Genomic DNA, 56,675 nt, shown 5'->3' on the forward strand with positions numbered 1-56,675 from the left:
GTGGCGGGCTCGGCCGCGCCCCCCGTCGCCCTGGCCCCTCCCGGGGGGGCCCGCGCGCGGGGGGGGGGGGGCCCCGCGCGGCTATCGCGCCGGGCGCCCCCCCCCGGGGGGCCCCCGACGAGCATTTCCTCGGGCCGTACTGACTGGAAGTGTCAGACCTCAGGACTTCTTCCATTCGAAAACCCCGTAGGAGCTCTCCAGTACCTCATTGGGCCACTGCTTGTGCACCTTGTCGAGCAATGCGACCTGCTCGTCGACCCACGCCCCCTCCAGCCCGAGAGGCAGGGTGGCGACCGCTCCCGAGCCGGTCGCGTCCTCGACGGTGATCACCGTGTCACCGTCGAGGCCGTCCGGGAAGTCGAACGTCACGACCGGACCGTTGCCCTGGTCCAGCCAGGTCGCCGGCTTCCCTTCCCGCAGGACGGAGAGCACCCCTTGCCAGGCCTGGAGTTCGGCGGGGCGGATCCACACCCGCAGCCGGCCGGAGACGAAGCTGCTCTCGACGACGATCTCCGCGGCGAGGGTGTCGTGGTCCTGGAGCACGCCTGGCCGGAACCTGCCGCTGACCTCGATCCGGAAGGAGTTCTCCGCATCGCGCATGTCGACCAGATTCGCCACGGATATCGATACCTTTCGCAATTTCTTCTCTTAGCCGTTACGGAAATGCCGACGGCCGCCGGTCGGCTCTAATAGGGCTGCTGGAATGTGTTGCGCATGCTCCAGCCATTGTCGTCGAATGCCTCGAGCGTAACAGCGTGCGGGTGGTCTTCTCCCGGGCGGTAATGCGGGGTTGACGAGTAGAGCACAGGGCCCACCATGGCCACGTGACGAGCGACGATCTTCTCGAACTCGTTCATGGGACCGTTGTCGGTCTGGCTGTCGGTGCGGATCACGTTCTCGGGAAGGTCACCACGGCCGCCGAGCGCGGCCGGATGCAGATGCCCTCGCGCGTCTCCGGCCGTGTCGCCGTTACGGAAGCCCGGGGGCTTCAGCCGTCGCGGAACCCTGGTTCCCGTTCCCAGCATGTCCCTGGTGACGATGGCCGCGGTTCCGGATCGCCGCCCGTTCGCGTCGATCCTGCCGTAGTCGATCTCCCCTGTACGGCACGGAGTCAGACCCAGGGGGTCGCTCCACTCGGCGGGGTTGGTGACGTACGCGCTGGGGTTGTCGGCCGGTGCGAGTCCGAGGGGGTCGGGGGTGAGGTAGTGGGTGGTTTCGGGGTCGTAGTGGCGGAAGTAGTTGTAGTGGAGGCCGGTCTCGGGGTCGTAGTACTGGCCCGGGAAGCGCAGTGGGGTGTAGGTGGTGCTGGTGGTGGACCAGGTGGTGGTGCCCCAGAGAGTGGTGCGGGTGTGCCAGGCGGTGTCGCCGTGTTCGTCGAGGAGTTCGGTGGGGGTGCCGACGAGGTCGGTGACGATGGCGTAGAAGCGGGAGTCGATCTCGTCCTGGGCCGCGGTCAGCGCTGATGCCGGGTCGGCGTCGTCGTCGGGGCCGGTGAGGCGTTCGGTCTGGGTGAGGGGGCGGTGGCCGTCGTGGTCCCAGGTGAGGGTGACCGGGCGGGGTGCCTGCGCGGAGACGGTGGTCTGTTCGCAGAGGGTGGTGCCGTCCCAGGTGAAGTCGACGCGTTCGGCGACGGTGGAGCCGTCCTCGGAGATCCGCTGCTTGCTGATGCGGCGGCCGAGGGCGTCGTACTGGTAGCGCCAGAGGGCGCCGTCGGGGGTGGTGACGGAGGTGAGGTGGTCCTCGGCGTCCCAGGTGTAGCGCCAGGTGTCGGGCTTGGCGGACAGGCGGGTCTTCTGGCGCAGGGTGGTGCGGCCGGCGGCGTCGTACTCGTAGCGGACCCGGCCGGCCTTGAGGACGCGGGTGCCTTCGTGGACCCGTTCGCCCCGGGCTTCGGAGCCGGGGTGACGTTCGGGCCAGGTGGCGTAGGTCTGGTTGCCCATGGCGTCGTAGGCGTAGGACTCGGTCCAGTCCTGGGCCGAGAGGCCGGTGACGCGGCCGTTGGTGTCCAGGTCGAAGGTGCGGGTGCCGCTGCGGCTGTCCTCGATGCGGATCAGGTTGCCGTCGGCCCGGTAGTGGTAGTCCCGCTGCCGGACCAGGCCCTCGGTGCCGGTCACCGTCTGGGACGTACGGCGGCCCATCTCGTCGTAGGCGTGCTCGAGGGTGAGGTGCTCACCGATCCGGCGGGCGGTCTCCTTGCCTGCCGCGTCGTGGGCGAAGCGCAGCGTGCGCCCGGCGGTGGTGAGTTCGTCGCGGCGCCCGGCGGCGTCGTAGGTCCAGGCGTTGTGGGCGCCGGACGGGGTGGTGCGGCCGGACAGGCGGCCGAACCGGTCGTAATGCCGGTGCAGAGTACGTCCGTTGACGGATTCGGAGACCACGCGGCCCTGCTCGTCACGCTCGAGCGTGAGCACCGCGTCAGGCGAAGCGGCTTCGCCGAGCTGACCTGACGGATCGTAGGCGTAGGTGGTGACCTGGCCGTCGGCGTCCTTGCGGACCGTGCGACCGAGCAGGTCGCGGTCGAAGGTGATGCGCCGGCCGAGCGCGGTGGTACGGGAGGTCACCTGTCCGGCGGCGTCGTACGTGTAGGTCCGCGTACGGTCGTCGAAGTCGGTCTCCGCGGCCGGGCGCCCCGCGGCATCGTAGACGTACGTCCAGGTCAGCCCCACAGGGTTGGTGACCTGGGTGAGGCGGAGATCGGTGTCGTGGGTGAACTCGTGGCGGAGGCCCTCGGGATCGATGCGGGCGGCGAGCAGGTCGAAATGGGTGTACTCGAACCTGGTGTTGCCGCCCGAACGGTCCGTGTGACTGAGGCAGTTGCCCTCGCCGTCGTACGTCCAGCGCTCCGAACTGCCGTCGGGGTGAACGGACTTGAGGATCTGCCCCTCCGTGTCCCACTCCGCTCGCGTCACCGCACCGACCGGGTCCGTCAGCGCGACGACGCGACCGAAGGCATCGTGCGTGCACGTGGAGACCGCGCCCAGCGGATCGGTCATCTCGACCGTCAGACCGGCCTCGCTGGAACGGACTCGCGTGACGGCCCCGGTCGGGTCCGTGACCGAGGTCAGGCGCCCCTTGTCGTCGAAGGTGAAGCGGGTGGTGCGGCCCTCGGGGTCGGTGACGCCGACGCGGTTGCCGCGATCGTCGTACTCCTGGAGCCAGGTGCGGCCGTCGAAGCCCGTGACGGAGACCGGCAGGCCGAGGGCGTTGTGGACGGCGGTCGACTCCCGGCCGTCGGGACGGACGACGAGAGCGAGGTTCCCGCCGGTGTCGTAACCGAAGCGGACGGTGCGGCCGAGCGGGTCGGTGGTGGACAGGACGCGGTCGCGTTCGACCCGGGCGGTGGCCGGCGGCGCCGCGGCGTCCGCGCCTCCGGCGGCAGCCGTGACGGCCTGCGGTTCCTGGAAGACGTGGGTGGTGGTGTTCCCCAGCTGGTCGGTCACGGCGGTGACCTGGTAGTCGGCGTTGACGCGGTAGGTCTTCCGCCCGCCGAGGGAGTCGGTGTAGTGGGTGAGGCGGCCGCCTTCCTCCAGCTCCTCGTAGGCGAACGTGGAGGAGAGGTAGCCGTCGGGGCCGAGGGTGCGGGTGATGCGCCCGGCGCCGTTGTACTCGTAGCGGTAGGTGGAGTCGTTGCTGTCGGTCCAGGCCGTCATCTGGCCGCGCGCGTCGTAGGTGAAGCGGGTGGTGGCGTCGGTGGAGGTGGTGACGGAGTTGACGAAGCCGAGCCGGTCGTAGCCGAAGGTGCGCAGGGTGACGGGGCCGTCGGGGGTCTGCAGGGCGAGCCCGGTGACGCGGTCGTCGGTCGTGTCGACGGTGATGCGGTAGCCGCCGTCGTGGACGACCTCCTGCGGCATGCCGGTGCCGGTACGGGTGATCGTGACGCCGTTGTGGTTGCGGTCCTCGATCTCGCACAGCCAGTACGCCGGCGACTCGTTCAGCCAGCTCCCCGTGAAGAACCGGGAGACACCCGTCGCACGGTCCTCGATACGGTACGTCGTCGCGCCGTCGACCTGGCCCGCGTGGAACATCGCCATCGCCGGACCGTTGCCCGGCAGCACACCATCGGTGTCCGAAGGCTCGGGCAGCCGGGGGTAGATCAGCAGCGAGCCGTCCTCACGAGCCCAGACCGCACCCTCACCGTGCCCGTCCCGCTCCAAGCGCTCGTCCAGCGTGGACGCCCAGTTCGCACCGAACCAGTGCCCCCACCTGTAGTCGGACAGGTGGGTACGGCGCAGGACGAGCGGAAGGGTGCCGGGCAGCTCGACGTCCCGCTGAGTCATCAGCATCTGGCCGCTGGCGACATCGACCGGGTCGCTGTCGCACTTGCGCAGATCGACCGGGCGGCCCTTCTGCTCGGGGTCCTGCTTCCCGGAGTCCAGCTTCAGCGGATCCTTGCGCGGGTCCTGGTTACCACCCTTGCGGCCGTCGTCGGGCGTCCCGCCGGTGCGCCCGGGGACCTTGCCGCCCCCGTCGCCGCCCTTGCCGCCGGCGACGCTGTTGACCTCGACCCGGTCCGCCTTGTCGCCGGTGTGGCGGTCGGTCCCCTTCTGGTGCCGCGAGGCCGCCTTCACCCGCTTGGGGATCTCGTCGCTGACATGCTTGGCGGTGCGGGTGACCGTTTTCGTGGCCGCGTCCAGGGCCTTCTCCAGGGCGCCGTCGAACGCCTTGGTGAAGCCGTCCTTGCCCTTGGTCCGCCCGAACGCACCTTTGGCCTTGCCGAGATGAACGTGGGTCTTGCTGCCCAGATCGACGCCGTGCAGCGAGACCTTCCCCGCCCCGTCCTCGAACTCCACATGATCGATGTGGGTCCGCTTGCCCGCACGGCCTCCGGCCGAGGCCAGCGCCATCCCGCCACCCGCGGAAGCGAGCTTCGGCCCACCCGGAGAGCCACCACCGCCGTCGGGATTGAAGGCGCCCTCGACGAGGTCGAGCGCCGCGTCGACGGCCATCTCCTCCAGCTTCGCCGTCACCGGCTCCGCCAGCTTGGCGGCGATCTCCGCGAGGATCTCCTCGATCGCCTCCTTGATCAGCCGCTTCGCGATCTGCCGCATCAGGACGATCTCCGCCGCGGCGGCGGCTGCCGACAGTCCTAAGGTGACGCCGGAGGCGGCGAGTTCGGCGACGATCGTCCCGGCGAGGACGCTCAGTTCGACCGCGGCCTTCGTCTTCATCACGACGATGATCTCGGCGATCCGGTCGCACACGAACGCGAACGTCCTGGCCACGTCCGGGATCTTCTCCAGGTGACTGGCCTTCACGTACGACCAGTGCTTCTCCATGGAGTCGACCGCCCAGCCCTCCGAAGAGCTGAGAATGCGCGTGAACGCCTTGTGCGCGTCGCCGCCATGGCCCTCGAACTTCTCCGCGAACTCACGGAGCGAGTCGGCCATGTCCGTGTAGTCGTCCTCATCCACATTCGGCCAGTCCACGCCGATCAGGTCGAGCGCCTGGTCGACGATGTCCGGCAGCACGATGCCCATGTCCCACGATCCCCCGTGTGTCGGTGCGCCCCATAATCGAGAGCATCATCCAGCTAACACTTCGCACGGACGTACTACCTACATCTACGGACCCTCTGTGCGCGTTTGAAACAAGTCGGTGACACGGCAAGGGAATTGACCGGACATCAACGGTCATTTTGTCTGGCGGATGATGGAACACAGGACCGCCCGGATCGGCACGAGTCGGGGCATGAACACGAAAGAGATGCGATGCGGCGCGAACCCCAGACGCTGACGTCCCCGTTCGGCTGGACGGCGACCAGCGATGCCGAGGGCACGACGGTGTCTCTGCGCGATCCGCAAGGGCAGTGTCGAGCGACCTGGAGGCAGCAGGAGCGCGAGGCCCGCCTGCGGGTCGTCCGCCTCCGGCCGCATCGGCACACGGTGCAGCTCCTCGTCGGTGAGAATCCCGCCGGCGAGGCCGTCGTCGACAACGGCCTGCCGCGTGCGGCACGACGGCGGGACCACAACGGGTCGATCGGACTGCACGGCCGCACGTACGACGTGCGGCACACGCGGCGCTGGCGCTCGACGCTGTCGCTGGAGGGCCGCACCGTCGCCGTCGGGCGCAAGGGCTGGTTCGGCAGGTCCGTACTCGAACGTTCCCAGCCCCTCGACCAGGCGGACGAACTCGCGCTCGCCCTCTTCTGGTTCGCCGTAGCTCCGGGCAGGCCGGGGAAGATCTGGATGACTTTCGAGTCCCTCTGATGCCTGATGCCTGATCCAGGGCTCCGGCGTATGAGGTGAAGGGGGCGGTGGGCTCGGGGCTCCCCGCTCCTTCGGCGGCTCGAGGTCTTTGCCGGGAGCGGCGGGTCGTCAGCCCGCGCTCGTCGTGGCCCTACGGCGCCGCGGCCACCACGTCAGGGCCCCGCCCGCCGCCACCGCCCCCGCGGCCAGCGCGCTGATCAGGCCGATCGGAGTGTCCGAGCCCGTGTCGGATACGGTCGGCGCCATGACCGGACGGCCTGACGAGACGTACGACCCGACTCGGCACCCCGACCTGCTCAGGTGGCTCGATGGGCGGGAGTGCGCTCATGAGGACTGGGCCCGACAGGCGTCTCCCGAAAGCGAGTTGGACTTTGGTCCGGAGTCCCTGGAGCTGCTGGACGCCCTGGTCCGGCAGGCCGCGACCTCCTCGCAGGAGATCACGGAGCAGCGGATGACACCCTTCGTGCAGGGTGCGATCTGGTACACGGGCGAGGTGTTCCGCCGTCACAGGGACATGGTGTGGAAGTACGTCCCCGACAACCTCGACGGCGAACTCCACCCGTTCTTCGGCGCGGACGTGGAGACCACCGCCCTCGATCATCCGTGCGTCGGCGATCCCGGCGACACGGAAAGGCACCTGTACATGCTGAACATGATCCGCGGCATCTTCCTCACCGAGGACGACTTCGGCGACCCGGTCGTCAACACCCTCCCGTCCCTCTATGCCGACCCCTACGGCGAGGGCGACACGGATGACGACGATGACGATGAAGACGACGAGAGCGACGAGAGCGACGAGAACGACTGAGAGATCGTCTCAATTGGCTTGATCACTAGGCTGGTGGCCGTGATATCGATGGTGGAGCGTCTGGTACCGGACGGGTTCTGGGTGTTGTTTGAGCGGGTGGTGCCCGCCGCTCCAGTGCGACCCCAGGGCGGGGGCCGACCCAGGTACGGGGACCGGCAGGTACTGGCAGCCATCGTGTTCGTGGCTACGACATGATGTACGTGGCGCCAGCTGCCGCCCGACTTCGGCCCGTCTGGGCCGACCGACCACCGGCGGTTCACGGAGTGGACCCGGGCCCGGGTGTGGGGCAGGCTTCACCGCCTGGTGCTGGATGAGCGCGGCGCCCACGGCGAGTTGGACTGGTCGCGGTGCGCCATCGACTCGGTGAACATGCGGGCGGCGAAAGGCGGACGGTGGCCTGGCCGGCCGGGTGCCGCCGACTTCACCGTCGCTACCAGCGCAGGGCCGGACACGTCCTGGCCCTCGCCGGGATAGCCGCAACTCTGATCTGCTACCGCCGTCTCTCCCGCCTGAAGTGATGCTCAGGTATTGGCCCCTCGTGCCGTGACCTGCCAGCGGTCGATCACCTTGCGGTCTCGGACGACCAACAGCTCATCGGCGAGATTCACCGGCGTGCAGATGTGGTTGGGGACGACGGCGACCATCGAACCAAGGCGTGGCCCCCTCACGCCTTCCGGAAGTCGGACCACGGCGTGGTGCTCCCACAACCCGGTGATAGACCCCTGTGGGAACTGGGGCAGGTAGCCGTGGCCCGTCACCCACGGCGACCGGTCAGAGCCAAGGACCTTGCTACCGACGTCCAGCACGAACCGGTCCGGGGCGGGAACGCTGATCACCGTCGCCGCAGCGGCCAGCGCCAGGTCCTCCACCCCACAGGTGCCGATGGCCAACTGGGTGGCGTCGTTGAACACGTAGACACCCGGCCGCAACTCGTTCACCGCGCTCGGCTGCCACTGCCCCACCGTCGGAGTCGACCCGCCACTGACCACATGGACGTCGAGCCCGAGATCCCGCAGCACCTGTGTGGCCTCGCCCAGCGCACGCTCCTCGTCTCGTGCGGCGCGCTCACGTGCCCGCGCATCGTGACCGTAGCCGTGTCCCGGGAAGGTGAACACGCCGACCACAATGAGCCCCGCGTCGGCGGCCGCCTTCCCGACCTCACCAGCCATGTGAGGCTGCACTCCTGTGCGACGGCTCCCGCTGTCGACCTCAACAAGTACCTCGATGGGCCGGGCGCTGCCGCGCACGGCGTCCCCCAGCCGCTGCGCGCCTTCGACCGACTCCACGCCGACTCTCAGAGCAGCGCCGTCAGCCAACCGACGCAGCCGCTGAGCCTTGTCGGCATCGAGCCACACGGGGTACGCGATGAACAGGTCGTCCACACCGGCCCGGGCGAACGCCTCGGCTTCTCCGATCGTGGCCACCGACAGCCCACGCGCGCCAGCCTGAAGCTGGAAGTCCCCGATCTGCGCGCACTTGTGAGCCTTGGCGTGCGGACGCAGGGCAAACCCTTGAGCCCGCGAAGCCTCGGCCATCCGCGAGATGTTGCCTTCCAGCACATCCGCATCGACCACGAGCGCCGGCGTAGCCAGCCCATCGGGCAGCAGTATCGCCATCTCTTGCCTCCCACCAGGAAAACGTCGAGATGATCATGACAGGTCGGCGGACCAGGACCACAGGGGCATCGCCTCAGGTCACACGCACCAATCGAGACGTCCTCTAAGAAGACGACGAGTAGTGTGACCGAAGTAACCGGTCGGTAACCTGGCCCTCGTCGTGCCACCGGGATTCACTGCACCTCCCCAGCCCGTCCGAGCCCCGTTCGCCTTCCCGGGATCGCGTGGCATCCGACGACGAGGAGACACAGGATGCAGTCGCAGGGAATCAGCAGGCGGGCGATGCTCGCGGGGGCCGGCGGAGTCGGCGCGGCTGTCGCCCTCGGCACGTTCGGCCGGCAGGCGGTGGCGGCCGGGGACGGCACGGCCAAGTTTCCGCTGCCGGACAAGGCCGAGTTGAACGTGCTGATCACGGGGGACGCCGGCACCGGCACACCCGCGCAGTTCGCCGTCGCGGACGCCGCGCGCAAACTGTGCGAGAAGCGCGGCGTCGACCTCGCGATCGGGCTCGGCGACAACATCTACGAGAACGGCCCCGAGGACGTCCTCGACGACGAGTTCGCCACGAAGTTCGAGGAGCCGAACCAGGGCATCGACGTCCCCTGGCTGATGGTGCTCGGCAACCACGACACCAGCGGCATCATCCCCGGCAGCGGCGGCCGGCCGTCCCGCGGCGATCACGAGGTCGCCTATCACCAGCACTCCGCGCGCTGGTACATGCCCGACCGCTACTACTCCGTCGCCGTCCCCCAACGGGCCCCGGTAGCCGAGTTCTTCGCCCTCGACACCACCCCCTTGTCCTCGTACGTCCTGCAGACCGACCCCGAGTACTACTGGAACGGCCCCTTCGCACAGAAGCAGCGCGCCTGGCTGGCCGACTCCCTCGCCGCATCCCGCGCCCGCTGGAAGTTCGTCTTCGCCCACCACCCGCTGCGCAACAACGGCACGCACGGCAACGCCGGTGCGTACGAGGGCATCACGTGCGGCGACTACATGAGCGGCAAGCACGTCAAGAAGCTGTACGAGGAAGTGGTCTGCGGCCAGGCCGAGTTCATCCTCTCCGGCCACGACCACACGCTCCAGATCCTCGACACCGGCGCCGATCACCACGGCACCCAGCAGATCGTCTGTGGCGCCGCCGCGAAGACCAAGGGACGGGCCGACCGCCCCGAGAACAAGGAGTTCTGGGCGGCCTACGACACCCTCGGCTTCATGATGCTCTCGATCAACGCCCACCGCGTCGTCACGGACGCGTACACCGTCGACCCCGAGACGTCCGACTACCGGCACGCGTACCGCCACACACGGACGGATCGCATCGGGGCCTGACCCCGTGCAGTTCGCTCACCACCTCTGTGAGGTCCACGGCTCCCCGGCGAAGCGTTCCGCGAGCCCTCCTACGGGAACTGCTTCTCCTCGCGGCCGATGTCGTCGATCGGGCCGAGGATCGTCCAGCCGGGCCCGAGGGGGCGGGTGGAGCGGAAGCCGTGGGCGTCCGCGTACTCCTCGGCCTCCTCCGCGGTGCCCTCGGGGGCGTGCATGATCGTGTAGCGCGGGGGGTCCTCGTGGTAGAAGCGGTAGAACGTGCGGCCCTCGTCCTTGGGCTGGTAGAGGATCACGCTGACGCCCCAGAGGTCGTCGTACACCTTCTGGTCGCTCGGGGGCGTCGTCGTGCACGTGTCGGAAGGGCGGCCGGGCTCGCGGACGCAGGTCCGGTACTGGCTCCAGTCGATGCGCTCGGCGCGAGGGTGTTCCGCGATCAGCTTCCGCATGCGGGCGTCGGCCCGGGCGAAGGCGTCCTCGCGGCGGTCGTACTCCTGCTGCAGCCGGTCGAAGCGCTGCTCGTCGAGACCGCTGCCGAAGTGGGCCTCCAGGCCCGCGAGGACGGCGATCCGCCAGGCCAGGTAACCGGCCGTCACGACGAGCAGCGTGACGGCCAGGACCCGGCCCGGGGAGCGCCTGCGGGGCATCAGGCCGGCGAGGTCAGAACTGGCCGCTGATGGGGATCTCGATGTCCGCCTGCGCGATCGCCGGGGGGTACTTCCCATCGAACCGGTCATAGTGCTGGAGCGTAAACCAGTCGATGAAGCCGTACGCCGTGATCTCGTCGTCCGGGTCGAGACCGAAGTGGTCGTAGGAGTGGAAGACGAGCTTGCCGGAGAAGGAGTTGCCCTCGACCTTGTAGTCCTTCAGCGAGATCGTCTGGCCGTGGAACTGGTGGATCGCGATGGAGAGGGCGCGCTGGTTGCCGTCCCAGAGCGAGAAGTCGTACACCGGGTACTTCACGTCCTGGCGGAGGAACTCCTGGAAGAGGAGGTTCTTGGAGAGGTCCTCCTGGACCTTGAGCTGATCGGTGCGGCCCTGGTTGTCGATGAGGGACTGCTTGATGATCTGGCCGGCCTTGTCCGTGTACGCCTTCTCCTGCGGTGAGGCGCCGACGGCGCGGGAGAGGGCCGTGCCGGAGCCGCTGTAGAGGTAACGGCCGGGGTCGAAGTTGTCGTCGACGGTGACGGTGCCCGCGCCCTGGCCGCCGCGGCCGTAGCGGAAGGCGTTGCGGAGGTCGTCGACGGACTGGGCGTTGTCGGCGTCGGCGCCGAGCTTGCCGAAGTTCATGATGTCGTTGAACTCGGCCCACATCCAGGACTCGGGCGTGATGCGGGCGACCCAGAACTCCCAGTCGATGTCGGTGAGTTCGTCGAAATTGTAGTCGTTGAAGGTGAGGTCGTCGGCGACGCGCGGGTCGGCCGGGACGGGCGGGTGCAGGGGGTCGGGGGCCTTGCGGTGGCCCTCGAGGAAGGACGACTGGTGGATCAGCATGTCGGTCGGGGGCGGGTCACTCGGGTCTCCGCCGTCGGCGGGGCCGTCGGAGAGGACACGCTTGCCAGGGGCCTTGGGGCCTGCCTTGTCGAAGGCGCGGCTGTCGAGGACGACGTACTTGGCGGAGCCGTCGGCCGTGGCGCCGGCCGTGATCGTACGGCCGCTGCGCCGCTGGCCCGACTGCTTGACGAGGTGGCGGGCCTTCTCGTCGTAGCGGTAGAGAGCCGGTGCGGTGCCCTCCGTACGGTCGCGGTCGAGGCGGAACGTGAGCTTTGCCGCGCCGTTCGTGGGGGCGGAGACCTGGAAGCCGTTGCCGAGGTAGCCCGGCGTGGATTTCGGGAACTCCCGCTGCCTGGCAGGGAGCCTGGTGACCTGGAATCCGCCGACCTGCTTGGCACGCAGGCCCTTGAGCGTGGCCTCGGCGGTGGTGGCGCCGCCGTCCGTGCGGCGGGTCACGTCGAAGGCGGCGTTCTTGGCGCGGGGGGAGGCGTTGAGCCTCGTCTCCTCGCCGTCCTGGACGCCGTCGCCGTCGGTGTCGGCCTTGGTGGGCTCCGTGCGGAGCTTCAGCTCGCGCGCGTCCGAGAGGCCGTCCTGGTCGGTGTCGGCGCGGGTGGGCGTGGTGCGGAGCTGGAGCTCGCGGGCGGTCGTGAGGCCGTCCTTGTCGGGGTCCTCGGCGCCGTCCTTGATGCCGTCACCGTCTGTGTCGGCCTTGAGTGGGCTGCTGAAGCGGTAGCCGAGCTCGGCGAAGTCGGAGAGGCCGTCGCCGTCGGTGTCCTCGTTCTTGGGATCGAGCTTGGCGCGCACCTCCAGGTCATCGGGGAGGCGGTCGCCGTCGGTGTCCTCCGTCGGCGAGATGCCGTGCTTGGCGAAGGACGCCCAGGTCGGGGTGTCAGCCTTGGCCCCGGGCTCGGCGCGGTACCAGACGGTTTCGATCCTGCCCGGCTGGAGGGTGTTCGTGGGGCCGACGCCCTGGAGCGTCGTGCGCGCATCCTGTGGGGCGGCGAGCTTCGCGGCGGAGGTGTCCGTGACCCGGTCGGAGAGCTCGAAGGTCAACGACCACTTGGAGACGGGGTGATCGGAGACGTTCTCGAGCTGGAGCCGGGCGACGTACGAGCCCTCCGTCGCTCTGCCGCGGAGGGCGGCCGGGACCTGGCTCCACGCCGCGTCGCCGGGGGCGACCTGGCGGTAAGCGACGTCGACCGTGTCGTCGCGGTAGAGCGTCGCCCCGTCGGCGGCCGCGCCGTCGCCGGGCGGTCCCGCGGCGGCGGGCACGGCCACGCCGAGGAGAAGGAGTAAGGCCGCGCCGAGGGGCACGGTGGCGCTTCTGTGCATGGGGCCTCCCATGTCTGAAGCCATGTCGGAAGACATGCCTGTCGTCTCGAACTTGCCTTTGTGTAACGGCAGTTCGGAATCGAACGGAGAAGCTAGCAGACGTGAGGGATGGCTCCCAAGGTGCGATCGGGGCAGATTGAGACGTTTGGGAGATTGGTAAGCCCTGCTCCGCTTGTGTTCCTGCTCTTGCTGGGCGCCGGCCTGGGCTCAGCCGCGTGAACGGGGGCTATCCAGTACAGCTCCGATGCCGTGATCACACTCTCCACATCGTGATCATCGCTCAGGTCGGCCCGGGGCCGAGACCGTTCCACAACTACGCTGATCGGGGCAGGCCGCAGTGCGCAAGACAGGGGGAAGCCGTGAACCGACCGCTGCTGTTCCTCGACGTGGAGGGGCCGCTCAACCCTTATGCCGCCCAGTCGGAGAGGCGTCCTGACGGATACACCACACTCAGAGTTCCCCGAAACGATGGCCATGAGGACGACAGGGGTCTCTCGTCCCGACGGCGTCCCCTTCGGGTCTGGCTCAATCCAGAGCATGGGCGATTCCTGCTTCAGCTCGGCTTCGAGCTGTGCTGGGCCACCACATGGATGGACGACGCCAACCAGTGGATCGCACCGGTCCTGAGCCTCCCAGAGCTTCCGTTCGTCGACTTCGGCGACGCTCTCCTCCAAGAACGCCCTGATGGAGTCCACTGGAAGACCGGACCGCTGGTGAACTACGCCGACGGCCGCCCGTTCGCCTGGGTGGACGATGAGCAGAGCAAACTGGATCAGGCGTACGTGACCGCCCACCACGAAGGGCCCGGGCTCCTACACCATGTCAACCCGCGGATGGGCCTACGCGAGAACGACTTCCACACGCTCGCCCAATTCGCCCGGTCCCTGAACATCTCAGTAACCACCGGCTGACGACCTCGCCGGCTCACCAGGTCGCTCCGCGCTCGACGCCAAGATCTTTGCGGGGCAGCCCTCAACGGGGCCTGGGGGGAGCGCTCCAGGTTGGACCGCATGCCATCCACCAGGCTGTACCTGACCTCCCGGTACTGCCTCCGGGCCGCGGTGCACTCTGCGTCCTCACGGGTAAAGACCTGAATCACGCAATCGCGGTATCCCGCCAACTCGTGTGCTGCCTTGAGCGCGAGCCTTACGACAGCGAGAGGCGCTACGAGTTCGAGCTGGTGCTGGCGAGCGTAGACACCTTGATCGCCGATCACGGTGCGTACTGTGTCAGCACGCTCGGCCGCTGTGAGATTGGGATCGCGGCTGGCCTGGGTGATTGCATCATGAGCCAGTGTCAGTGCCTCGACATATTGGCCGTAGGCATTTCGTATGGCCTCGCGGTCCCGCTCGGAGAGCTCCCGCCGCCATCGGACATGGTCCGTGGCGAGGGTGCTCGCAACGCCGATCACAGCACCAAGCGCGGTCGCTACCAGCGTAATCCAATTCATGTGCAGCAGCCTAGGAACACAGGGCAGGCCCTACAGGGGGTTTGACCAGGTCGACCGCCAGCCTGTCGCAGAATCCGGAGCTCTCAGCCGGGCTGCGACCAGGCTCGCCACGCGGTACTGGTAGTTGTCGCCGTGGTCGGTCGCAGGTCCGTCGGTGCACTCGGCGTGGGCACGGACCGAAGCCGCAGGCACGCCGAGGCCACAGCCGCCGAGCTCCTGTCCCACCCCGAGCTGGGCGTGGCAGTCGTCTACTTCGCTCCGTCGCCTTGCGCCCGCTGCTCTGGCAGCATCATGGCACTCCCGCGCGGGGCGCCGACGGCCCGGCATACTCGACGACCTCGGCGTCACCTTCTGCAGCTACTCAACTTGATCGGGTGATGTCGGGTGGCGTGGGCCATTGGTCACCGGCGCCGGTGACCGCCGACCCACATGGACCGACCCTCGGTGTGCATACTGTGACCGGCAGAGGGGCCGTCGTCCGACCGAACGGCGATGGGTAGGGCCGATAGGCCACGGGCCGGGCCGGACGATCAAGGAGACCAGCGATGGATGCCGAGGAGAGCTGGCGCCGCTACGGGCCTCGCCCCGTCGGCGCGGACCTCGACGAGATCCGTGCACTCCTCAGAGAGCACACGGCGCGTGAGCGACGCGCCCAGGGCGAGGGCGACACCGAGCTGATGAGGCTCTGCTGCTTCCAGTTGTTCAACAGCGGCGACCTCGACGACGTGCTCCTGATCTGGAGTGCGAAGCAAGCCAGCTTCGACGCAGCGTGTTCGATCGACATCGAATTCCTACTGGGGCACGGGCTCGACGCGACGAAGGCCCACCTCTCGGCCAACCGTGCTCCTGCTGCGACGGCGGCACTGGATCGACTGCGCGAGGACGAGGCAGACGGTGAATTCGAGGGCTTCTCAGTGGAGGAGCGCTCCGCCTCCTACGACCGGTACTACGGCGACTGACGAATCTGCAGCGCCGGTCAGGCGTCTGTGATGAGGCCGGTGCCCGCAAGGCAGCTGTCGACGAGATCCGGGCGGTACTGGATCTGCTTGAGCCTGCGCTTCACGGCCCTGGTGATCCGGCCCAGGTCGGCTGCGGCGAGGTTGGCGCGTTTGACCAGCGACCAGATGCACTCCTGCTGCGGGTTCAGGTACGGCGCGTAGGTGGGGAGTTGGAACACGGTGAGCCAGGCGGCATTCGCGGCGATGAACTCCCGCATCCCGGCGGTCAGGTGGAGGCGGATGTTGTCCCAGACCTGCACGATCGGTCCGCCGAGCTGGATGCGGGCACGCACCAAGAGGTCGCGGAGGTCCCGCCGGTCGAAGCCCTTCGGCTCGCCCTTGCGCCCTCGGTACTCGCGCGGCTAGCTTCCGCCGGTGGGGCCGGTGTCGTCGCCGGGGGCGGTGAAGACGGTGCGCAGTCGGACGTTGTGTCGGGAGCGCAGGCGGTGGAGCTCGATGAGTGCGATGCCTGTCGCCGCGAGGGCTCCGCCGGCCGACAGCAGGGTGGCCTGCACGGGCCAGTCGGCGACGGGGAAGAACAGGTCCTGCAGGACGAGCGTCCAGACGAACACGACGGTGATCACCGCCGGGAGGGCCGGATGCAGTTCCACCGTGCGGAACATGTGACGCGACAGCGCGGGGATCGCGAACAGCACGAAGCCGAAGCCGCGTGCGGCGGCATAGGTGGCCACCACGAGAATCGGGACGATCACCGCACCGTTCAGGCTGTGATCGGAGCGCGCGTTCGACGCCCACAGGATCGCCGCGACGCTCGCGACCGTCAGCAGCACATGCCCGAAGAACGCCCCCAGGGCGACCGCGGGCCCCCGCAGGCGGCGCCCGAGCTGGTTCCCGAGCCCGCGGCGGGCCGCGAGGGCGTACACCACCACGACCACGAGAGAGGTGGCGGCGAGGGCCGCGGGTGCGATGAGCAGCCGCAGGCCGCTGTCCACCGCCCACACTCCCAGCGTCACCTGTCCCGATGACAGCAACGGCGCTTTGATCACTGTCCCGATCAGCAGGCCGCCGTAGAAGCGGGTGACCTGAAGTCCGTCGATCAGCCGGTCGGGAGGCAGCGGCGGCCGCTCCGTCTCCATCCAACGCCGCACCAGGAGACGGTCCTTGTGCTCGACCTCAGCCCCGCCCACCCGAGAAGCCATGGGCCGATCATGGCAGGACGGAACAGCGGAGGACAGGGTTCCTTTCGCGCTGCCCGGCTGCCAGTTGTGAGCGCCCGTGGTGGCTGCAGGGACATTAGCGTCATCACCAGAGAGGCCCCGAGGGCAGTCCGGCCCAGGACGCCCCGGCCCAGGCTGTTGACGAACGGCCGGTTGTGGGGCCAGATGGGCCGACCACGTGGACGCATCGCCGGCGTGCGCGAAGCGGTGCTCAGAGCTGGATGGACTTCATCACCGTGAACTCGGTGAAGCCGTGGACTCCGTACTCGCGGCCGTGGCCGGACTGGCCGTAACCGCCGAACGGTGCCGTTGGGTTGAACGCCGCGCCGTTGATCTCGACCTGTCCGGTGCGCATGCGCCCGGCAACGCTCAGGGCACAACCGGCTCCACCGGCTGCCCGACCACGCCCTGGCCTACCAACTGACGCATCCCTGCGCCGTGCACAGAGAGTCCTCGCAGACCGAGTCGCCCGCCGCGCGCGTACCCGGAGCTGACCACCACGCTGCGCACCTGGCTCGCCCACGACCTGGACCGCGCCCGCACCGCCCAGTCCCTCAACGTCCCCCCAACACCGTCAACAACCGCCTGCGCAAGATCGAGAAGACCCTCGGCACCGATCTCTCCTCCTTCGCGGCGTTGTACGAGATCGCTTCCGCGATGACCGCCGATGCCTGGCGTTCGCCCAGCATGGACCAGGGCTCTGCGTAATCGGCCTGAGCAGGCCGGGCGCGACGCGGACCCGCCCGACACACGCCCCAGTAATTCCTCAGTAGCGGGCCCTCTTTGCGATTCCGGCACGCGTAGCTTCCCGGGCGGCGGCTTCATGACCGGCCCCGGTGGGCGTGAACTGCTGTTCTCCGGAGGCGAAAAGAGCCTGCTCCTCGTCCGTCACAGCGGTCGCCGACGCGCAGCCACCGAGCGCGGTAGCGGGGGAGTTCCGCGGTCGCACCTGCCGACCACACATGTGTACACGTCCACAAGTGAGCACCTGGAACGCATTGTTCAGGCGGGGCTGCGCTATTTGCATGGCTGCATCCGACATTCGTGCATGCAGCACCCACACCGGAGGGGAACCGTGCGGACCTCAGGACGCAGACGTACCGCTCACATACGTACCGGCAAAGATCGAGGCATGGCTGTTGGCCAGGGAGTGGCGGCGCTGGTGGCTGCCGCGGGCCTGATGATGGTCGGCATGCCCGCTGCCCACGCTGCCGAGACGGCAGGCTCCGTGGCCTCCACCGATGACACCGACACCCCGTCGCTGGTGACCGGGCTCCACGAGCAGGCCTCCGCGGCGGACAGCCCCGCCGACGCGGCGCGCGGCCACCTGAAGGCGAACAAGGGTCGCTACCACATCGCTGACACCTCGGCGGAAAGTCTCCGCTCCGTCGGCACCACGACCGACAAGGCTGGCCGGGAAACGGTCCGGCTCCAGCAGAAGTACCAGGGCGTGGAGGTACTCGGCGGCCAGTACGTGGTCCGGATGGAGAAGAAGTCCGGCAAGCGCACCGTCACCGGCACCTCCGGCAAGTACTTCACCGAGCTGAAACTCGACTCGGTCACCCCGAAGGTCTCCGAGAAGGTCGCGGTGCAGCGCGCCGTCGGTTCCGTCTCCGCGCAGCTCGGCGGCGCCCCGCTGCACACCCCGGCGCACGGCAAGAAGGCCACGAACACCGCCCCGCTCGACGGCAAGGTCACCGGCCTGACGATCCTGCCCAAGGGCGCCGGTGTGCTCACCCGGCACATCACGGTCACCGGCGTGAACCCGGCCGACGGCACACCCGTCCAGCAGGAGGTGTACGTCGACGCGCGCTCAGGCTTCCCGCTGCTCCAGTACAGCTCCATACAGACGTTCGGCACGGCAGGCGCGGAGGCGGACGCCACGGGCGACACCGGCACCGCCCCCACGACCGACGAAGCCACCACGGACTCCCAGCTCGTGGTCAAGGGCTCCGGCACCCGCTACAACGGCGAGAAGGCCGAACTCAACCTGTACCAGGGCGCCGACGGCGCCTACCAGATGATCGACTACGGCTTCCGGACCCCGGAGAGCCCGTACAGCGGCCCCATGCTGCAGACCTACGACGCCCGGGGCGTCGACGTCTCCAGGGCCTCCGGCGTCTGGCCCTCCGGCATCAAGACCTTCAAGTCCGACACCCCTGAACTCGGCGCGGACTTCACCAACTCCGGTGCCGTGGACGCCCACTGGGCCGCCGGCAAGGTGTACGGCTACTACAAGGACCACTTCGGCCGTAAGGGACTCGACGGCAAGGACGGGTACATGTACTCGCTCGTCGGCGTCACCGCCAACGGCCGGGCGTACAACAATGCCTTCTGGGACGGCGCCAAGATGGTGTACGGCCAGGGCGGAGGCGACTACCGCACCTTCTCCGCCGACACCGACGTCGTCGGCCACGAGATGACGCACGGCGTCACCGAGCACTCCGCGGGACTCGTCTACGCGGGCCAGTCCGGCGCGATCAACGAGGCGGTCTCCGACTACTTCGGCAACGCGATCGACCTGGAGGCCAACGGCCAGTCGATGGACGACCCGGACTCCGGCCTGCTCGGCGAGGACCTGTGCACGACCCTCTCGCCGCGCGAGTGCGCCCTGCGTGACCTGAACAACGACATGACGACGTCGAAGGACCTCGTCGGCGCCTCGTTCCGTGGTGACAACGGCGGCGTGCACCTCAACTCGCCGATCTTCTCCGGCGCGCTGTGGGACATCCGGAAGAGCTTCGGCGGCAACCTCGCCGACCAGGTCGTCTACCGCGCCCTGACCGCGTACATGACGCCGATCGACGGCTTCACCGAGGGCCGCGCCGCGGTCATCGCCGCCGCCCAGGAGCTGGGCGCCACCAAGGCGCAGATCAAGACCGCCGAGGACGCCTTCGCCCGGCACGGCATCACTCCTGGATGGGAGTCGAAGCTCGGCACGGACGCGGACACGCTGTTGTCCAAGGTCAACGTCGCGGGCACCGGAGTCGGCGCGGGCGGCGGCATGTACGCCGTCTCCCGCTCCAACGAGGACGGCAGCGAGCCGTACTCGGTGTGGGTCGGCAGCAGCGACGGCAAGGGCGCGCCGCGCCAAGTGAGCGCGAACAACGGCAACTACAACGTCTACGCCTCCACCGACGGCAAGAACGTGGCCTGGGCCGAGTACGCCGCCGACGCCGTGAAGATCCATGTCCGCCCGGTGGACGGAGGCGTGGACAAGATCGTCGGTGGGATCGGGGCCAACCTGAACTCGCTCACGCTGAAGGGCGATCTCATCGCCTACAGCTACACCAACCCCCAGTCCGGGTCCCCCCAGAGCAGTGCGTTGAACATCAGGACGGGCGAGGTCACGCAGCTCTCCAGCAACCCTGTCGAGGTCACCGTCCTGCCCTCGATCCACGACGGCAAGGTCGCCTACGCGAAAATGTGGGCGGAGTCCGACGGCTACAAGCTGGGTGTCGAGGTACTCGACACCGCGACCGGCAAGAAGCAGCTGATGCCGATCGACAAGAACTCTGTCTACGCCCTCGGCCAGACCGCCTTCACCGACGACGGTGTCTTCTGGATCGAGGACAACGACGGCACCGACTCCGGGCGGGCCGCCGTCATGCGCGCGAACTCCGACGGCACGCAGCGCACCACCGTCGTCCCGGAGGCGGGCGCCGGCTCGCTGTACGCGTACTCGCTGACGGCCTCGGACGACGCGGTGACCGTCACCGACCTGCCGCCGGCCACCACGTGGGACAACGCGACGCTGCCGAAGCTGTACCAGGTCGCGCCCGACGGCAAGGGGGGTGCCCAGCGGGTCTCCTGCAACCGGGGCGACCAGGTCTACCCGTCCGCGGACACCGGGCAGCGGGTGCTGTGGCTGGACGGCACCACCAGCTACACCGACCTCGTGAAGCGGGACAGGCCGGCCGGCAAGTGCTGACCCGTCCCATCTGAACACGGCGGCGGCCGGACTCCCGGAATCGGGAGCCCGGCCCCTCCGTCTACAGCGTCAGCCAACCCCTGAGCGTCGCCCTCACCCCTGCCTGGAATCGCGTCTGTGCGTCCAGCATCGTCATGAGACGGGTGATACGTCGGCGGACCGTGTGGACGTGGAGGTCGAGACGTCGAGCCATCGCCTCGTCCTTGAGGCCCGAGGCGAGGAGGGTCAGCAGTTCGCGGTCCTCGTCCGTGATCTCGTCGGGGGAGTCCGCGCCGATCGGCACCGCACGTTCCCACACCGCGTCGAAGAGCGGGACGAGGGCGTGGCTGAGGAGGGAGTCGCCGACGACGAGCGCCGAAGCCGTGGGGTCGGCGGCGTCCGTGGGCGGGAGCAGGGTCACCCGGCGGTCGACCATGAACAGCTTCGTCGGCAGATCCTTGCCCACCCGGATCTGAACGCCCTGCGAGGCAAGGTCGTTGAGGCCCCGAGCACGTCCCGAGAAGGTGAGGCCCGCCCGGTCCACGACCGTTCGCACCCGCGCCCCGCGCCGCACGGGAGCCGCCACATCGAGCGGTGTGGGCATGCCGTCCGGCTGGCTGGATGCGTACGGCGGCCGGTCGAGCAGTGCCACCTCCGTGGTGGCGGAGGCCAGCATCGTTGCGACACGCTCCGCGATGGCGCGGCCGCCGCGCACCGTCTCGATGCCCATGGCCCGGACGTCCGCGGTTGTTGCCGCGAGGAGACCGGCCGCCAGTCGATCGACAGCCCCGGTCAGGTCCTCCAACTCCGCTGAACGACGCAGCAGTTCGGCCTGCTGTCGGTGGATGAGATTGCGCAGCGCCGTGGCGGGAGGAACGGCGAGCGGGAGCGCGTCCCCGTGCGGCGCGGGCAGGGTGCAGCCGTGCTCGGCGAGATGGCCGAGGGCATCGGCGACCCGGTGTGGAGGCAGTCCCGTCGTGCGGGCGAGCGCCGCCCGCGAGCCGGTGTCAGCGGCGTTGAGCAGTGCTTCGTAGACCAGCAGTTCTTCCTTGCCGAGCCCCAGAGCCTGCCACTGCGCTTCGTCCTGCCCCACTGATGTCATCAGGGGATTTTCGGCCGAATGTGCAGGCCACACAAGTGTGTGCCGTCAGATCGCCGAGGTGGAGTTGAATGCCGTCGGGTCGTGCGCGGGGACGCCGGCACCCTGTGTATACCGGTGCCGGCTGCGCAGCTCGCGTGGTGACAGGCCGAACTCGGCTCGGAAGGCCTTCGAGAAGTGGCTCGCGTCGGGGAGCCCCCAGCGGGCTGCGACGGCGTACGCGGGGACGTGTGCCTGGGCGGGGTCGAGGAGGTCCCGGCGGATGCGGTCGAGGCGGTGGCGGCGGACCAGGTCGCCGAGGGTCTCGCCGTGCCGGCTGAAGAGGGCGTGCAGCGAGCGGACCGACATGTGGTGGCACGCGGCGACGGCCGCCGGCGTGAGCGGTGTCTGCAGGTTGCGGTCGATGTGCGCGACGATTCGGTCGAACAGGGGCGGGGCGGGTGTCTCCCGGTACGGCACGCTGCGGGCCAGCGTGCGGACGAGGCCGCCCAGATGCTCACCCATCTCGCTGCGGGTCAGCGGGCCCAAGGCGCTGGTGCATTCGGCGAGTTCGGCGAGCATGGCGCCCAGTACCCGGCCGAGCGGGGAGCCGGGCAATCGGGGGTTGGCGGTGAGGTCGCGGCCGCCGCAGACCATGCGGGCGGTGGCGGGGTCGAGGGAGAGCACGAACCACCGGTGGCGGCCCGTGAGGTCGAGCCGGTACGGGCGGTCGCCCGAGTACAGGACGAACTCGCCGGGCGCGACGGGGCAGTTGCGGCCGTCCTGCTCGAGGACGGCGCCCCCGGACAGCAGCAGGCCGAGGGTGCCCGCGTCGCGTGCGACGGTCCGGGCGTGGGGGCTGACCCGTACCGGGGTGTCGCCGCGGATGTCGCAGGAGTTGAGGAGGCCCAGTGGTTCGGGCCGCAGGTCGGCGGCGTAGGGGGCGGTCGCGGTGACGAGCACGGTGTCGGAGGCCGCCCTGCGGTCGGTCGAGCCGGTGTCGAGGTAGCCGTAGACGAACGTGCCGCTGTCCTGGGACTCCATCGGCATCCCGCGCTCCTTTCGCGCTCGCGGACCAGAACTGTGCGCTCACGCACCAGTTCCGGCCGCGGAATGGGCAGATGCTCGCACTCACCCGACGGCAAGCGGAAGTGAGAAGCAGGTCACAGGTGGATGTACTTATAGCGATCTTCAGCCTGGCCGGGCTCTACGGCCTGGTCACGGTCGGGCTCGCGGTGATCTTCGCGGCGACCCGAGTGGTCAATCTGGCGCAGGGCGATCTGGTCATGGTCGGCGCCTATGCGACGGCCATGGTGACGGCGGCGCCGTTCGGCTGGCGTATCGCCCTCGCCCTCGTGGCGTGCGCCGTCCCGCTGCTGCTGACCGAGCGGCTGCTCCTGCGCGGCCCGCTCGCCGACGGGCTCGCGACGATGCTCGTCACGTGGGGCGTCGGGATGGCGCTGCGGCAGGCGGCGGAGTCGGCGTTCACCGCCAACACCCGGTCGGTGGACGCCCCCGTGAGCGGGAGCCTGTCGGTGTTCGGCGACAGCAGTCCCGCCTACCGTCTGGTCGCCGCCGCGATCGCCGTGGTCGTCATCGCGGCGGTGCTGGTGGCCGCGTACCGGACGAGCTGGGGCCTGCGGCTGCGGGCCGTCGCCGACAACCCGGCGATGGCGGCACTGCTGGGCACCGACCCGCGCCGGGTCAGGGCGGCCGCGTTCGTCCTGGGCGGGCTCCTGGCCGTCATCGCGGGCGGCCTGTACAGCCCGCTCCTCGCGGTGCAGCCGTCGATGGGGTTCGCCCTGCTCGTCCCCGTCTTCTTCGGGCTGCTCTTCAGCCGGCCCGGAGCGCTCGGCACGGCCGCCGCAGCGGCGCTCGGGATCGCGGCCCTGCAGGTACTGCTGCGTACGTGGTTCACCGACGTGCTCGCCGAGGCCCTGTTCTACCTGCTCGTCATCGCGATCGCCGCACTGCGTTCGCGCTCCTGGATTCGGAGGATCCCCTCATGGCTCACCCGCGCGCTCGCACCCTCGCGGGCGTCCTGACCGCCCTCACCCTGACCACGGCGACCGCCTGCAGCGGCTCGGCCCTCTCGTCCGGGGACAAGGACTCCGGCGCGCCCCTGAAGATCGGGGTGATCGTCCCGCTGACCGGCTCCGTGGGCCCGTCGGGCCAGGCGCTGCGCAACGGCCTGAAGCTCGGCTTCAAGAAGGTCAACGCGGCGGGCGGCGTCAACGGCAGGCCGGTGGAGTACGTCGTCGCCGACGACGCGGGCAACCCGGCCACCTCGACCCAACTGGCCCGCAGAATGGTCCAGGAGGACAAGGTGTCCATGGTCTTCGGGACGATCACCGGCGACACCGCCGAGGCCGTCGCCGAGGTCACCGACGGCGCCAAGGTCCCGTTCGGCACGGCGATCCTCGGCGACACCGAGAAGTGCTTCCCCTACCAGTGGGGATTCGGCGAGACCTCACGCCAACTGCTCACGCCGAGCGTGCCGGAGCTGGTCGAGAAGTACGGCAAGCGCGTCGCGATCGTCGGCTCCGACTACAACTACCCGCACTTCTACGCCAAGATCGCCAAGCAGCAGATCGAGAAGGCCGGTGCCCGCACCGTCGCGGAGGAGTACAGCCCGCTCGGCCAGGCCGACTGGCAGCCGGTCGTGAAACGCCTCAAGGCAGCCAAGCCCGACCTGCTCCTGTCGATGGCCGTCGGCGGCGACGCCGTGTCCTTCAGCAAGCAGGCCCAGGAGTTCGGCCTGCTCACGCCGGAACTCGGATTCGAGGGCTCGCCGCTCGACACCGACTACTACCCCGCGCTGAGCAAGCTGGTGAACGGCCGCACCCACACCGTCCGGTGGAGCGACGCCCTCAAGGACCCCGAGAGCGAGTCGTTCGTCGCCGCCTACCGCAGCGCGTACAAGTTCAAGGCCCCGATCCCGGAGGTCGCGGGCAGCGCCTACTTCGGCATCCAGTTCCTCCTCGCGGCCGCCGACAAGGCCGGCTCCACGGACGGAGAGAAGATCAACGCCGAGATCGGGAAACTGCGCTACGACTCGCCGCTCGGCAAGGACACCTCCTTCGCCAAGGAGAACCATCTGCTCCAGGCCGACATGCTGCAGACCACCATCAAGCCGGGCGGCGCCTACGAAGTGACCCGCAAGCTGGGCCGGGTCGCCGACACCACCCCCAAGCCGGGGTGCGCATGAGGACCGTCCCCCGAGCCGGGGTGCGCGTGGGCACCGTTCCCCGAGCCGGGGCGAGCACGAAGGCGATCCCGGCGGCGCGCGCAAGGCCGTACGCGATCGGCGTCGCCGTCCTCCTGCTGCTGGCCGCGGCCCCGTTCGGACTCTCCACGTTCGCGCTCGCCACGCTGACGCTCGGCCTGTGCAACGGCCTGTTCGCCTACGGACTCGATCTGGCCTGGGGCCGGGCCGGACTGCTCAGCGTGGGGCACGCCGCGTTCTTCGGCCTCGGCGCGTACGCGGTCGCCATCGCCCAGGAGCACGCCCGGCCCGCGTGGCCGGCGGCCGTGGCGGCGACGGCAGTGGCCGTCCTGGTCGCGGTTCCGGTGGTGCGCATCGGCCTCGGCTCCAAGATCCCCGACGCGCCGCTCATCCTCCTGACCATCGGTGTCAGCCTGCTCTTCCAGCGTCTCGCCACCAGCTCCACCGACCTGACCGGCGGCACCAACGGCCTGTCCGTGCACACCTCCTCAGTGGTGTCCGGGTTCTACCTGACCCTCGCCGTGGTGGCCGTGACGGTGCTCGTCACCACCCTCACGGTGGTACGCAGCCGGTTCGGCGCCCGCCTCACGGCCGCACACCGCAATCCCGAGCGGGCCGCGCAGACCGGGATCGACCCCGTGCGCGCCCGCACGATCGCCTTCGCGGCGAGCGCGGCCGTCTCGGCCGTCGCCGGAGCCCTGTACGCACCCGCCGCCGGACTGGTCTCACCGCAGATCTTCGGGCTCGGGCTGTCCACGAGCGTCCTGGTCTGGCTGGCCCTGGGCGGCCGTGGCACGACGGTCGGGCCGTTCGCGGGCGCGGTCGTGGTGACCTTCGGCGATCAGATGCTCGGCAGCTCCTGGCAGGGCTGGTACGTCTTCGCGCTGGCCGCCGTGTTCGTCCTCGTCGTTCAGTTCGCCCCGGCCGGACTCGCCGGGCTGCCCGGCCTGATCCGCAAGGGACCGGCGCTCCGCCTGCCGCCGGCCGCCCACCAGCCGGCGGCCGCCCGTCCGCAGCCGGCCAAGGGGCAGCCGGCGGGCACGACCGCTCCACCCGCGGGCGCCGAAGCCGCGCTCGAACTGAACGGGGTCAAGGTGGCGTTCGGCCCGGTGGAGGTGGTGCGCGGGGTGAACCTGACGGTCCCCGCCGGGCGGTGCGTCTGCCTGATCGGCCCCAACGGGGCGGGCAAGAGCACGCTCCTCGCCGCCGTCGCGGGGCAGCTCGGCGCCGCCGCGGGCAACGTGGCGATCTTCGGCTCCGATGCGACCCGGACGGCCGTGCACGAGCGGGCCCGGCTCGGCCTCGGCCGCATGTTCCAGATCCCCGCCGTGATCACCGAACTGTCACCCGCCGACAACCTGCGCCTGGCCCGCCTGGACGCACCGGACCAGGTCGAACTACCAGGGGAGTACGACGACTTGACGGCCGACGATGCATGCGTGGCGGGAGAGCTTCCGCTGGCCGACCGCCGGCGTCTGGAGCTGGCCATGGTGCTCGCCGGAGCGCCGCGGCTGATGCTCCTGGACGAACCCGCCGCCGGACTCGGGCCCGACGACGCCCGGGCGCTGATCCGGGAGCTGAAGGAGGCCGCCCGGCGCTCCGGCTGCGCGATGGTCGTCGTCGAGCACGACATGGACATCGTCCGCGAACTGGCCGACGACGTCGTCGTGCTGCACGACGGCAAGGTCATCGCGCACGGGGCACTAGCAGAGATCACCGCGGACCCCGTCGTCCGCGAGGCCTATCTGGGGGTCCACTGATGCTCCGACTGGACGCCCTGCACGGCGGCTACGGGCAGGCCTCCGTGGTCCGCGATGTGAACCTGACGGTCGCCGAGGGCGAGATCACCGCGTTGCTCGGCCGCAACGGCGCGGGCAAGACCACCCTGCTGCGCACCGTGTTCGGCCTCGCCGACCGCCAGGGCGGCCGCGTCACCCTGGCGGGACGCGAGACCCCCGGCGGCCGTCCCGAACTGCTCGCCCGGCGCGGCGCGTCCCTCATGCCGGAGGACCGCGGCGTGTTCCCCACTCTGACGGTGGAGGAGAACCTGCGCCTGGCCGGCGTGCGCGGCTTCACCCCCGCCGTCGACCCCTACGAGCTGTTCCCCATGCTCACCGACCGGTCACGGCAGGCCGCCGGCACACTCTCCGGCGGGCAGAAGCAGCAACTCGGCATCGCCCGCGCCATGGTGAGCGGCAGTGCGCTGATCGCGGTGGACGAGCTCACTCAGGGGCTCCAGCCGTCCCTGGTCAAGGACGTTCTCGCGGCGTTCACAGCGATCGCGGCCACCGGAGTGCGGATCCTCGTGGTCGACCAGCACGCGGGCCTGCTGCTCGACCGCTGCCATCAGGCGGTGGTCCTGGAGGCGGGACGCGTCGTGTTCACCGGGCCGTGCGGCCCCGGCACCCGACATGAGCTGGACCAGTTGCTCGCCCTCACCTGACGTGCCGGTCCCTGAAATCCCGGCCTTCGCAGCCCCCAGTTCTCACCCGAATTCGGAGTTCCCTGTGTCATCAGCCGCCTCCGGCGCCTCCGTCTCCTCCACCCCCGCCACCTCCTCCGTCAATCCCTTCGCCTCCGCTGTCGAACTCGCCGCCGCCGTACGGTCCGGTGAGCTGAGCCCCGTAGAGATAGTCGAGACCTATCTGGACCGGATCGACCGGCACGACCTCGAGGTCGGCGCCTTCGTCTGGCGCAACGACGCGGAGGTGCTCGCCGCGGCCAGGTCGGCGGAGCAGGCCGTCACCGACGGCGCCGAACTGCCCGCCTTCCACGGGGTGCCGATCCCCGTGAAGGACCTCACCGAGGTCGCGGGACAGCCCGCGACCTACGGCACCTGGGGCGTCGGCGACCGGCCACGAACCGCCACCGAACCGGTCGTACGCAGCCTCCTCGACGCCGGGTTCCTGCTGATGGGACGCACCAACAGCCCGGACATGGGGCTGCTCTCCTCGACCGACAGCTCCCGCTACGGCGACACCCGCAACCCGTGGGACCCGACGCGCACCTGTGGCGGATCGAGCGGCGGCGCCGCGGCGGCCGTCGCGGCCGGCCTCGCGCCCGTCGCGCACGCCAGTGATGGGGGCGGTTCGATCCGCATGCCGTCCTCGGCGTGCGGTCTCGTCGGGCTGAAACCGAGCCGCGGCCGGGTGCCGCAGTACGCGGCGTCGTGGGAGCACGCCACGGTGCAGGGGGCGATCACCCGGACGGTACGGGACGCCGCCGCCCTCCTCGACGTCATGAGCACCCCGGACGACCTAGTGATGTACCGGGCGCCGGCGCCGGAGCGGCCCTTCGCCGACGAGGTCGGGGCGGAGCAACCACCGCTCCGCATCGGGCTGTTGCTCCAGGCGCCGACCGGAATGCCGGTCGACCCGGTGTGCATGGCGGCCGCCGAGCACACCGGCCGCCTCCTCGCCTCGCTCGGCCACGAAGTGTTCCCCGTGGCGCCCGCCTTCTTCTCCGAACGGGCCGTCCACGGCTACACCCACCACGTCCTCGACGCCGCCCTGTGGGCATCGCCCTACGACGAGCCGGACCGGGCCGAGCCGCACCTGCGCCACCGCATGCGGCGAGCCGAGGCCCGGCACTCCGGCGAGTACGTCGCCGCGGCCCTGCTCCTCCAGCAGGAGGCGGTGGCGGTCCGTGCCCAGTGGGGGCGCGATTTCGACGTGCTGCTCACCCCGACGATGGCCTGCCCGCCCCCGCCCGTCGGTTCGGTCCTCGCCGAGGCGAACGCCGATCCCGACGGGCTGCGCGTCACCGAGACCCAGATGATCTCCTTCACCTCCCTCTGCAACATCACCGGACTGCCCGCGATCAATGTCCCGACCTTCGCCACGCCCACGGGCCTGCCCGTCGGCAGCCAGCTCGTCGGCGGGCCCTGGAACGAGGCCGTGCTGATCCGCCTCGCCGCCGCCCTCGAGCAACTCGACGGCTGGCCCACCCGCCGTCCCACCGCCTTCGCGATCTGAACCAACCACCCCACCACTGCAAGGAGTTACTCATGGCAAGAACTCCGCTGACCCGCCACCTGCGCGCCACCTACGCCGCCACCGGCGCCGTCACCTCGACCCCGCGGGGCCCGTCGCGGCGGGCCTTGCTCGGCGCCGCCGCCGCGGCCGGAGCGGCGGCCGTCCTCGCCGGTCCCGTCCGGACCGCGCACGCGGCGGGCGCGCCGCGCATCGCCATCGTCGGCGCCGGCATCGCGGGCCTGACGACCGCGCTGCGCCTGGCCGACCACGGCATCGCCTCGACCGTCTACGAGGCCGACACCCGCGTCGGCGGGCGCATGCACTCCGAAGCGTCGTACTGGGCCGGAGGACAGGTCACCGAGTATGGCGGCGAACTCATCGACACCCGTCACCAGGTGATCCAGTCCCTCGCCCAGCGGTTCGGCCTGCCGCTGGACGACCTGCACGCCGCGGAACCGGCGGGCGCCACCGAAACGTACTGGATCACGGGCGGCTACTACCCGTACGCCACCGCGTCCGCCGACTTCCGACCGGTCGCCGAGGCCATCGGCCAGGACCTCAACGGCTTCCGGTGGCCGACCTGGAACACCCCCACCTCGCCGAAGATGCGCGCCCTGTCGGACATGACCGTCGCCGAGTGGATCGACACCCGAGTGCCGGGAGGCCTGTCGTCGCGGCTCGGCTGCCTCCTCGACACCGCATTCACCACCGAGTTCGGCATGCCGACCCACCAGAGCAGCGCGTTGGGCATCCTGGCGGTCCTCTCCGACCAACCAACGGACGGCTTCTCGCTGTTCGGTTCCAGCGACGGCCGATTCCACATCCGGGGCGGCAACCAACGACTGCCCGAGGCGATCACGGCGGCGCTGGCCGACGGCACGGTCCGGCACGGCTGGCGGCTCGAGGCCGTCACGGTCGCCGGCACGGGCACCCAGACCCTGGTCTTCGACGACAACGGCAGCACCCGCACCGTCACCGCCGACCACACGGTCCTCGCCGTCCCGCAGGGCGTGCTCCAGCGGCTCGACCTCTCACAGGCCCGGTTCGACGCCCGCAAACTCGCCGGGATCGCCGCGCTGCCCATGGGCCGCTCCACCAAGATCTCGCTCCAGTTCGGGCAGCGACTGTGGAACACCCAGGGACCATGGGGCCTGGCCACGGGCAACTCCATGTCGGAGAGCGGCTACCAGACCTCATGGGAGTCGAGCCGCGCCCAGCCGGGCGCCACCGGCATCCTCACCGACTTCACCGGCGGAGCCCACGCGGCCGACTTCTCGCCGACGTGCGTGTTCACCACGGCATCCGACGTACGCACCCGCGGATACGCCAGAGACGTCCTCGCCCAGTTCGACACCGTCTTCCCGGGCCTGAACACGAGGTGGAACGGCCGCGCGACGCTCGCCGCATGGCACCTCAACCCGAACTCCTACGGCTCGTACGCGGGCCTGCCGACCGGCTACTACCCGGAGTACGGGGGCTACGAGGCGGTCCGGCAGGGCAACGTCCACTTCGCGGGCGAACACACCTCCGCGGGCGCGGGCGGCTATATGGAAGGCGGTGCGGACTCCGGCCTCGCCGCGGCCGACGAGCTGCTCACCGACCTGGGGATCACGCCCTGACGGCGGGGGCCCGCAGAGCCCATGACCACGCCGGTCGGGTCGAGGCTTGTGGGCGGCGTCGGTGGTAGGTCTTCTCGATCGACGCCACGATCGCGATCCGTAGGTCCAGGCGGGTGGGCCCCGTGGTCGATCTAGGCTTCCCGGGCTGCCGAGGTGAGGGACATGTCCGGGTAGCGGTCGCCCGCCACCTGGTCGGCGATCGGCTCCAGCAGCGTCAGCTCCTCGGTGGTCAGCGTGATCCGGGTGGCTGCGGCGTTCTCGAGGAGGCGGCTGCGCTTACGCGTTCCGGGGATCGGCACGACGGCCAGGCCGTGCGCCTGCGCCCGCTGCTGCAACCAGGCCAGAGCGATCTGCGCCGTGGTGGCGCCACGGCCGGCCGCGATCTTGTGCAGGGGTTCCAGGAGTGCGGCGTTCGCCTTGGCGTTGTCGCCGCTGAAGCGCGGCATCTGCTGCCGGAAGTCGCTGCTGGGGAGGTCTTTGCTCGCGTCGGTGAAGGCACCGGTCAGAAAGCCCCTGCCGAGCGGCGAGTACGGCACGAAGGCGACCCCGAGCTCGGCTGCCGCGCCCACCGCGCTGCGCTCGACGTCCCGGCTGAAGACCGACCACTCCGTCTGCAGCGCGCTGATCGGGTGCACCGCGTGCGCCTCGCGCAGCTCGGCCCCGGTGACCTCGCTCAGGCCGAGGCGCTTGACCTTGCCTTCCCGTACCAGTTCGGCCATCGCGCCGACGGACTCGGCGAGTGGGACGGCGGGATCGCGGCGGTGCATGTAGTAGAGGTCGATGACCTCGACGTTCAGGCGGCGCAGGCTCGCCTCGACGGCCTTCTTGATGTACGCCGGGTCGTTGCGGATGGCCCGGTAGCTCGGGTCGTCGGCGCGGGACTCGATGCCGAACTTGGTGGCCAGAGTGATCTCGTCGCGGTGCGCGGCGACGAACGGCGCGAGGAACTCCTCGTTGGCGCCGACGCCGTACATGTCGGCGGTGTCGATGAGGGTGACACCCGCCTCGACGGTGGCCTCCAGGGTGTCGCGGGCCGACGCGGCATCCGTGTGTCCGTAGGCGGCACTGATGCCCATGGCGCCGAAGCCCTGGACGCCGACGAGGGGGCCGCCGGTGCCCAGTTCGACCTTGCGGATCTGTTCGATGGCATTGCTCATGAAGGCGCTCAGGCCCTTTCCGGCGCCCGGCGGGCGCCCGCATAAAAGTCGATCTTGGAGTCGAGTACGGCGACGGTGTCCTGCAGCTCCGCGATGCGCGCCACGACCTCGCGCCGGGCCTGTTCCAGAATTTCCCGCCGTTCGTCGAAGGTGACCTCGCCCCGGCGGACCAGCTCCGCGAAGCGCACCATGTCGGCGATCGGCATCCCGGTCAACCGCAGCTTGCCCACGAAGGCGAGCCAGTCCAGGTCCCTGTTGTCGAAGCGGCGCTGGCCGCTGTGCGACCGCTCCACCTGCGGCATCAGACCGATCTGCTCGTACCAGCGCAGCGTGGGCGAGCTGAGCCCGGTGTATGCCGCGACCTCGCTGATCGTGTAGCGGTCCTGGCCGTCGGGACGCGGATGGGCCGGCCCCACAGGCACGCAGGCGTCCATGGGCGGGGACTTCACGGGAGTGCTGTCGGTCACCGTCATGCCGACCACGCTAGAACCTTCAAGTGCACTTGAAGCAAGCGCACGGCACTTCTCGGTACGCCCACGGCAGTGGGGAAGAGGGGCCTGCGCCTCGAACCTGACAGAGCACCAGCCGCAGCGCTCCGGTCTTGTCACAAACGATCACAGGCGCTTCAATGCCCCCACCCCCACAGATGGAACGCCCGACTACCAGACGAAGGGTTCCTCTTGACCACCCACCGCGCCAACCGCGCCGTCCATGCCGTCGCCGTCACCGCGGCCGCCTGCGCCACCGTGCTGGCCGCCGCGATGCCCTCGCCCGCCATCAACTCCTACAACGCGACCCCTGCCCCCGAACGCACCGAGGTCGGTGCTCTCGTGGCCACCTGGGACAACGACGGCGATCCGGCCACGCCCGACCGAGTGGACTGGGTGTGTTCCGGCACGATGATCGACGCCGACACCTTCCTGACGGCATCCCACTGCACCACGGACTGGCCGGACAACGTGCGGTTCTACGTCTCTCTGGACCAGGACGTTCAGGCCGGACTGGACGCGGCCGCGAAGAAACACCCCGGTGATCCCGCCGCTCAGGCCGCTGCCGTCGCCGTCCCGGGCACGGTCCACAGCCACCCCGACTACCCGGGCCCCGCCTCCGACCCGCACGACATCGCGGTCGTCGAAGTGCCCGCTGCCAAGATGTCGGCCCGCTGGTCCTTCACTCCCGCCACCCTGCCGACCGCCGGTCAACTCGGAGCGCTGGGCCCGCGGAAGCTCGACGCCACCGACTGGACCGTCGCCGGCTACGGCACTCAGGAGGCGGTGAACGGGCCCGGCGGCCAGACCCACCCGGGCGGCGGGGTCCGCCTGAAGGCGCCCGTGAGCTTCGACGCCCTCAACAACGCGTGGGTCCGCCTCGCCATGACCGCACCCCAGGGCAACGGCGGTGCGTGCTACGGAGATTCGGGCGGCCCCAACTTCGCCACCATGGGCGGCAAGCGCATTCTCGCGGCGACCACCATCACCGGCGACGGCCCGTGCTACGCCACCAACGTCGCCTACCGGCTGGACGCTCCAGGAGCCCGCGCCTTCCTGTCGCCCTTCGTGCAGCTGCAGTGATGGCCCCCCGGCCCCGGAGAGATCCCGGAAGGATGCGGCCGCTGCCGTCCGGGACGCGACGCCCCGGGGCCGGGGCACGGCTCGACACCTTCGGCCTCGGAGCCCCGGTGAACCAGTGGTCCAGGTGCCATGTACCCCGGAATCTCACAGAACGTCCGATCCGGAGCCCTGGTCGACAGCGGCGAGTGCGTTCGACAGCGTACGCAGGCGTTCCGCAGGCAACAGGCCCACGGCGAAAGCAGAGATCTGCAGGAGGGACAGGTCGGCGGCGATCCGGGCGAAGGGGCCGTCGAGCAGAACGGCGAAGTGGTCCCGCAGGACGGCCTCCGCCCTGGGGTCGGAGGGGTTCGACCGGACAAGCCTGCGGCTGCCGGGCCGCCAGGACGAGCTGGTCCGCCGGGTCGCGGCCGTCAACCCGCGCACGGTGGTCGTGGTGAACTCCGGCGCGCCGGTCGAACTGCCCTGGCGGGAGGAAGTGGCCGCCGTGCTGCTGTCCTGGTTCCCCGGCCAGGAGGGCGGCGCAGCGCTCGCCGACGTCCTCCTCGGAGTGGAGGAGCCGGGCGGGCGGCTGCCCACGACCTGGCCGGCCGCCCTCGCGGACGCACCTGTCAGGGACGTCACACCCGTGGACGGGATCCTCGTCTACGCCGAAAAGGCCTCTTCATCGGCTACCCGGCCTGGGAGCGGCACGCCGTCGCCCCCGCCTACCCCTTCGGCCACGGCCTCGGCTACACCACCTGGGCATACGAAGAGCTGACAGTCGCCCAAGAGCGCGTCACGGTCCGCCTGCGGAACGCGGGGGACCGCCCGGGGCGCGAGACCGTACAGATCTACGCCTCCCCGGTCGACGCACCCACAGACCGCCCCGCGCGCCGCCTCGTCGGCTTCGCCACCGTGACCGCCGCGCCCGGCGAGACGGCCACGGCCGACATCCCGCTCGCCGCACGGGCGTTCCAGGTGTGGGACGAGGAGGCGGCCGACTGGGCGGCCACCCCGGGCCGATACCTGCTGCACGCCTCACGGAACGCGACCGAGGACCTGCTGACGACCGAACTGACGGTGACCAGGCACCAGTCCTGACACCCGAGACCGCTCCGGGGGCCGGCACCTGACGGACCGGCCCCCGGAGCACCTGCGCACCCCCTCGTGGCCGGAGCCCTGGGGCCACTGGGGAGGTGAGCGGGGCGGTCCGGAATCGGGCGTGCAGGTGTCGGTGGTGGTCGACGTGGCGCACCGGGCCGGTGAGGGTGCAGGACGTGGATCGTGTCCGAGTCGCCGGCGGCGGCGGCTGCGCCTGCGCGCCGGGGAGCCCGCGGTGACCCACCTGGAGCTCGCGACCAGCCGTGTCGTCAGGAACAGCGCGGCCCCGCCACCGGCGGAGCCGGCGTTTGTCGCCCCCTGCCCCAGTAGATACCCACGTAGACGAACGTCACCAGGTGGCGGAGCCGTGCGATGCCGGTGGTGTGCCGCAGCGCGCCGACTGTCCGGGTGCGGCTTTGTTGGCAGGCTCAGGTGACTTGGGAGATTCCCATCATGGTCATGTCCTCGTGCTCCACCTGGTGCACTGATGGCATGAAGATCTTGTCCCCGCGCGTCCTACGAGCCCTTGAACAGCTCAACGCCGCCTACCCCTGGGACCACAACGCACACTTCCACCGCTGGATCCTGCGGCAAGTGCCCAAGCACTTCGACCGCGCCCTGGACATCGGCTCAGGGACGGGGGATCTGGCAAGGCTTCTGGGCCACCGCGCAAACAAGGTGCTCGGGGTCGACTCCGATCCAGTAATCGTTGCCCAGGCCCGACACCTGACGCCGACGGGCACCCCGGTGGCCTTCACCGTCGCCGACGCGATGACGAACACCCCGGCCGGCCGCTTTGAGGTCATCACCTGCGTGGCGGCGATCCACCACCTGCCGTTCGCCCAGGCACTGGACACCTTCCGAAGGCTCCTGGCCCCGGGAGGAAGACTGGTAGTGGTGGGACTGTTCCGACCGCAGACACGAGGGGACCACCTCCTCGGCCTGACGTCGGTCCCGCTCAACCCGGCTATGGGCTGGTTGAAGAACAAGGGCAGGCGCTCTCCACGGCCTCTGTCGATGACGGCACCGACACGCGCGGCCGACATGACCTTCGCGGATCTCGCCTGCACAGCCCAGGCTCTCCTGCCCGGAGTGCAACTCCGCCGACGGCTCTTCTGGCGCTACACGCTCGTATGGCACAACCGATAGTGCAGCGTTCCACGCCGCCCAGGCGAGGCCGGGCCGGCCGGCACGGTGTCCGGGTGGAACGGCTTGCCCTTGATGGTCTCCATCTGCCGGTCGTCACCGGCCGCAGTGCGGGGGAAGCCAGACGTGCGGACCGGCATGCCGGTGGTGGTGTGGTCGTCGTAAGGGACGGAACGCGCGGTCGGCTCCGCCCTGTCGGATGGTTATCGGTGATATGTCGGAGGCCAGTGGCAGCGTGGGCGGCGAGTTGCTCCGCCGGGAGCCGCCGTCGCACCTCAGGGGAGTTCCCGTCATGGCTCAGATCCCGTCCGCCGCTGACCGCGTGTATCTGGTCACCGGCGGCAACGCAGGTATCGGGTATTTCACCGCCGAGCAGCTGGCCGGTACCGGCGCCACGGTGGTGCTGGGCAGCCGGAGCGCCGAGCGGGCCGAGGCCGCCATGGACGCGATCCGCGCGCGGGTGCCCGGTGCGCGGGTGCGTTCGGTGGGCCTGGACCTCGCCGACCTCGGCACGCTGCCGAGAATCGCGGCTTCCCTGGGGGTGGAGCGCCTCGACGCCGTGGTCCACAACGCTGGCGTCCTCCTTGAAGGGTCGGAGCGGAGGGAGACGCCGGACGGCAACGAGATGCACTTCGGAACGAACCACCTCGGGCACTTCGCGCTCACCCACTGGCTGCTGCCCCTGCTGGAGGCCGCACCGAGCGCTCGTGTCGTGACCGTCGGCAGCTTCGCTGCCAAGTCCGAGCGGCTTGACCTGGACGATCTGCAGTCCCGGGCCGGCTATCGGGCCAAGCGCGCCTACGCCCGATCGAAGCTGGCCCAGATGTACTTCGGCCTGGAACTCGACCGCCGGCTGCGGGCCGCGGGCAGCAATGTGTCGAGCGTGGTGGTCCATCCTGGTGGTGCGCTGGACTCGCTCACCCCGTCGCGGCCGCCGGTCCATGTACGGAAGGCCGGGGCGGCGCTGCGCGGCGCGGCCGCCGCACTTGTTCTCCACGGCGAGCACGCGGGTGCGCGGCCCGTGGTCCGGGCGGTGCTCGACCCTCAGATCGCCGGGGGCGAGTTGTGGGGCCCGCGTGTCTTCGGTCTGCGGGGGAGGCCGCACCGCGAGCGGCTGTGGGCCCCACTGCAGGACGTCGAAACGGCGCGTCGGTTGTGGGAGGCGAGCATGGAGCTGACCGGCGTCGCGACTTCCGCCGTCATCTGAATCACTCAACTGACCAGTTCACGCGCTCATTTGCCACCTGAAGCGCCCTGCGGAACCGGGCATGCCCCGATTCCGTAGCTTCCGTCAGGCGTCGGGAGCTTGCGTCAGGCGTCGGGCTGGGAGAGGAAGACTCGTTCCAGCAGGGAATACAGGGAGTCCCGGTCCTGGTCGGTGAGCCTGTCCAGGCCGTCGTGTGTGGTGCGCATCTTCGCGCGGATCGCGTCGGTGACCCGCTCGCCCTCGGCTGTGAGGACGACGTTCTTGACGCGCCGGTCGGAGGCGTTGGCTTCGCGGCGTACGAGGCCGCGCTTCTCCAGCCGGTCGATGATTCCGGTCATGTTGGAGGCGTCGCAGGCCATGGTCTCGGCCAAGGCGCGCATCGCGGCCGGTCGGCGGCGCAGCACGGTCAGGGCCTTGCCCTGGCTCGCCGTGAGGTTCTCACTCGCCGCCGCGACCGTGAAGTCGCCGTAGTAGACGCCGAGCGACACGGACAGCAGCTCCATGAGCTGGGCCGTGTCGGCGCGGGGCGCATCTGCCTCTGTCATGAGGGGCATCCTACCGGCAGAAACTTGACTACTTCAAATATCTACGTCTACCGTCTTTTCATTACGTGAAGTTCTCAAGTATCAAGGTTGTCAAGCAGTAGCCATGAGGAGCCTCCCCGTGAACGTCACCGCGTCCCCCGCCTCCCGTGCGGCCGAGATCCTGGCCCGGCCCGTCGCGCTGAACGGCCTGACCGTCCCGAACCGCATTGCGATGGCGCCGATGACGCGCATGTTCTCCCCCGGCGGTGTACCCGGCGAGGACGTGCGGTCGTACTACGCCCGCCGCGCCGCCGCCGGTGTGGGCCTCATCGTCACCGAGGGGACCTACGTCGGCCACGAGTCGGCCGGGCAGAGCGATCGTGTGCCGCGGTTCCATGGTGAGGAGCAGCTGGCGGGGTGGGCGAAGGTCGCCGAGGCTGTGCACGCGTCGGGCGGCACGATCGTGCCGCAGCTGTGGCACATCGGCATGGTGCGCGAGCAGGGCCAGGCCCCCTACCCCGACGCCCCGGCCATGGGTCCCTCCGGCATCCGCACCGACGGCACGGAGGGCACCGGCAAGGCCATGACCCGGAGCGACCTGGACGACGTCATCGGTGCCTTCGCCGAGGCCGCCGCGGCCGCCGAGCGCATCGGCTTCGACGGCGTCGAGCTGCACGGCGCCCACGGCTACCTTCTCGACCAGTTCCTGTGGGCGGGGACGAACCGCCGTTCCGACGCCTACGGCGGCGACCCTGTGGCCCGTACGAAGTTCGCAGCCGAGATTGTCGCCGCGGTCCGCGAGACCGTCTCGCCCGGCTTCCCGGTGATCTTCCGCTTCTCGCAGTGGAAGCAGGACGCCTACGACGCGAGGCTCGCCGAGACCCCGGAGGAGCTGGAGCAGATCCTGACCCCGCTCGCCGCCGCCGGCGTCGACGCCTTCCACGCCTCCACCCGCCGCTACTGGATCCCCGAGTTCGAAGGCTCGGACCTGAACCTGGCGGGCTGGACCAAGAAGCTCACCGGCAGGCCCACCATCACCGTCGGCTCGGTCGGCCTCGACGGCGACTTCATCGGAGCCTTCATGGGCGAGGGCTCCGAGCTCGGCAGCCTCGACAACCTCCTCGACCGTCTGGAGCGCGACGAGTTCGACATGGTCGCCGTCGGCCGCGCCCTGCTGCAGGACCCGCTGTGGGCGTCCAAGGTCCTGGCGGGGCGAACCGGCGAGCTGAAGCCGTACGACGCGCAGGCGATCAAGACGCTTAGCTAAAGGCTGTCCCGTAACTGACGCTTGCCGCAGGCGCTGAGCCCTTCCCCGTGCTGGGCTCCAACGAGCGCGAGGGCAGTGTCAGTGGGCGCGGGCATACTGACTGCATGATCACCTCTTCGTCCACTGCAGACGATGCCTCTCACCCCTCTCCAGTCTGGGTGGAGTCGATGGGCGGCCCTCTGATCGTCGTCCCCGTCTCCGCCCTGGCTTCCTGGGGTGGGTGCACGGAGGATGGTCTTATGGCGGGAGACGCCACCGCCCCAGACGACTACGACCGGGCCTGCGCGGTGGACGATCTGGCCGGTGTGATCCCCATCGACGAGAACGGTACGCAGGCACTGGTGCTGGCGGACGAGCCGGCGACCAGCTGCTATCTGCCCCAGCACCGAGCGTTCCTGCGGTGGCTCGCCGCCGACTCCGAGGCCGGACTGAAAGCCGCAGCAGACACCATCCTCGCAGACCCGGTCACGGTGTGGGAGGAGTGCGGCACCTGGGCCTCGGACGGTCCGGCGGTGCTCATGGACTCCGCCGAAGCAGGCTCCGACCTCGGCATCGAGTACCCCAACGGTGGGACGCCCGCCGAGGCGCCGGTCCCGCTGCCGGCCGGCAGCTGGAGGGTCCGCGCCACGCAGACCCAGGTGGATGAGGAGAACTGGGTCGGCTTGGTCCAGCTCCTGCCCGCCGAATCCTGAACGGGCCGTGTTTCGGTCGGGTGCGGTCAGCCGCGGCGCGCAAGGTTGTGCAGATGAGCGATGCCGAGCATCGCGTGGTGCACGCCATCGCCCTTGAGGCGACAGTCGCGAAGGATCTTCCAGGTCTTCATCCGGGCGAAGGCGTGCTCGACCCGAGCGCGGACCTTGCGGTGCGAGGCGTTGTGCTCTTCCTTCCAAGCGGGCAGTTCGCTCTGCCCGGGGTCGCGGCGGTGCGGGATGACGAGCCCGGTACCTCGATAGCCGCCGTCGGCGATCACTACGGTGTTCCCGACGGCGGCCTTCGCCCCGGATAGCTCCCATGCCTTGCAGTCGTTGCGGTTGCCCGGCATCGGTCGGCCGACAATGACCACCAGTCGGGTGTCGGCATCGATGACCACCTGGTGGTTCGTCGAGTAGCGGTAGTTCTTGGACCGCTCCGCCACCGCGTGATCGCGGGTGGGAACCAGAGTGCCGTCCACGATGAGCACGGCGTCCTTGCGAAACCACTTCCGGGGCCTGAACGCCAGAAGAGGTCCGACCTGCCTGACGATGCGGCCTGCTGCGGACTTCGAGACGCCGAAGAGAGGTGCGAGCTGGCGCAGCGTCAGGTTGGTACGCCAGTACGCAGCCACCAGAAGCACTCGGTCCTCCAGCGGGATCCCCCACGGCCGGCCCCGCCGGGTGATGTCGGCGCCTTCGCGCCGCAGTGCACGCACCACCCGGTTGAACTGGCGCGGAGCCACGCCAGTGAACGGGGCTATCCAGGACGGCTCGGACGCTGTGATCACACGTGGCACGTTCGAGATCATCGCAGAGCAAGATCACTTACGGGACAGCCTTTAGCCTCGAAACTTCGTGATCTTGGCAATACCTGTGCTCGCGGTCTGAGAATTTATGAACATCGCGGAAAGAGCTTTTTTGTCGGTGGTGCGCGGCAGGTGAAATATTCGACGCAGGCAAGCCGCGGCGCGTGCTACTGTCGATCTCAGTTGCAGTTTTGGTACCCGAAGCTTTGAACCTCCTGCAGGCCGCGTGCCGCACGGAAGTACTTTGTATTGCCGGTCATTTTTCCGGGCAGGGCATCATCGCGGCGACGCGGTATCCGTACGGTACGGATCCGTCGTACTGCCCTTAAGGAGAAAATAATGGCTGCTGGCACCGTGAAGTGGTTCAACGCGGAAAAGGGTTTCGGCTTCATCGAGCAGGACGGCGGCGGCGCTGACGTGTTCGCCCACTTCTCGAACATCGCCGCTCAGGGCTTCCGCGAGCTTCAGGAAGGCCAGCGCGTCACCTTCGACATCGCGCAGGGCCAGAAGGGCCCGACGGCCGAGAACATCGTCTCCGCCTGAGGCTGACGCGTAACACGTAGCTGGGGCCCGCATCCCTCGGGGTGCGGGCCCCAGCTGCATGCATTTTCGCAGGTGTTCACCGGAGCCTGCATCATCCGAACTTGTTTCGCTCGCCGCTTGCGCAGGCATTTCGCCTTTCTGAAGCAAGTCGCCGGCTTCCGTTTTTTCGCTCGGCTCGTGTCTGTGATTCCTTACGCTGCTCATTCGCTGTGGGAATTCCTTGATATGCGCCGTATCAAGGAAGGTTCTGAATGAACCCCACACGCACGAACAGTCGTTCCTCCCAAACGCGCAGAAACAGCGGTCACGCGTACCGCGCCACGGTGGGTTCGCCCCGGAGCAGCCGCTTCGCCTCGTCCGCGCCGAGCCGCTCGGGCGGTCACGGCCGGCGGTCTGCCGCGGTGCAGGGAGAGTTCGCGCTCCCGAAGACGATCACTCCGGCGCTCCCGGCGGTGGAGGCGTTCGCCGACCTCGGCATGCCCAAGGGCCTTCTGGCCGCGCTCACGGCCCAGGGTGTGTCCGTCCCGTTCCCGATCCAGGGAGCCACACTGCCGAACTCCCTGGCCGGCCGCGACGTCCTCGGCCGCGGCCGCACCGGCTCAGGCAAGACCCTCGCCTTCGGCCTCGCTCTGCTGGCCCGAACAGCCGGACGGACCGCCGAGCCCCGTCAGCCGCTGGCCCTGGTCCTCGTCCCCACCCGGGAACTCGCACAGCAGGTGACCGACGCCCTCACCCCCTATGCCCGCGCTGTGAAGCTGCGCCTGGCCACCGTCGTCGGCGGGATGCCGATCGGTCGGCAGGCGAACGTGCTGCTCCGTGGCGCCGAGGTCGTGGTGGCCACCCCCGGCCGTCTCAAGGACCTCATCGACCGCGGCCATTGCCGGCTGAACCAGGTCGCGATCACCGTCCTCGACGAGGCCGACCAGATGGCCGACATGGGCTTCATGCCCCAGGTCACCGCACTCCTGGACCAGGTCCGCCCCGAGGGCCAGCGCATGCTGTTCTCCGCGACCCTGGACCGCAACGTCGACCTTCTGGTCCGGCGCTACCTCACCGACCCCGTCGTCCACTCCGTGGACCCTTCCCAGGGCGCGGTCACCACGATGGAGCACCACGTCCTGCACGTCCACGGCGCCGACAAGCACCAGCTGACGACGCAGATCGCGGCACGCGACGGCCGGGTGATCATGTTCCTGGACACCAAGCACGCCGTGGACCGCCTCACCGAGGCACTGCTCGGCTGCGGCGTCAGGGCTGCGGCCCTGCATGGCGGCAAGACCCAGGCGCAGCGCACCCGCACCCTCACCTGGTTCAAGACCGGGCACGTCACAGTCCTGGTCGCGACGAACGTCGCGGCGCGTGGCATCCACGTCGACCACCTCGACCTCGTCGTCAACGTGGACCCGCCGACCGACCACAAGGACTACCTCCACCGCGGCGGCCGTACCGCGCGCGCCGGCGAGTCCGGCAGCGTCGTCACCCTCGTCACCCCCCAGCAGCGCCGAGGCATGACCCGCCTCATGGCCACTGCCGGCATCACGCCCCGGACCACCCAGGTCCGCTCCGGCGAGGAGGCGCTGGCCCGGATCACCGGCGCCCGAACCCCCTCCGGCGTTCCCGTGACCATCACCGAGCAGCACAAGCGCGGCGCGACCGGCCGCGGCCGACGTGGACCCGCCGCGGCCGCCCGGCGGGCCGGCGCGCGGCGTTCCGTCGCCGGTGCGGCGGCCTGAGCGCCACGTGACCCGGAAGCTGACCCATCTCCTCAGGAGGCATGTCGTGACGCTGGTCCAGATGCAGCCCCGCCCGACCCACCCCGCTCCTGCGCGCCCGACGGCGGCTGCCGACGCCATGGGCGCGGCCGGACCACAGGTCAGCGATGACATGACGGTCGAGGTCGCCCTCTCGGTCATGGCCGGGGCCCGCACCGAACACCTGCTCGTCTGCGATGGCGACGACCTGTGCATCGGCCTCGTCACCCAGGTGCAGCTCGCCACCGTCCGCGACAGCCCCGCCTACACCGACCGGCTCCGGCTGCGCGAACTCTCCCACGCTGACGGGCCGTTCTCCTCGGCCGCTGCCCTGGCGACCGGACCGGCCGTACTGCGACCCGGCGGGGTCCCGGAGGCGGCCTGACCCTCGCCTGAGGCGGTTGCGATCTGACGCCTCAACAGCCAGTAGGCCCGAAGGCCCGAACGGCACGTGCCGTTCGGGCCTCTCGCGTATCGGTGGGTCGGTCACCCTCGGGGCATGAAGTCAGTGATCGGAGTAGCTGAAGTCGCCCATGCTCCAGGCGCTGACTTCCGCGATCGAGACGCGGTACATCCCGCCGGTCTCAGGGATCCCCACCGCGCCCTGAAGGATCCGCGCCATGTGGAAGTGCAGATAAGCGGGCGGCCCGCCGTCGCGCGCCGCAGCGGTGAAGACGGGGGAGAACTCGCCCAGTCGGGCGGAGTCCGCCAGGACCTCTGACACCCGCTGCCTCCACACGGCTTCGGATGCCAGCCGACCGGTGATGACAGCGCCACCGGTGACCACGGTCAGGGACATCTGGTTGCTCTGCCCGGACTCCACCAGAGTGGCGATGTCAACGAGCAGCTCGTCAGGCTTCGACATGGAAGCGGATCTTATTCATGTGGCGTTCCGCTCCTCAATCCGCCCTCCGTAACCGTGCGCCATCGGGCGCCCGAATCCCTGTTCGAGGTCGATTGCCTCATCGCTGGGCGCTCGAAAATCTATGTCGGCCGCAGTAGACATTGGGTTGTGGTCTCGCTATGGTTTCTCTCGTAGCCAGAGGACGGACAGAAGGGCCCGGCAGAGACGAACTGCCGGGCAGCAGTACCTGAAGTAGCAGTACGCAGGACGGTACGGCGGTGGAGTTCCGAAGCCAGGTTGGATGCAGGACGGCGACGGGGCTGACAGCCGGACCGGGTGGCCCGCAGTGATCAGGGGCCGCCGCAGCGGGACCGCCGTCGTGACATGGCGGATCCGGTACCCGCAAGTGCAGTGCGCAGTACCCCGTTGGTAGGAAGTTGATCACTGAGGAAGAACGGAGGAACGAAGCACCATCAGGATCGCCCGGACGAAATTCTCGAGTCCGGGTACCGCAGGACATCGATAGTGAGGTGGTCTCCGGTCAAGCAACCGCGATCCCCGTACTCCCGGCAGTGTGTGTGCCGGGCAGGCGGAAACAGAGGGCCGACGTCGTATCAGGGTCGGCACGTGGTGTAAAAGTTCCTTCGGGGCCCTGGTGCCGTACGGCACCAGGGCCCCTCGACGCGTTCCCGAGAGAGGTGCAGATGACAGCAGACGACTCGTACGACCGACTCGACGACGAGGACTACCCCGCCTACACGATGGGCCGGGCCGCCGCGATGCTCGGCACCACGCAGGGGTTCCTCCGCGCCATCGGCGAGGCCCGCCTGATCACCCCGCTGCGCTCCGAGGGCGGCCACCGCCGCTACTCCCGCTACCAGCTGCGCATCGCCGCCCGCGCCCGCGAACTCGTCGACCAGGGCACGCCCATCGAGGCGGCCTGCCGCATCATCGTCCTGGAAGACCAGCTCGAGGAAGCCCAGCGCATCAACGCGGAATATCGTCGCGCCGCCGAAGCGGCCGACCCGCCGGCTGCAGGCTGACACGGACCCCACGGCTGTACCTCCGGCGATCCCGCTCCCACGCGCGCAGGAGATCTTCCGGTGGCGGGGCGCACGGACCTGCCCCGCCCCGTTGGCTGTCGTGGTTCGGCAGGTACCTCCGCCCACGCCCTTGGCGTGGGCGTTTTGCTGCGCCTGGCCGCAGCATCCAGGGCGGACGGGATCGCAGGTGAACTGGCCCGCTGACCAGTGGGGCGCTCCCGCGGCCCGCCGGGGGAGCGAGCATGGAAGAAGAGGCATCTCCCTCTGCCGTGGTCCGCACACGCGAGGAGGTCGGATCGTGTTCTTCATGGATCGTCGTGACGCCGGCCGGCAGCTGGCCGGCCGGCTGGGACATCTGCAGGGCGCCGACGTGCTGGTGCTGGGGCTGCCGCGGGGCGGGGTTCCGGTCGCCGCCGAGGTCGCCCGCGCGCTGGGTGCGCCGCTCGACGTCTGCCTGGTCCGGAAGCTGGGTGTGCCGTTCCAGCCGGAGCTGGGCATGGGGGCGATCGGCGAGGGCGGGGTGCGCGTGATCAACGAGGAGGTGGTGCGCACGGCGCGGGTCACGGCCGATGACCTGGACCGGGTCGAGGCTCGCGAGCGACAGGTGTTGGAGCGGAGGGCCCGGCGCTACCGGGGCGGGCGCCCGGCGGTGACCTTGGACGGCCGTACCGTGCTGGTGGTCGACGACGGGGTGGCCACGGGATCGACGGCGCGTGCGGCGTGCCGGATCGCCCGCGCTCGAGGGGCCGCGCGGATCGTACTGGCGGTTCCCGTGGCACCGCGCGACTGGACGGCTCGGCTGGGTACGGACGCCGACGACTACGTCTGCCTGTACGCCCCACGGGACTTCGATGCCGTCGGGCAGTTCTATGCCGACTTCTCCCAGACGGAGGACGAGGAGGTGGTCGCCTGTCTGGAGGAGACGAATACGCCAAGGCCCGACGCCGCAGCGAGCGCACCGAGCCACGCCGTTCCGGCGGACCGGGAGGCGGACGTGCACGCCGGGTCCGTGCTGCTGCGCGGGCAGTTGGTGATGCCCGCGGGCGCGAGCGGGATCGTCGTCTTCGCGCACGGGAGCGGCAGCGGCAGGCGTAGTCCGCGCAATCGTCTTGTCGCGGCCGGACTCCACGCCGCGGGGTTGGGCACGCTGCTGTTCGACCTCCTGACCGATGGGGAGGCGGCCGACCGGGCCAACGTCTTCGACACCGGTCTGCTCGCCCGGCGCCTGGCGGGAGCAACCGAGTGGCTGCGCCGGCAACCCGAGGCCGAAGGGCGCCCCGTCGGGTACTTCGGCGCCAGCACCGGCGCGGCCGCCGCACTGTGGGCGGCCGCCGAGCCGGGCGCCCGGGTGGCCGCGGTCGTCTCGCGGGGCGGCAGGCCCGACCTGGCCGGGCCACGGCTGCCGGAGGTGCAGGCACCCACGCTGCTGATCGTCGGGGGACACGACCGGCACGTGCTCGCCCTCAACCGGGAGGCGCAGGCACGGCTGCGCTGTGAGAGCCGGCTCGCGGTCGTCCCCGGCGCGACACACCTCTTCGAGGAACCCGGTGCTCTGGACCAGGTCACCGATCTGGCCCGTGACTGGTTCACCGACCACATGGCACCCGACCACCCTGCCGTCGCCCGGGGATCCGAGGCCGAATGAGGGTTTGCCCCTACCGGATCTCGCTCCGGCAGGGCCCGTCCGGCCTCCCGAGGGTGGGCCGGACGGCACGCGCCCCGCAGCAGGCGTCCAGGTCACGATGAGGACCAGAGCATCGAGGCGGCGGTTCCGCGGCGACGGGCAGACAGTTCAGACGTCCCCCTGACGGTCAACCATCCGCCGCTGAGCGGATATGGCCCCAGAGAGGTGTCTCTGGGGCCAAAGGGGCCGTAGAGCGAGAGTCAGCAGTCGTGGAACGGCCACGTGCGATGCGACGGGCCGATTGACGCTGGGGTGGGCAAGGGCAGATCAGTCGGCGGACTGCACGGGCTCCAGCTTGATGCTGAAGTGGCGAAGAATCGGAGACTGGCCCACGATGCGGTAGCCCTGCACGGATTCGGGATTCTTGGCGATGTCGGCGAGGGTGTCGGCGACATGGTCGTAGTGGCTGCGGGTGTAGACCCGTCGAGGAAGTGCCAGGCGCACGAGTTCGTACGGCGCTGCCTTGACGGGGTTGCCTTCCTCGTCCTCTTCGCCGAGGTACAGCGAGCCCAGCTCGGCCGAGCGGATGCCTCCGCGCAGGTAGAGCTCACAGACCAGCGCGGTGCCGGGGTACTGGTGCGGGGGAATGTGCGGCAGAAGCCGCCCGGCGTTGACATACAGGGCGTGCAGGCCTGCCGGCTCCACGATGTCGACTCCGGCTTCGCGGATGCGCGCGGCAAGGTAGCCGGCGATGTCGGCACGTTCGGCAAGGTACGCCGGCTCGGTGACTTCGAGGAGTCCACGGGCCATCATGTCGAGGTCGCGGCCGGCCAGGCCGCCATAGGTGGTGAACCCTTCTGTGGCGATGAGCAGGCCTTGGCACCTCTCGGCAAGTTCGGGGTCCTTCAGGCCGATGAAGCCGCCGATGTGAACTATGCCGTCCTTCTTCGCGCTCATGACGCAGCCGTCCGCGAGGCGGAAGGCCTCCTCGGCGACCTGGCGGGGAGTGCGGTTCTCGTAGCCGGGTTCGCGCTGGGTCACCAACCAGGCGTTCTCCGCGAAGCGCGCGGCGTCAAGGATCATGGGCACGTTGTGGCGGCGGCACAGGTCAGCGGTGCGGTGCAGGTTCTCCATGCTGACCGGCTGGCCGCCCCCACCGTTGTTGGTGATGGTCATCAGCACGGCTGCCACCGGTGCCTGGTGCGCGTTCTCCAAGGCGTGTTCAAGGGCGATCAGGTCGATGTTGCCCTTGAACGGATAGTCGCTGTCGAGGTCCTTCGCCTCGGCGCAGGGCAGGTCGTAGGCCTGGCAGCCGGTCAGTTCGACGTTGGCGCGAGTGGTGTCGAAGTGGGTGTTGGACAGGACGCTCGTGCCTGGCTTGAGCAGCGAGGAGAACAGGATGCGTTCGGCGGCCCGGCCTTGGTGCGCCGGCAGAATGTGGGGGTAGCCGGTGAGTTCGGAGACGACCTCGTGCCATCGGTAGAAGGAGCGGCTGCCGGCGTAGGATTCGTCGCCGTGCATCCCTGCGGCCAGTTGGTCCGCGGAAATGGCTCCGGTCCCCGAGTCACTCAGCAGGTCGATGGTGACTTCGTCGGCACGCAGATCGAAAGGGTTGTAGGCGACCCGCTTCAGTGCGTTCTCGCGCTCTTCTCGGGTGGTGAACGCGATGGGTTCTACGACCTTGATGCGGTACGGCTCCATGTTGCTTCCTTCTGCGTGTGGTGCGGATTGGCGTGACTCGTGGCTGTGCGCCCGAGGTTCGCAAGACGGTGGGCTTGTTCGGCAGGCGCAGGTTTGCCTTGTGCGTGCTGTTCCTGCGGCGGCCGGACGAGGTACGCCTCGGAGGAAAGGTAGGCAGTGATTCGGGGCTGCCGATTCCGCTCGTACACGAGCGCGAGGTAGGCGATCAGCCCGACTCCGTCGGAGAGTTGTCGCTGAGTGAGTGCCTGGAGCCCCCGGGCCAGGATCGAGGGATCCATGTCGAACCGGGTCAGCAGGGCCGTTGCCCGGGCGAGGGCTTCCTCGTCGTCGCGGACGTAGTCACGCACGGGGATGTGGAGCGTGAAGCCGCTCGGTTCGGCTTCGCCTTCGGTGAAGGAGTGGCAGGTGAGCGCCGGTCGTCTGAGAAGCCGCGGTGTGTCGTCGGCACCCGGCTCGGACGGCGGACGAGATCCTGCGGCCGCATGGAAGAAGTACCTGATGTCGGCCGCTGCGGACGCGGAGGTGCGGCTCAGGGCGCAGGCGTCGTCGGCCGACATACGAGGGTGGCTCACGTACACCTTGACGCGCGGCGTCTTCCACGCGCCGAGGTCCAGTGCGAGGAACGGATAGCCCCCCGCAGGGGGAAGCTTTTCGAAGGCATCGCTGTAGCCGAGTCGGCGTAACGCCTCTTGCACCGTCCGTGCGGCGTGTTCAGGTCCGGAGGCGGAGGGGTTCAGATAGACCTTGACTCCGGGAACGCCCCCCGCGCGCAGATCGAGCGCGTACCACAGTGCCAGTGGTCCCTCGGCCGAAGCGGGGAAGAACAGGTCTTCCAGCGCGTCGAGTTGGTCGGTGGGGAAGTCCCAGCGGGCAGCCATTGCGCGGATGACGTCGAGTCCGGCGCGAGCGCTGTCGGCCATGTCGCTGTGGTTCCACCCGGGCTCCACGAGGACCCGCAGTACGGGAGCAGCGCCCGACGTGCAGGCCAGAGAGAACTCGACCGGGGTGTGGTCGTCGGAGAGGAAGCTGCGGGATGCCGGCGGCAGGGACAAGGGCCGCCGGGCGACGCCTGCGAGGGAGTCGAGCAGAACCTGCCCGTACAGCGTGGTGTCCGTGTCACTCAGACCCACCGTGGCGCCGAGGCGCCGCAGTTGGCCGAGGACGTGGTCACCGAGCGTCGCCTGCGGAGCCTCTTCGGGGCCGGCTGTCGATATGTCGCTCTCTAGCTGTGTGGTCATCGCGTCCCCCGCGCTTCGTGGCGCTGGGAGCACCCGCAGAGCACGGGGGTACGGGGATCGACTCCGTCGGCAGGAGAGGAGACAGAAGGCGATCCCCCGGGAGAAGCGGATATCCGGCCCCGGGACGGGTCGGGGCCGCCGCCCCCGCACGGATTCTTTCGACTGGAAGTAGTGCGCCGTCGGCCCGGCCGCCTGTCTGCGGTACGGAACGCGGAGGTTGCGAGGTCCACTGCCTCTCCTTCAACTTGTGTCACTCCAGACACTCCGCGCTGTCCTACCCGAGTTGTTGATCTTCCATGCAGGCCTCGACAACTCCCCGTGTCACCTGCGTCACAGAGGGGCTACTCGCCCATCAGCCACCGCCTGAAGCTGCTCCAGCGCCCCGGCTTGCCACCGGTGGCCTGCGCAGTCGCGGGCTGGGGCGCTACGGAGACGCGCGTCTGGTCGTGCTGTGACGTGGCCGTGGGCTGCGGTTGGGCCGCGGGGCGCGGGGTGACCGCGCCGAAGCGCACGGGCAGGGATGCCAGGGCTCGGTTGAACGGGCCGGGCCGCCAGACGAGGCTGTCCGCGGGGACGGCGAGCTCGACGTCGGGCAGCGCGTTGAACAGCGCCTCCAGACCGGTCAGGGCGATGAGCCGGGCCGGTTCCTTCGACGGGCAGGCATGCGGTCCCGCACTCCAGGCGAGGTGTCCGCGCGTGTCGGCTCCCTGATCCGCCAGCGCAGTGTTCGCGGCACCGAAGGAGACCAGGACCAGGTCACCGGCGCGCACCTTGTCGCCGGCCACGTCGGTGTCGACCACCGGGTAGTGCGGCGCGTAGTTGGACATGGGCGCGTTGCGCCACAGGGTGTCGTCAAGGGCCTTGTCGAACTGCCCGTTACGCGTGTACTCCTCGTTGGTCAGCATCGTGTAGAAGCTGTTGCCGATGAGGTTGCCTTCCGGCTCCCCGCCCGCTCCGAGCAGCAGCACGAGCGTATGGGCCAGCTCCTCGTCGGTCAGCTGCGCCGGGTGCTGCATCAGATAGGACGTGATGTCCTCACCCGGCTGGGCACGCTTCAACGCCACCAGTTCGCTGACCGCCTGGAGCAGGACCTGGCTGGCCTGTTCGGCGTTGACTCCGTCGAACATGCCGGCGATGCCGAAGAGCACCCGGTCGCCGATCTCCGCCGGGCAGCCGAAGAGTTCGTTGAACACGTACAGGGGGAGCTGCTGGGCGTAGTCCCTGAGCAGGTCGGCCGATCCGCGGGCGCTGAAATGGTTGATGAGGAACTGGGCGGCCTGGTTGACGATCCGGCTCAGTCGGCTGTTGCTGACTCGGGCGAAGGACTCGGTGATGGCCTGACGCAGGCGCAGGTGCTCGGCGCCGTCGGTGAACATGCAGTTGGGCCGGTAGGCCAGCAACGGCAGGACCGGGCTGTCGGGGCTGATCACGCCTTCACCCAACGCACGCCAGCGACGTGAGTCCTTGCGGAACGTCGATGGATTCTGCAGAAGGTCGAGGGCTGCGCTGTAGTCCGTCACCAGGGTCGCGTCCACACCGGGTGCGATGGTGACGGGCGTCGTCGGGCCGAACTGGCGCATGTACCGGTAGTAGGCGTGCGGGTCGGCGGCGAACTCCGGTGTGTCAAGGGGTATGCGCAGGCCGGTGCCGTGTGCGGGGCAGCCGGGCGGAGGTACGGGGGGCGTAGTCATGCGTGCTCCAGGGCGGCGCGCTTCTGCAGGTAGCGGACCATGGTGATCAGTGCGTTCACGGACGATCTCTTGTCGCGCGCGTCGATGGTGACGACCGGGGTGTCGGGCAGCAGGTCGAGCGCTTCCCGGACCGCCTCGGGGGTGTGCCTCACGCCGCCGTCGAACTGGTTGATGGCCACGGCGTAGTCGAGGCCGTAGCGCTCCACCAGATCCATGACCTCGAAGCTGTCCGCCAGCCGCTCGGGGTCCACCAGGACAAGGGCCCCCAGCGATCCGCGGGCCATGTCGTCCCACAGGTCGACGAACCGCTGCTGTCCAGGAGACCCGAACAGGTACAGCACGATCCGCTCGCTGAGGGTGAGGCGACCGAAGTCCAGAGCGACGGTGGTAGTGGTCTTTCCTTGTACTCCCTTGAGGTCGTCCACGTCCTCCGAGAGGCTTGTCATCTGCTCTTCGGTGGACAGGGGAACAATTTCGGACAGCGAGCCGATCAAGGTGGTCTTGCCGACGGCGAAGTGCCCGACGACCAAGATTTTCACCGCGGTCTGCTGTGCGCCGCTGCGCACGTACGCGTCCTCAGACAGGGAGGGCCTTGAGGCCATCGAGCACCTCCTGAAGGAGAGTTCTGGTGGCGAGTCGAGCCGAGGGCACCGGTGCACGGGTCACCAGATAGCCGCCCTCGGCGAGGGAACTGAGCAGGACCTTGACGACGCCGAGCGGCAGCTGGGAGTGCCCGGCGATCTCGGCGACCGACAGGTAGCCGTTGGAGCACATCTCCAGGACCTGCTGCTCCTCGGGCGAGAGCCTCTGGGGGCGCTGCCGCTCGTCGCTGGCCGTCGTGACGAGAGTGATCAGGGAAAACTCGTTCTCGTCGGGCAGGTCACGCCCACGGGTGATGACGTAGGGCCGGACTAATTCGCCGGCCTCGGTCTCGATCTCGGGATCGATACGGTCGGAATCCGTCATGAGGTGACCGGGTCGTTGCGGCGGCCGGTCGACATCGCCTTGCCCAGTCGGCTGACGAGCTGCTGCATCCGGTACGTGATGTCCCCCATGTCGACCTCGGCGGACGCCGCTACGGCGAGGTAGGAACCGCCACCGGCCGCGTTGAGGAAGACCCAGCCACCGTCGAACTCGATGAGTGTCTGACGCCAGGCCTCACGGTCGTCACCGCAGAAGAAGCCGACCGACCGGCTGAGCGACTGCAGGCCGCTCACCGCGGCGGCCACCTTGTCGGCGTTGTCCCGGCCGATGTCCGCCGTGCGGGACATCTGCAGGCCGTCGGCAGAGATCAGGACCGCGTGGAGAGCGTGGGGAATCGCCAGCGCGTCCTCAAGCATCCAGGACAGGTCGTCGCTCACGGGGCATCGGTTCCTTCGTGTGAATCGGCAGGACTGGACTTGCGATCGACGGTCGTCGCCTCAGCACTTCGGCCGTCGACAGTGCCACGCTGGAAGGCCCCCATCGCCGCCACCCGGGCCTCCGGGGACCTTGCGGGCGGTGTAGAAGTGTCGTCGGCCGGTCCGTCTGTCACGAGTGCCATGCCGCGCTTGTTCCTGCGCCTGGGCAGCCCCTCCGACGTCGTGGTGGGAGCCGAACTGCTCGCGTCCGCACGCGAACTGACGACTCGGGTCGCGCTGGGCTGCTTCGGCTCCGGCATGTCGGTGAGCATCTCCCTCGGCACCATCACCACCGCACGGACGCCCCCGTACGGAGAGGTGCTGTCGATGGTGACCGTGAACCCGAAGCGCGCGCACAACGCACCGATCACCGCGAAGCCGAACGCCGGAGGATTACCGAGTTCGGAGACGCTCACCGCGGACCCTCTGGACAAGAGGACCGAGGCGTTCGTCTTCTCCTCCTCGCTCATTCCGACCCCGGCGTCATCGATCACGATGCAGACACCCTTGGGTACGGTCCGCACATTGACCTCGACCAGGGATGTCGGCGCCGAATAGCTGGTGGCATTGTCGAGGAGTTCGGCCATCGTCAGTGCGATCGGCTCGACGGCGCGGCTGGTCACCGCGAAGTCCACCTGTGACAGGACGTCGATGCGCTCGTAGTGCCGGATACGGCCCTGCGCTCCGCGGATCACGTCATAGACCGACGCCGCCTCCCGCTGCCGGCCGAGCCACCCGCCGCACAGAACGGCGATGGACTGCGCGCGCCGGTTGAACTGAGCGTTCATGTGGTCGATGTCCAGCATGTCCTGCAGTACCGGCGAGTCACCGTACTTCTTCTGCAGCCCGGACAGGGCCCGCTGCTGCTCCGCGGCGAGGCCCTGGAGTGTCTGCATCGCGGACTTCAGTACGGTGTTGGTGGCGCTCTCCGCCTCCTCCTTGGCCTGCCGGGCTGCCTCGGCGTAGCCGTTCTGCAGCTCTTCGAGGGCGGACTCGAGGTGCCTGTAACTGCTTTGCAGTTGGCTGAAGTCGCCTTGCAGGTCTTGCTTCTGACGCCGCAACGTCTTGATCGTCTTCTGCTGGCGAGCGACAACCGTGGCGGCGACAGGGACGCCGGCAGCAAGCGCCCAGACTGTCGGATCCTGCCAAAAATTCGTCATGTGACTCTCTTTGAGCGGCTGGAGTCCAGCTCGCGGAATCGGTCTTGGCGGACCCTCGGCTGTGGGTGGCCTTCACCACTCGGAGAGTCCCCTGGGTGTAGCCATGCCGAGGGAGAAAGCTCGCTTGGCATGTGCCCAAGATCGTATCACCGGACTAAGTTGACGCATTGTCAAGTTCGCCACGCCGTAGCGGTGTTGGCGAAAATCAGTTCTGAGGCAAGTGGAGGATATGCGGCAAAGGTGTGAAGGTTGGTGGCGAGTGGCCTTGTGCCGAGCCGTCCGGTCGGGTGCCGCACGGCCCCCTGCGGCACGGTGCACCGGTCCTTGCGCCGTGGCCGTGTTTCTCGGACCTCCAGACGTGACTGGGGTGTTGGGGCCACGCTTGGCGGAAATGGGTCGTGGTGATCCGACGAATGCGGAGGGCCGGATCGTCCGGGATGTGTCGGTGGACTCGACAGCGGTGGATCGGCCCATGCCTGGGACGCTCCCGCGGAGGATCATGACCAAGATCCACCTCGCCGCCGAGGGACGATGCCGGCCCCTCGCTCTCACCCTGACACCTGGACACTTCGGAGACGGCGCCCAGCTCGAGCGCGTGCTGCGGCAGACCTACGTGTAGGTCTTGTCTGCCAAGGTGTAGCCGTCAGGGCCCACATAACCGATCGACGCCCTGATCTCGATCGGGTTGGCTGGGTGGCATGCCAGAGTTGCGTACCGATCGTCTACTGCTCCGCGCGTGGCGGGAGTCCGACCTCGAACCGTGGGCGGCGATGAACGCCGATCCCGAAGTGCGAGAACACCTGGGGGAACTGCTGACGCGGGAGCAAAGCGATGCCGCGGTGGCACTCATGCAGGCCGAGTTCGACGAGCGAGGTTTTGGATGGTGGGCGCTCGAAGCACGCGAGACTGGTGAGTTCATCGGCCGCGCGGGCTTGGACAAGGTGGGCGAGGACATGCCGTTCGCGGGGGTGGACGTCGGGTGGCGGTTGATCCGTTCCGCATGGGGTCACGGCTACGCCACCGAGTCCGCCCTGGCCTGCCTGGCCTTCGGTTTCGAAGCCCTCGGGCTGCCGGAAGTGGTTGCGTCGACGACCGTCGACAATCTTCGCTCCCAGGCAGTGATGCGCCGGATCGGTATGACCCGGGACCCGGCCGACGACTTCGAGGATCCGAGTGCGCCTGAGGGACCGCTTCGCCAGTGTGTGCTCTATCGGGTCTCCCGCAGAGATACTCACCGCCTGCACCACGCGGCGGGGCGCACCCCTCGGCCCAGCCCGCACACCCCACGAGTGGGTGGCACGACCCGTCATTGAGCGCGCAATCGTCCGGGGAGCGAAGAGCGGACCTGGTGAGTTTCAAGGGTCCGGTGATGGTTGGTCATCAACAGCAGCCCTTGGCCCCTGGCCGAGCGAGCGCGTCGAGGACGTCCGCGGCCGGGGTGGGATCCAGGGGGCCGACATGTGACGCCCTGGGGAAATCGTGTACGTGGAAGCGGTTGCCGGGTGTGGACGCGTCGGCTTCCGCGATCATTCTGTCCTGGAGCGCGGTGGCGATCGTACGGTCCCTGCCGAAACGCAGGTACGTGCGGGGAACGCGTCCCCAGTGGTCGGCCCGGCCGACCGCTCGGCCCGCATAGGCGGCGACGGGCTCGTCGGTCTGCATGCCGGCCAGGATCCGGCGGAAGTCGGCGTCGGAGTAGTCCGCGCAGATCATCTCCTTCAGGAGGGCCAACTCACCGCTGACACCCGTACGGAAGTTCAGCCGCAGGACCCCGAGCCGGTCCGGGTCACCCACTGTCAGCTCCACCGGGCTGACGGCGTTCGCGTTCTCGGGCGCCGCTGTGCAGGCGTCCGCGGTGGGCAGGGCGCGGCTGGGGCAGAAGGCCGCCATGTAGCAGATGTGGTGAAGCAGGTGCGGGACGGCGTCGCCGACACGGCTGACCGACACGCCACCCAGGCTGTGCCCCACCAGTACCACCGGGCCGTTCCGTGCGGCCTGCCGCACGATGTCCGTGACACGCGCCTCGTAGTCGTCCAGACCGAGGCCGTTCAGCGGGGAGGGCTCGACCGCCATCGCGGTGAGGTCCTGTCGCTGGTACGACTCCGCCACGAAAGCCTCCGCGCCGTGCCACGGCTGGTCCGCCATGACGACCCGGTGGCCGCGCAGCACCAGCTCCCGCGCAATCGGCGTCCAGAACGCGCCCGCGCTGTGGGTACCGTGCACCAGCACGTAGGTCACGGGCCCGCGACGAGGGGCCGCCCCGGCCGGCGAGGTTCCGGGCCCGGTGGCCAGCGCCGCGCTCCCCACCGCGAGTCCCAGCCCGCGCAGCGCCGCCCGCCGGGTGGCACCTTTTCGTTCTTCGTTCGTCTCATCCATCATGAACACAACGCTATGAACGGCCCGTTCGGCCCACCAGCGGTCCAGCACCCCCACAGCGGTGGACCCAGAACCACCCCACCCAGCCGTGCCGCCTGCAGGGGCCGACCCGCCGGCGTGAGCGACCGCACTGCCCGAACCGCCGCGCTGCTCAGACGTGATGACGAACGCCAACGGTCGGCATCAGCCGTCCTCGGCGAGGTGGCAACGGCCTCAGTCGGTGATCGCGGTCATGTCCGCCTCGACCAGGGCGCCCGGCGTGGACAGGCCGACGACGCCGATCAGGGTCATCGCGGTGGTGGAGCCGCCGGCCTCGGAGACCGCTCGGGCCAGTCCGCCGTAGAGCTTGTCCAGGTTCTCCTGGGTCGGGTCCACGACGTACACCATCAGCCGGACCACGTCCTTCGGCGAGGCGCCCGACGCGGTGACGGCCGCGTAGGCGTTCTTCACCGTGTGGTAGCCCTGCGTCTCGTAGTCCCCTTCGCCGAGCAGCTTCTCGTCGACGTCGATGGCTATCTGGCCCGAGATGTAGACGTGCTTGCCGCCCGTGGCGACGATGACCTGCGCGTGGCCGTGCGGGCGAGCGATGGTGTCCGGGTTGATCTTCTGAATCGTCATGTCCAGATGCTCGCCGACCACATGGTGACCTGCGGGCTTTCCGAGCGCGATCACACCCGGCTGGGGGATCAGCCGACCGGGCCCTCGTGGATGATCAGGAGGTCGTCCACCGACGCGACAGCGGGCTCGACGAACTCCAGGAACACGGAGAAGAAGTCGTGGGGGTCGATGACGTTCTCCGGGGCGTGCACGCCAGGCTTGCTGATGCGGCCCTGACGCAGCAGTTCGAGTCCTACCGCCAGTGCCGCGCCGGTGCCGCCACCCATCTTCCCGGGCGGCATCGACGCCGGTTCGACCGAGATGGCGAGCGGCTTCCCGTCGCGCTCCCCGCGGGCCAGTGCCCAGACCTGGGCGAGCGGGTCGCGGGTCCGGGGTGCGTCGGAAGGGGGCGCGGGCATGTCCCCGAGGCGGGCGGCGCCCTCGGCGAGGGTGACGCGGCCCGCGTCGTAGTCGGCCGCGACCTTGCGCGCGTGCTCGAAGACCCAGGCGGGGCCGGACGTGAGGTTCGTCGAGTCGGCGACCGTCGGGAAGGCACGGGGCAGGGTGATGGCCTCGGGGTGGCCGACCGTGTAGGCCCGGATCTGTCCCTTGCCCGGGTACGTGAGGTCGACGGGGGCGAGGGGCTCGATGTCCTTCTCGGCGCCGTCGCGGTAGGCCCGGATCGACCCGCTGATCTGGATCAGCCAGTGCTCGACGGCCGCGCCGGCCCCGCTGGTCGACGGGTAGGCCGGCTCGTCCTCGAGCACCGCGCCACGCATCGACCAGCCGGTGAAGATTTCGGTGACCTTGTCGAGCCGGCGGGCGACCAGTGCCGCGGCCAGGTTGGAGATGCCGGGGCTGCCGCCGATGCCCTTCACGACGCGCAGGCCCTTCTCGCGGGCTTGAGGGTCGAACTCGTAGGCATCGACCGTGGATTCCCAGTCGTCGTCGATGTCCAGGTAGTCGCAGCCGCTGTCGATGGCCGCCGCCACGATGGGCCGGGCGAACTTCGAGAAGGGGCCCATGGTGTTGAGGACCACGTCGCAGT

At 69.5% G+C, this 56,675-nt stretch carries 48 protein-coding genes and 3 pseudogenes (1 of these 51 only partly in view); 25 read left to right on the top strand and 26 right to left on the bottom strand.

The window, feature by feature from the left end; all coding sequences use genetic code 11:
• Positions 1-159: 159 nt before the first annotated feature.
• Positions 160-618: a DUF5959 family protein gene (locus tag ACIBTU_RS08290; protein ID WP_399125160.1), complete on the bottom strand. Its 459-nt coding sequence runs from the start codon at positions 616-618 to the stop codon at positions 160-162.
• A gap of 68 nt (positions 619-686) precedes the next feature.
• Entirely contained in the window at positions 687-5,474 is a 4,788-nt protein-coding gene (locus tag ACIBTU_RS08295; protein ID WP_399125161.1) for a DUF6531 domain-containing protein, read from the bottom strand.
• A gap of 231 nt (positions 5,475-5,705) precedes the next feature.
• On the opposite strand from ACIBTU_RS08295, the gene ACIBTU_RS08300 reads away from it, so the two are divergent.
• Positions 5,706-6,203: a hypothetical protein gene (locus ACIBTU_RS08300; protein WP_399125162.1), complete on the top strand. Its 498-nt coding sequence runs from the start codon at positions 5,706-5,708 to the stop codon at positions 6,201-6,203.
• 108 nt (positions 6,204-6,311) lie between these two features.
• Here ACIBTU_RS08300 and ACIBTU_RS08305 read toward each other — a convergent pair whose 3' ends face one another.
• Entirely contained in the window at positions 6,312-6,449 is a 138-nt protein-coding gene (locus tag ACIBTU_RS08305) for a hypothetical protein (protein WP_399125163.1), read from the bottom strand.
• Here ACIBTU_RS08305 and ACIBTU_RS08310 point away from each other — a divergent pair.
• Together ACIBTU_RS08310 and ACIBTU_RS08315 are read left to right on the top strand one after the other, a co-directional pair.
• Positions 6,448-7,011 carry a hypothetical protein gene (locus tag ACIBTU_RS08310; RefSeq protein ID WP_399125164.1) on the top strand — a complete coding sequence of 188 codons (564 nt, stop codon included), beginning with the start codon at positions 6,448-6,450 and terminating at the stop codon, positions 7,009-7,011. The two genes, ACIBTU_RS08305 and ACIBTU_RS08310, sit on opposite strands and share 2 nt — an antisense overlap.
• A gap of 48 nt (positions 7,012-7,059) precedes the next feature.
• A pseudogene (locus ACIBTU_RS08315) lies at positions 7,060-7,529 on the top strand (transposase).
• 3 nt (positions 7,530-7,532) lie between these two features.
• Here the strand turns inward: ACIBTU_RS08315 and ACIBTU_RS08320 are convergent.
• The gene (locus ACIBTU_RS08320; protein WP_399125165.1) at positions 7,533-8,627 is read right to left on the bottom strand and encodes an alanine racemase; all 1,095 of its coding nucleotides are present in this window, start codon (positions 8,625-8,627) and stop codon (positions 7,533-7,535) included.
• Positions 8,628-8,879: 252 nt separating this feature from the next.
• Here ACIBTU_RS08320 and ACIBTU_RS08325 point away from each other — a divergent pair, with 252 nt between their 5' ends.
• Positions 8,880-9,956: a metallophosphoesterase gene (locus tag ACIBTU_RS08325; RefSeq protein ID WP_399125166.1), complete on the top strand. Its 1,077-nt coding sequence runs from the start codon at positions 8,880-8,882 to the stop codon at positions 9,954-9,956.
• Positions 9,957-10,024: 68 nt separating this feature from the next.
• Here the strand turns inward: ACIBTU_RS08325 and ACIBTU_RS08330 are convergent, their stop codons facing one another.
• Complete coding sequence (locus ACIBTU_RS08330; protein ID WP_399125167.1) at positions 10,025-10,597, bottom strand: hypothetical protein; 573 nt, start codon at positions 10,595-10,597, stop codon at positions 10,025-10,027.
• A 13-nt stretch (positions 10,598-10,610) separates the two neighbouring features.
• The gene (locus ACIBTU_RS08335) at positions 10,611-12,776 is read right to left on the bottom strand and encodes a DUF3289 family protein (protein WP_399125169.1); all 2,166 of its coding nucleotides are present in this window, start codon (positions 12,774-12,776) and stop codon (positions 10,611-10,613) included.
• Positions 12,777-13,135: 359 nt separating this feature from the next.
• On the opposite strand from ACIBTU_RS08335, the gene ACIBTU_RS08340 reads away from it, so the two are divergent.
• Together ACIBTU_RS08340 and ACIBTU_RS08345 are read left to right on the top strand one after the other, a co-directional pair.
• Positions 13,136-13,687 (top strand): hypothetical protein, encoded by a 552-nt coding sequence (locus tag ACIBTU_RS08340; protein ID WP_399125170.1) that lies wholly within the window; start codon positions 13,136-13,138, stop codon positions 13,685-13,687.
• A gap of 1,084 nt (positions 13,688-14,771) precedes the next feature.
• On the top strand, positions 14,772-15,185 hold the full coding sequence (locus ACIBTU_RS08345; protein WP_399125171.1) for a hypothetical protein: 414 nt from the start codon (positions 14,772-14,774) through the stop codon (positions 15,183-15,185).
• 17 nt (positions 15,186-15,202) lie between these two features.
• On the opposite strand, the pseudogene ACIBTU_RS08350 reads toward ACIBTU_RS08345, so the two are convergent.
• The 3 genes and pseudogenes from ACIBTU_RS08350 to ACIBTU_RS08360 form a co-directional block, all read right to left on the bottom strand.
• Positions 15,203-15,523, bottom strand: a pseudogene (locus ACIBTU_RS08350) (transposase); the annotation flags it as partial.
• A 63-nt stretch (positions 15,524-15,586) separates the two neighbouring features.
• On the bottom strand, positions 15,587-16,384 hold the full coding sequence (locus ACIBTU_RS08355) for a hypothetical protein (RefSeq protein WP_399125172.1): 798 nt from the start codon (positions 16,382-16,384) through the stop codon (positions 15,587-15,589).
• Positions 16,385-16,613: 229 nt separating this feature from the next.
• Entirely contained in the window at positions 16,614-16,925 is a 312-nt protein-coding gene (locus ACIBTU_RS08360) for an aldehyde dehydrogenase family protein (RefSeq protein ID WP_399125173.1), read from the bottom strand.
• Between the two features lie 609 nt (positions 16,926-17,534).
• Here ACIBTU_RS08360 and ACIBTU_RS08365 point away from each other — a divergent pair.
• Entirely contained in the window at positions 17,535-20,333 is a 2,799-nt protein-coding gene (locus ACIBTU_RS08365) for a M4 family metallopeptidase (RefSeq protein WP_399125174.1), read from the top strand.
• Between the two features lie 61 nt (positions 20,334-20,394).
• On the opposite strand, the gene ACIBTU_RS08370 is transcribed toward ACIBTU_RS08365, so the two are convergent.
• Positions 20,395-21,414, bottom strand: a complete 1,020-nt coding sequence (locus ACIBTU_RS08370) for a LuxR family transcriptional regulator (RefSeq protein WP_399125175.1) — start codon at positions 21,412-21,414, stop codon at positions 20,395-20,397.
• Between the two features lie 45 nt (positions 21,415-21,459).
• On the bottom strand, positions 21,460-22,440 hold the full coding sequence (locus tag ACIBTU_RS08375; RefSeq protein WP_399125176.1) for a helix-turn-helix domain-containing protein: 981 nt from the start codon (positions 22,438-22,440) through the stop codon (positions 21,460-21,462).
• A gap of 119 nt (positions 22,441-22,559) precedes the next feature.
• On the opposite strand from ACIBTU_RS08375, the gene ACIBTU_RS08380 reads away from it, so the two are divergent.
• The 6 genes from ACIBTU_RS08380 to ACIBTU_RS08405 all read left to right on the top strand — a co-directional run bounded on the left by ACIBTU_RS08380 (position 22,560) and on the right by ACIBTU_RS08405 (position 30,209).
• Entirely contained in the window at positions 22,560-23,435 is an 876-nt protein-coding gene (locus tag ACIBTU_RS08380; protein WP_399125177.1) for a branched-chain amino acid ABC transporter permease, read from the top strand.
• Positions 23,396-24,598 carry an ABC transporter substrate-binding protein gene (locus ACIBTU_RS08385; protein WP_399125178.1) on the top strand — a complete coding sequence of 401 codons (1,203 nt, stop codon included), beginning with the start codon at positions 23,396-23,398 and terminating at the stop codon, positions 24,596-24,598. Before ACIBTU_RS08380 ends, ACIBTU_RS08385 begins: the two co-directional genes overlap by 40 nt.
• Positions 24,595-26,376 (top strand): ATP-binding cassette domain-containing protein, encoded by a 1,782-nt coding sequence (locus ACIBTU_RS08390; RefSeq protein WP_399125179.1) that lies wholly within the window; start codon positions 24,595-24,597, stop codon positions 26,374-26,376. Before ACIBTU_RS08385 ends, ACIBTU_RS08390 begins: the two co-directional genes overlap by 4 nt.
• On the top strand, positions 26,376-27,059 hold the full coding sequence (locus tag ACIBTU_RS08395) for an ABC transporter ATP-binding protein (RefSeq protein WP_399125180.1): 684 nt from the start codon (positions 26,376-26,378) through the stop codon (positions 27,057-27,059). Before ACIBTU_RS08390 ends, ACIBTU_RS08395 begins: the two co-directional genes overlap by 1 nt.
• Positions 27,060-27,123: 64 nt before the next feature.
• Entirely contained in the window at positions 27,124-28,590 is a 1,467-nt protein-coding gene (locus ACIBTU_RS08400) for an amidase (protein ID WP_399125181.1), read from the top strand.
• A 32-nt stretch (positions 28,591-28,622) separates the two neighbouring features.
• Positions 28,623-30,209 carry a flavin monoamine oxidase family protein gene (locus tag ACIBTU_RS08405; RefSeq protein WP_399125182.1) on the top strand — a complete coding sequence of 529 codons (1,587 nt, stop codon included), beginning with the start codon at positions 28,623-28,625 and terminating at the stop codon, positions 30,207-30,209.
• A gap of 131 nt (positions 30,210-30,340) precedes the next feature.
• Here the strand turns inward: ACIBTU_RS08405 and ACIBTU_RS08410 are convergent, their stop codons facing one another.
• Both ACIBTU_RS08410 and ACIBTU_RS08415 read right to left on the bottom strand, forming a co-directional pair.
• On the bottom strand, positions 30,341-31,366 hold the full coding sequence (locus tag ACIBTU_RS08410) for an aldo/keto reductase (protein WP_399125183.1): 1,026 nt from the start codon (positions 31,364-31,366) through the stop codon (positions 30,341-30,343).
• Between the two features lie 8 nt (positions 31,367-31,374).
• Positions 31,375-31,839, bottom strand: coding sequence for a MerR family transcriptional regulator (locus ACIBTU_RS08415; RefSeq protein WP_399125184.1), 465 nt, complete (start codon positions 31,837-31,839; stop codon positions 31,375-31,377).
• 207 nt (positions 31,840-32,046) lie between these two features.
• Between ACIBTU_RS08415 and ACIBTU_RS08420 the strand changes: the two genes are divergently transcribed.
• From ACIBTU_RS08420 to ACIBTU_RS08435, 4 genes and pseudogenes are all read left to right on the top strand, one after another.
• On the top strand, positions 32,047-32,937 hold the full coding sequence (locus ACIBTU_RS08420; protein ID WP_399125185.1) for a trypsin-like serine protease: 891 nt from the start codon (positions 32,047-32,049) through the stop codon (positions 32,935-32,937).
• 250 nt (positions 32,938-33,187) lie between these two features.
• A pseudogene (locus ACIBTU_RS08425) lies at positions 33,188-34,017 on the top strand (glycoside hydrolase family 3 C-terminal domain-containing protein); the annotation flags it as partial.
• A gap of 492 nt (positions 34,018-34,509) precedes the next feature.
• Positions 34,510-35,166 carry a class I SAM-dependent methyltransferase gene (locus tag ACIBTU_RS08430; RefSeq protein WP_399125186.1) on the top strand — a complete coding sequence of 219 codons (657 nt, stop codon included), beginning with the start codon at positions 34,510-34,512 and terminating at the stop codon, positions 35,164-35,166.
• Positions 35,167-35,455: 289 nt separating this feature from the next.
• A complete protein-coding gene (locus ACIBTU_RS08435; RefSeq protein ID WP_399125187.1) occupies positions 35,456-36,370 on the top strand; it encodes an SDR family NAD(P)-dependent oxidoreductase in 915 nt (304 codons plus the stop codon).
• A gap of 104 nt (positions 36,371-36,474) precedes the next feature.
• Here the strand turns inward: ACIBTU_RS08435 and ACIBTU_RS08440 are convergent, their stop codons facing one another.
• Entirely contained in the window at positions 36,475-36,873 is a 399-nt protein-coding gene (locus ACIBTU_RS08440; RefSeq protein ID WP_399125377.1) for a MarR family winged helix-turn-helix transcriptional regulator, read from the bottom strand.
• A gap of 160 nt (positions 36,874-37,033) precedes the next feature.
• On the opposite strand from ACIBTU_RS08440, the gene ACIBTU_RS08445 reads away from it, so the two are divergent.
• Both ACIBTU_RS08445 and ACIBTU_RS08450 read left to right on the top strand, forming a co-directional pair.
• The gene (locus ACIBTU_RS08445) at positions 37,034-38,161 is read left to right on the top strand and encodes an NADH:flavin oxidoreductase (protein ID WP_399125188.1); all 1,128 of its coding nucleotides are present in this window, start codon (positions 37,034-37,036) and stop codon (positions 38,159-38,161) included.
• Positions 38,162-38,328: 167 nt separating this feature from the next.
• Positions 38,329-38,853, top strand: coding sequence for an Imm21 family immunity protein (locus ACIBTU_RS08450; RefSeq protein WP_399125189.1), 525 nt, complete (start codon positions 38,329-38,331; stop codon positions 38,851-38,853).
• 26 nt (positions 38,854-38,879) lie between these two features.
• On the opposite strand, the gene ACIBTU_RS08455 is transcribed toward ACIBTU_RS08450, so the two are convergent.
• On the bottom strand, positions 38,880-39,650 hold the full coding sequence (locus ACIBTU_RS08455; RefSeq protein WP_399125379.1) for a transposase: 771 nt from the start codon (positions 39,648-39,650) through the stop codon (positions 38,880-38,882).
• Positions 39,651-39,998: 348 nt separating this feature from the next.
• On the opposite strand from ACIBTU_RS08455, the gene ACIBTU_RS08460 reads away from it, so the two are divergent.
• The 3 genes from ACIBTU_RS08460 (at position 39,999) to ACIBTU_RS08470 (ending at position 42,338) form a co-directional block, all read left to right on the top strand.
• Positions 39,999-40,202, top strand: coding sequence for a cold-shock protein (locus ACIBTU_RS08460; protein WP_399125190.1), 204 nt, complete (start codon positions 39,999-40,001; stop codon positions 40,200-40,202).
• Positions 40,203-40,453: 251 nt separating this feature from the next.
• On the top strand, positions 40,454-41,935 hold the full coding sequence (locus tag ACIBTU_RS08465) for a DEAD/DEAH box helicase (RefSeq protein ID WP_399125191.1): 1,482 nt from the start codon (positions 40,454-40,456) through the stop codon (positions 41,933-41,935).
• A 46-nt stretch (positions 41,936-41,981) separates the two neighbouring features.
• Complete coding sequence (locus ACIBTU_RS08470; RefSeq protein ID WP_399125192.1) at positions 41,982-42,338, top strand: CBS domain-containing protein; 357 nt, start codon at positions 41,982-41,984, stop codon at positions 42,336-42,338.
• Between the two features lie 120 nt (positions 42,339-42,458).
• On the opposite strand, the gene ACIBTU_RS08475 is transcribed toward ACIBTU_RS08470, so the two are convergent.
• Positions 42,459-42,818, bottom strand: coding sequence for a hypothetical protein (locus ACIBTU_RS08475; protein WP_399125193.1), 360 nt, complete (start codon positions 42,816-42,818; stop codon positions 42,459-42,461).
• Positions 42,819-43,501: 683 nt separating this feature from the next.
• Between ACIBTU_RS08475 and ACIBTU_RS08480 the strand changes: the two genes are divergently transcribed.
• Positions 43,502-43,840, top strand: coding sequence for a MerR family transcriptional regulator (locus tag ACIBTU_RS08480; protein ID WP_399125194.1), 339 nt, complete (start codon positions 43,502-43,504; stop codon positions 43,838-43,840).
• Positions 43,841-44,138: 298 nt separating this feature from the next.
• Positions 44,139-45,485 (top strand): phosphoribosyltransferase family protein, encoded by a 1,347-nt coding sequence (locus ACIBTU_RS08485; RefSeq protein WP_399125195.1) that lies wholly within the window; start codon positions 44,139-44,141, stop codon positions 45,483-45,485.
• Between the two features lie 306 nt (positions 45,486-45,791).
• On the opposite strand, the gene ACIBTU_RS08490 is transcribed toward ACIBTU_RS08485, so the two are convergent.
• The 7 genes from ACIBTU_RS08490 to ACIBTU_RS08520 form a co-directional block, all read right to left on the bottom strand.
• Positions 45,792-47,165: a tryptophanase gene (locus tag ACIBTU_RS08490; protein ID WP_399125196.1), complete on the bottom strand. Its 1,374-nt coding sequence runs from the start codon at positions 47,163-47,165 to the stop codon at positions 45,792-45,794.
• Positions 47,138-48,403: a tryptophan dimethylallyltransferase family protein gene (locus tag ACIBTU_RS08495; RefSeq protein ID WP_399125197.1), complete on the bottom strand. Its 1,266-nt coding sequence runs from the start codon at positions 48,401-48,403 to the stop codon at positions 47,138-47,140. The genes ACIBTU_RS08490 and ACIBTU_RS08495 overlap by 28 nt, the downstream gene beginning before the upstream one ends.
• A 341-nt stretch (positions 48,404-48,744) precedes the next feature.
• Positions 48,745-50,094: a cytochrome P450 gene (locus ACIBTU_RS08500; RefSeq protein WP_399125198.1), complete on the bottom strand. Its 1,350-nt coding sequence runs from the start codon at positions 50,092-50,094 to the stop codon at positions 48,745-48,747.
• The gene (locus ACIBTU_RS08505; protein WP_399125199.1) at positions 50,091-50,696 is read right to left on the bottom strand and encodes a GTP-binding protein; all 606 of its coding nucleotides are present in this window, start codon (positions 50,694-50,696) and stop codon (positions 50,091-50,093) included. The genes ACIBTU_RS08500 and ACIBTU_RS08505 overlap by 4 nt, the downstream gene beginning before the upstream one ends.
• A complete protein-coding gene (locus ACIBTU_RS08510; protein WP_399125201.1) occupies positions 50,671-51,060 on the bottom strand; it encodes a DUF742 domain-containing protein in 390 nt (129 codons plus the stop codon). The genes ACIBTU_RS08505 and ACIBTU_RS08510 overlap by 26 nt, the downstream gene beginning before the upstream one ends.
• Positions 51,057-51,455 carry a roadblock/LC7 domain-containing protein gene (locus ACIBTU_RS08515; protein ID WP_399125202.1) on the bottom strand — a complete coding sequence of 133 codons (399 nt, stop codon included), beginning with the start codon at positions 51,453-51,455 and terminating at the stop codon, positions 51,057-51,059. Before ACIBTU_RS08515 ends, ACIBTU_RS08510 begins: the two co-directional genes overlap by 4 nt.
• On the bottom strand, positions 51,452-52,654 hold the full coding sequence (locus tag ACIBTU_RS08520) for an ATP-binding protein (RefSeq protein ID WP_399125203.1): 1,203 nt from the start codon (positions 52,652-52,654) through the stop codon (positions 51,452-51,454). Before ACIBTU_RS08520 ends, ACIBTU_RS08515 begins: the two co-directional genes overlap by 4 nt.
• A gap of 698 nt (positions 52,655-53,352) precedes the next feature.
• Here ACIBTU_RS08520 and ACIBTU_RS08525 point away from each other — a divergent pair.
• Entirely contained in the window at positions 53,353-53,967 is a 615-nt protein-coding gene (locus ACIBTU_RS08525; protein ID WP_399125204.1) for a GNAT family N-acetyltransferase, read from the top strand.
• Between the two features lie 67 nt (positions 53,968-54,034).
• Here the strand turns inward: ACIBTU_RS08525 and ACIBTU_RS08530 are convergent, their stop codons facing one another.
• The 3 genes from ACIBTU_RS08530 to ACIBTU_RS08540 all read right to left on the bottom strand — a co-directional run.
• Entirely contained in the window at positions 54,035-55,039 is a 1,005-nt protein-coding gene (locus ACIBTU_RS08530; RefSeq protein ID WP_399125205.1) for an alpha/beta hydrolase, read from the bottom strand.
• A gap of 204 nt (positions 55,040-55,243) precedes the next feature.
• Positions 55,244-55,648, bottom strand: coding sequence for a RidA family protein (locus ACIBTU_RS08535; protein ID WP_399125206.1), 405 nt, complete (start codon positions 55,646-55,648; stop codon positions 55,244-55,246).
• A gap of 68 nt (positions 55,649-55,716) precedes the next feature.
• A protein-coding gene (locus ACIBTU_RS08540) for a saccharopine dehydrogenase family protein (RefSeq protein WP_399125207.1) crosses the window boundary here: on the bottom strand, positions 55,717-56,675 show its 3' portion. 229 nt of this gene lie beyond the right edge of the window; only the last 959 of its 1,188 coding nucleotides appear in the window; its start codon lies beyond the right edge, outside the window; its stop codon occupies positions 55,717-55,719.

The organism is Streptomyces sp. NPDC050145, from assembly GCF_044460245.1.
GTDB lineage: Bacteria > Actinomycetota > Actinomycetes > Streptomycetales > Streptomycetaceae > Streptomyces.

What these genes read in the sequence shown, in the direction of transcription:
- ACIBTU_RS08395 (WP_399125180.1), top strand. Translation starts at nt 26,376, where the DNA reads ATGCTCCGACTGGACGCCCTGCACGGCGGCTACGGGCAGGCCTCCGTG.
- ACIBTU_RS08295 (WP_399125161.1), bottom strand. Translation starts at nt 5,474, where the DNA reads ATGGGCATCGTGCTGCCGGACATCGTCGACCAGGCGCTCGACCTGATC.
- ACIBTU_RS08335 (WP_399125169.1), bottom strand. Translation starts at nt 12,776, where the DNA reads ATGCACAGAAGCGCCACCGTGCCCCTCGGCGCGGCCTTACTCCTTCTC.
- ACIBTU_RS08460 (WP_399125190.1), top strand. Translation starts at nt 39,999, where the DNA reads ATGGCTGCTGGCACCGTGAAGTGGTTCAACGCGGAAAAGGGTTTCGGC.
- ACIBTU_RS08330 (WP_399125167.1), bottom strand. Translation starts at nt 10,597, where the DNA reads ATGCCCCGCAGGCGCTCCCCGGGCCGGGTCCTGGCCGTCACGCTGCTC.
- ACIBTU_RS08505 (WP_399125199.1), bottom strand. Translation starts at nt 50,696, where the DNA reads ATGGCCTCAAGGCCCTCCCTGTCTGAGGACGCGTACGTGCGCAGCGGC.
- ACIBTU_RS08480 (WP_399125194.1), top strand. Translation starts at nt 43,502, where the DNA reads ATGACAGCAGACGACTCGTACGACCGACTCGACGACGAGGACTACCCC.
- ACIBTU_RS08345 (WP_399125171.1), top strand. Translation starts at nt 14,772, where the DNA reads ATGGATGCCGAGGAGAGCTGGCGCCGCTACGGGCCTCGCCCCGTCGGC.
- ACIBTU_RS08465 (WP_399125191.1), top strand. Translation starts at nt 40,454, where the DNA reads ATGAACCCCACACGCACGAACAGTCGTTCCTCCCAAACGCGCAGAAAC.
- ACIBTU_RS08475 (WP_399125193.1), bottom strand. Translation starts at nt 42,818, where the DNA reads ATGTCGAAGCCTGACGAGCTGCTCGTTGACATCGCCACTCTGGTGGAG.
- ACIBTU_RS08430 (WP_399125186.1), top strand. Translation starts at nt 34,510, where the DNA reads ATGAAGATCTTGTCCCCGCGCGTCCTACGAGCCCTTGAACAGCTCAAC.
- ACIBTU_RS08495 (WP_399125197.1), bottom strand. Translation starts at nt 48,403, where the DNA reads ATGACCACACAGCTAGAGAGCGACATATCGACAGCCGGCCCCGAAGAG.
- ACIBTU_RS08490 (WP_399125196.1), bottom strand. Translation starts at nt 47,165, where the DNA reads ATGGAGCCGTACCGCATCAAGGTCGTAGAACCCATCGCGTTCACCACC.
- ACIBTU_RS08510 (WP_399125201.1), bottom strand. Translation starts at nt 51,060, where the DNA reads ATGACGGATTCCGACCGTATCGATCCCGAGATCGAGACCGAGGCCGGC.
- ACIBTU_RS08415 (WP_399125184.1), bottom strand. Translation starts at nt 31,839, where the DNA reads ATGACGGTGACCGACAGCACTCCCGTGAAGTCCCCGCCCATGGACGCC.
- ACIBTU_RS08355 (WP_399125172.1), bottom strand. Translation starts at nt 16,384, where the DNA reads ATGGCTTCTCGGGTGGGCGGGGCTGAGGTCGAGCACAAGGACCGTCTC.
- ACIBTU_RS08300 (WP_399125162.1), top strand. Translation starts at nt 5,706, where the DNA reads ATGCGGCGCGAACCCCAGACGCTGACGTCCCCGTTCGGCTGGACGGCG.
- ACIBTU_RS08535 (WP_399125206.1), bottom strand. Translation starts at nt 55,648, where the DNA reads ATGACGATTCAGAAGATCAACCCGGACACCATCGCTCGCCCGCACGGC.
- ACIBTU_RS08370 (WP_399125175.1), bottom strand. Translation starts at nt 21,414, where the DNA reads ATGACATCAGTGGGGCAGGACGAAGCGCAGTGGCAGGCTCTGGGGCTC.
- ACIBTU_RS08320 (WP_399125165.1), bottom strand. Translation starts at nt 8,627, where the DNA reads ATGGCGATACTGCTGCCCGATGGGCTGGCTACGCCGGCGCTCGTGGTC.
- ACIBTU_RS08440 (WP_399125377.1), bottom strand. Translation starts at nt 36,873, where the DNA reads ATGGAGCTGCTGTCCGTGTCGCTCGGCGTCTACTACGGCGACTTCACG.
- ACIBTU_RS08450 (WP_399125189.1), top strand. Translation starts at nt 38,329, where the DNA reads ATGGGCGGCCCTCTGATCGTCGTCCCCGTCTCCGCCCTGGCTTCCTGG.
- ACIBTU_RS08405 (WP_399125182.1), top strand. Translation starts at nt 28,623, where the DNA reads ATGGCAAGAACTCCGCTGACCCGCCACCTGCGCGCCACCTACGCCGCC.
- ACIBTU_RS08365 (WP_399125174.1), top strand. Translation starts at nt 17,535, where the DNA reads ATGGCTGTTGGCCAGGGAGTGGCGGCGCTGGTGGCTGCCGCGGGCCTG.
- ACIBTU_RS08525 (WP_399125204.1), top strand. Translation starts at nt 53,353, where the DNA reads ATGCCAGAGTTGCGTACCGATCGTCTACTGCTCCGCGCGTGGCGGGAG.
- ACIBTU_RS08520 (WP_399125203.1), bottom strand. Translation starts at nt 52,654, where the DNA reads ATGACGAATTTTTGGCAGGATCCGACAGTCTGGGCGCTTGCTGCCGGC.
- ACIBTU_RS08390 (WP_399125179.1), top strand. Translation starts at nt 24,595, where the DNA reads ATGAGGACCGTCCCCCGAGCCGGGGTGCGCGTGGGCACCGTTCCCCGA.
- ACIBTU_RS08500 (WP_399125198.1), bottom strand. Translation starts at nt 50,094, where the DNA reads ATGACTACGCCCCCCGTACCTCCGCCCGGCTGCCCCGCACACGGCACC.
- ACIBTU_RS08310 (WP_399125164.1), top strand. Translation starts at nt 6,448, where the DNA reads ATGACCGGACGGCCTGACGAGACGTACGACCCGACTCGGCACCCCGAC.
- ACIBTU_RS08305 (WP_399125163.1), bottom strand. Translation starts at nt 6,449, where the DNA reads ATGGCGCCGACCGTATCCGACACGGGCTCGGACACTCCGATCGGCCTG.
- ACIBTU_RS08385 (WP_399125178.1), top strand. Translation starts at nt 23,396, where the DNA reads ATGGCTCACCCGCGCGCTCGCACCCTCGCGGGCGTCCTGACCGCCCTC.
- ACIBTU_RS08410 (WP_399125183.1), bottom strand. Translation starts at nt 31,366, where the DNA reads ATGAGCAATGCCATCGAACAGATCCGCAAGGTCGAACTGGGCACCGGC.
- ACIBTU_RS08325 (WP_399125166.1), top strand. Translation starts at nt 8,880, where the DNA reads ATGCAGTCGCAGGGAATCAGCAGGCGGGCGATGCTCGCGGGGGCCGGC.
- ACIBTU_RS08375 (WP_399125176.1), bottom strand. Translation starts at nt 22,440, where the DNA reads ATGCCGATGGAGTCCCAGGACAGCGGCACGTTCGTCTACGGCTACCTC.
- ACIBTU_RS08435 (WP_399125187.1), top strand. Translation starts at nt 35,456, where the DNA reads ATGGCTCAGATCCCGTCCGCCGCTGACCGCGTGTATCTGGTCACCGGC.